This is a genomic window from Bacillus sp. FJAT-26390 (genome assembly GCF_001682865.1).
Classification (GTDB): Bacteria; Bacillota; Bacilli; order Paenibacillales; family Paenibacillaceae; genus Pristimantibacillus.
On sequence record NZ_MAQX01000032.1, the window covers coordinates 57,672 to 115,342 of the forward strand.

Sequence of the window (57,671 nt, forward strand, 5' to 3'; positions counted from 1 at the left end):
CCCCTTTCATAAAGCAATCCTTGTCCTAATCGATTTATCGTGCTTGCCCGATGATTCAATTGACTCCAAACGCTATGGACATGGGCTTCTTTTCATAGACCGAATCATAGCTTTCATAAATAAGTCTACAGCGGACAAATAAAAGAATAATGAAAAACTTCATGCAAAATAAGACAAAAACCGCGCAGCATCAAGCCTTCGCGGTTTTTGTCGTTCAGTATATTTTTTTCGGGAAGCTGCTCGGACCCTTCTAGCTCCTGTACAAATCGCTACGTGTTACGAAGATGGCCCACCATATTTTCATATGAAGTAAATAACTTAAGAGAACATAAACAGCAGCGGTTCCGCTCATCGTCTTGCTACCGCTTCCGAATGGGCAAATGAACGAGCACTGTCGTACCCTCGCCCAGCCGGCTTTTCATTTCGATGCTTCCATGATGAAGCGTGACGATTTTTTTCGCAATGGCAAGCCCTAGTCCATTGCCGCCGATGCTGCGGTTTCGCGATGGGTCCGTTTTGTAAAACCGCTCAAACACGTAATCGAGCTGCTCCGGCGCTATTCCGATTCCCGAATCGGTTATCGCGACAATCATCTCATTTGCCGACTGGGCAATGCTTATTCCGATCTGGCCGCCCACGGGTGTAAACTTAATGCCGTTGCCAAGCAAATTCATCCATACCTGATTAAGCTGGTCGCGATCCGCCGTTATTTTGGCATCATCAGCCCCTTCCAAATCAATGTGAATGCCCTTCGCCGACCATTGCGGCTCGCAAGTTACGACCATTTGCCTCATTTGCTCGACAAGGTTATACGTCTTAGCCTCAAACGGATGATGCTCTGAATCCAGAGAAGCCAGCTTCAGCAAATTATCGCTAAGCCTGGAAAGTCGCCCGCTCTCGGTGATGATGATATCCAAATAATAATTCCGATCATTTTCCGCTACCAAGGTACTGTTTTTCATAGCCATGGCAAAGCCGGTAATCGACGTTAACGGGGTTTGGATTTCATGCGAGACATTCGAAACAAAATCCTGCCTCATCTGCTCCAGCTGTTTAAGCTCGCTCGCCATCTCATTAAAGCTTTGAGTCAAGGTTCCCATTTCATCCACGCGTTTCGTTTTGATTTCTACGTCAAAATCGCCCTTTGCAAGCCGTTTGGTCGCCCCCGTCAATGCTTGGAGGGGCTTGACCAAATAACGCGCCGCGATAAGAATGCATAAGCTCCCTATCGCCAAGCCGAGCAGCAAAATGAGCAGCATCATCCGGTTAAGGACATTTTCGTTCTGCGGGGAAAACTGCATGAACATGGCATGAGGCTCCCCCTCAAATGGAAAAGGAAGACCGACGAACGTTTGCTCCCCCTCGCCCGGCGAGCGGTAATATTGTCCCTCCAGCACCTGCCGAACCGCATCCGCCGGAATTTTGAGGCTGCCTGAATCGTCTAAATCATAGAAAGTAAAGCTGCCCGAAGCATCGTAAATGTGAATCGGGTAAGCAGACACCTTCACCATGCGCTGCATGAACGCGTCGCGATTAGGCGGCTTAGTTTGTTCATAGAGACTTATAATCTCTTCGCCTACGGCGATCATATCGTTTTGTCCGGTATGGTTTATTTCTTTCTCGAATAGAAAGTACCCCATAAAGAAGGAGGACAGCAAGCTGAAAATAATGACCGCCAGAAACGTGATAATGATGCGGACATATAAGTTTTTGATCATGTAATGACTAACCGGTACCCCAAACTACGGGCTGTTTCAATCGTAAAATGCTGCGAATCGCCGGCGAACCTTTCCCTTAGCCGCTTAATGTGAACATCGACGGTCCGGTCATCGCCTTCGTAATTTTTTCCCCATATATGAGTGATCAGCTGCTCGCGGGTAAAAATTTGCCCGGGATGGTTAGCCAGCTTGAACAGCAGCTCAAACTCTTTTAAAGGAAGATTCAGCGTTTCATCTCCCTTTATCACTTGAAAGTTACGGCGATTCAGCTCAATGCCGCCAAGCTGTATCGTTTGCGAGGCGACAATCAAATAACGTTTCAACAGAGCCTTCACCCTCATCACAAGCTCCATCGGATCAAACGGCTTCGTTAAATAATCGTCTGCTCCAAGCTGAAAACCTTTCACCTTTTGCGCCGATTCGCCCTTCACCGTGACCATTAAGAGAGGGATATTCGAATCGATGCGCCTGATCTCCCTGCATAATTCCCAACCGTTCAAGTTAGGCATCATAATGTCGAGGATAACCAAATCCACTTGCGCATTTTCCACAATCGCCAGCGCTTCCGCACCGTCTTTTGCCTCTATAATCTCAAATCCTTCGTTTCGCAAAAATAAGGTGATCAGCTCGCGAATGTGCGCATCGTCATCCGCGATTAGGATTTTAGCCATTTGAGAATAAACCTCCGATCTTTATCATTTGTCCTCTAGCGGGCGGACGGCTGCTGTTGCTTTACCCCAACTGCCAACCTAATAGATTCCAATGGAAAAAGAATACACTGAGTACGACGGCCGACAACGCTACGAGCGAGTAATGCACGCGTTTTAGCACCGTCCAATATTTGTTTTTCCATGCCATTACACTTACTGCTATGATTGCCAAGGTCAGCCCTAGAAGGATGATCGGCATGAATAAATAAAGATTTAACGACAGCGTAATTCGGCTAAGCCGATCCAGCAGGGCCATGTTCAAAACCACGACGAATGTCGCGACGCACGTCGCTAGCGCCCATGCCGCAGTAGCTGCCGATAACCGAACTGCCCACTTTTGCACGCCCGGCATTGCTTTGATCTCCCGCCTACGATAAGCAAACCCTAACAATGCGGTGATGAACAGAGCTGCCGAAAGACCGAGCAAAGGAAACCAGAACTTATTCCGATCGATGAGCGGCGTGCGCTCAAGCGGCATGGACGGAAGAAAATCGAGAAGCAAATGAGTGACCTTCCCCGATTCGTCGGTGCGGAATGCGATTTGCTGCGTGCCGCCAACTTCTTGAAAGATATCGGGTTCAATGGGGACGTACAATTGCTGTTCGGCGCCGCTGCCAATCGATAGCTGTTCGCCTGCTGCCGTGATGCTGATTTGGGACATGAAGCTGTAGAACTTATCGATATCGGTATGGTTGCGGCGCGTAAATTGATAGGAACCGGCATATTTTTGCACGGAGCTTGCAAGCTCAGCGGACACAGGAGGTTGCTTGGCGTCTTTCTTCGGATAATAACGGTCAACAAAAGCTTTCGCCAGCCCGGATGCTGCTGCCCCGCCATCGCCACCGCTATAGGAAACAAAGATGCCAATTTGCTGCTCCGGCAATAGATAAAGCTCCGTATTGAATAACGTATCGGCGCCGCCATGGGAAATAACACGAATATCGTTCATTTGCAGCTCGTAAAAGCCAAGGTCCATGCCAGGCATCCGTTTGTCAAACTGGAATGCCGGCGAATGCATCAGCTTAGTCGTTTCTGGTTTGAGCATTTGTGTGTCGCCATAACGTCCGTCCTGAAGATGGGCGAGCATGAAATGAGCCATATCGAGCGCCGAGACGGATGCCGATCCCGCAGGGCGGAAGCCTCCTTCGAACGTAGGCGGCTTGGCTACGAATGTGCCGTTCTCCCGGGCATAGCCCTGCACCTCGTTAGGCTTCAAAGCTGCCGGAATTGGCTCCTGAACCGTGGCATATTTCATGTCGAGCGGATCAAAAATATTTTGCTGAATATAGTCATTATAAGCAATTCCGCTAACTTCCTCGACGATTAGTCCCGCCAGCGCAGCACCATAGTTGGAATACGCCGCCATCTCGCCCGGGGGCATTACCCGCGCCAGCATATGCTTGGATAGCGTCTCCGAGATGGATACCGGCAGCTTCTTAGGGTCCGTCGTAATTTGATAGCCAAGGCCCCCCTCCTCAAATCCGGCGGTATGGGTCATGAGATGGCGCATCGTAATCGGCTCCGAATAGGTTTTTGGAATTTTTAACGTTTTCAAATACGTGTTAACGTCGGTGTCGAGATCAATCTTGCCCTGCTCAACCAACTGCATGACAGCCGTCCAAGTGAACAGCTTCGTTGTCGAAGCAATCCGAAACATGTCGGTCTCTGGGTTAACCAGCGAGCCCTCTTCGATATTGGAATGGCCATATCCTTTGCCGAGCAGGATTTTCCCATCCTTAACGACCGAGATGACCGCGCCTGGAATTTTGTAAATGTCCATGTGCACCTTCATAATACCATCAATGAATGCCGTTAACTGAACGGCGTCGTCTACATCTGCCGCTTCATACGGTTGGTCGGGCAGACGTGAAGACGTGGCAGGAGCAGCGGAAGCGGATGCCTGAACCCCTAACGAGCCTGCTCCAAGCGCTGCCACCAGCAACACCAATAAAATCATTTTATAGCTTATCTTCTTCATCGAAAATGACATAATAGTCCTCCAACATTCAGCATTTTTGTGATAGTGAACTCTCGAGTTACTTTGGAGAGCATATCATAAGCATGTGAACGGAGCGTGAACCTGGGAGGGATTTACAAAAAAAGAGGCGATGATTGGGCTTTTTAAGTGGAATAAACTAAAATGCAATCAAAAATCCCCTCCACGAAAGAGGGGACTAGACACGAACGTGACTTGTTTTAAACTAATCGCTAGATGAAGAAGACCCATTATCCGAACTCGATGAATCGTCGCGGCTGCTCTCGCTTCTTGAGGAAGAGTTGTCCTCCGTATTAGAATAGTCGCTGAAATATCGCCGCGGCGTTTCTTCATAGCAGCTGTTTTGATTTACATCATAATCAAGCTGATCATCAGATGTTGATGCTGCGAACGAGTCACTCCTTAATGGATATTTTCGAGGAATAATGTGGCCTCTGCCCTTACATTTATTGCATTGCTTATTCCACAGGAATCCGCTAACTTTGCCGCTACCATTACATTTGCTGCATCTCTCCATGAAGACACCCTGCCTTTATATTTTTAGTCCAATCATTTTACATACTCTTCTCTTAAAATACTGTATATTTCCAAATCGACGATTCCTTTGCCCGCCCATACTGTGGCTTGTCTTAACGTCCCTTCTTTAATGAAGCCGTTTTTCAGCAATACCTTCTTTGATCGTTCATTTGGCGGCATCACATCAGCTTGAATGCGATTGACGTTGACGTCCATAAACAAGTAATCGAGCATTATTTTGACGCTTCCGCGGCAATTCCTCTGCCCCAATGCGATTCCGCCAAAAAGTAGCCTATCGACACCATGTTCACCTTTTGATTAAAATCGAAAACTTCAATAATGCCAAGCAATCGATCGCTTTCGTCATTCGCGAATACCCCCCACTTGACCCTCGACCGCTTATTAAAATCTCTCTCAAAATGACCTATCATATTTTTTACCGTGTCTTTATTGTGTTTAGGTATGATTCCGCAATATTCAAACACTTTATCATTGCTATAGATTTCAAAAACTTCGTTAAAATGATGGTCTTCAATCTTCTTCAATACCAATCCGTCCGATTTTAAAATAGGAAACTGCTCAAACACGGCTTCAATATCCATCCCGTCACCGCTCCTCTTATTCTTACTTGTGGAAATATCGCTGAACTCAAACTCTTTTAAAAATGGATTGCCCGTTATTAAACGTCTTACCCGCTCCATTGTATTAGGCCCTTTGGGCGTGCCTCCGTTTCTGCTTAGCCAAATCCATCTAAGGCAAGCCAGCGCTTCAAAGGCATCAAGCTCCTCCTGCGGCATATCATTCTTTGATAGATAAGCAGTACGAAAAACTTCGGCATGCGTCTCCGAAATGTATATTTTTTTCAGAGTAAGCGACCATGCAAAATCATACCTAGGGTCTCCCAATTGTCCGTTCGTCCAGTCGATTACGGCATAGCGGCCATTTTCCTCCAAAATGTTGGCTAAGTGGTAATCACCGTGAATAATATGCTCTTGTTTAATTGGAGTCCTTTGGACAAGAGGAGCTAACGCTTGATATATGTCTGAGTGCTCTCTCACCCCAGGAAAAAAGTAATCGCAGAAATCATACTTTGGAAGATTAATATTTTGAATTTCTTTCAGGTCCATTTGATGGATCATAGCTAAAATATTTGCAATATCCGTCATTTTCTTGTCATTCACTTTACTCACGGGCGTTCCATCGAACGTTGTTAGCATCACCTGGTCCCCGTTCGAATCGATCCCCCAGCCTAGCGGCGTTGAGACGGATAATCCTCGTTCATGAAGGACATTCAGCAGTTTAAATTGAAAGCTAACATTCGGCTTGGAGCCTTTATTCCATACTTTTAACACGAAACTTTCTTTACCCGAATTGATCAGCTTAACCTCGGCTTCAAATCCTTGGTCCATGGAATGTATCGTTAAGCTGTCCTGCCGATTTAATAAATCATCCAGCATTTCATTTTTTTCTGCCCATTTCACGCTGCCTATAAAAGTGCCCAATCAGGATCATCCTTTCGAGTAGCTAATGCCACTTAGCATTTCTCTTCCTTACCTTCGCTTGGACATTCATGCAAAATACGAGGCAACTGTTAAGCCCGAGACATACCGATAGTTTGAGCTTTTGACTGCTATGTTCCTCTATGTAGGTTTTGCTCTTTCCATTTTAATCTTTATTAGTCACTATTATCTATAATAATGCAAAAAAGAGGGGCTTGGTGCCCCTCTTTTTTTAAAAAGAAAATCCATCAAAATATGAATTATGGTGCCATTTTAATAGCGCAACGCTTTCCACATGTGTCGTCCAAAGTATAGGAATGCGGTTCCCCCCTTTCATTTCTGGATAGCTTTTTTTGCATAATCATCTTACTCTCCACCGAATTCGTAAAGCCTGTTTTATAAATAAACATTAATCTATGCGGGTCAGACTGTGCAGGATCAGTTGAATCCCCTACAGTAACCTTCTCCACAATGCTCTCAAATACATTGCGGTCAAACGAAGAAAGCACCTCATTCTTTTGCAGCACCTTTCTCAGATGTTCCAGTCTTTTCTCCACATCCAATTCCTGCCGTGAGCTTTGCTCTAGCTGCGCCTGCTCATTTAACAACTCACTAAGCTGGCTCTCCAGCTCCGCATACTTGTTCTCATAGGTAGCGCGATCTATTTTTCATCTAAGCACAGGTCAATAAGCTTACAACGCTTTTGCTCCATGAGCTTGATTTCATTATTTACTTTATTTAATTTTCTCATATGGTTCTGGTTACCGAGAACGCTCTCCATGTGCTTCATCAGCTCATCTATTACATCCATATGCTTGCTGCACAATCTTCTGTAGGATTCAAGAAAAGCACTCTCAATGACATTTTCAATTAAAGCCTTGCTATGAGGACAATACTTCTTTCCTTTTTTGGTTGCTGCCACACATTGCCAAATCGTCTTTTCGTGCGTCGTGCCGCTATGCCAATTACGCCTGGATAAGTTACTACCACAAAACGCACACTCCAGCTTGCTGCTAAAAGCAAACTTCCTGCTGTATTTATCGCGCTTCCCTTTTTCAACGCCTCTTAATCGTGCTCCTCTTCGATGCAAAATAGCCTGTGCTTTTTCAAAAACCTCTTCACTCACTATTGGCTCATGATGATTCCTAATGTAAAACTGGTCTTCTTCGCCGTAATTCTCCAGTCTTCTCTTTGAGATGGGATCAACGGTAAAGGTCTTTCCTTGAAGTAAATGCCCTTGTATTTTTCATTTTTAACGATACCAAGAATCGCTGTATCTTGCCAATTGCTTCGACCTGAGCTCGTTTTATAGCCCGCGGCGGTTAATTCCTTAGCAATCATATAAGCTCCATAGCCCGCTATGTAACGCTCGAATATATAACGAACCAGTTCGGCTTCCTTTTCATTTATAGATATTTTCTTCGTCTGTACATCATAATCATATCCCAAGCAGCTTTGAAAGCCCACTAGCTCGCCGCGCTTCATTTTCATCTTCAAGCCCTTTTTTACGTTGGAAGAAATATTTTCAACCTCTTGTTGGGCCACCGAGCTTAATATGACCAGTAACAACTCGCCATCCATTGTCATGGTATTAATATTCTCGTTTTCAAAGATTACAGCTACATTCTGCTCCTTCAGCATCCGTACATACTTGAGTGTATCCAATGTATTTCGAGCAAATCGGGAAATGGACTTGGTAATAACCATATCAATTTTTCCATTCATGCAATCATCAATCATACGTTAAAAGTTCTCACGCTTGTTGACCTGTGTTCCGGTTACTGCCTCATCTGCGTAAATATCAACAAGCTGCCAATCCGAGCGTTTGTTTACCAGCTCAGTGTAATAGGAAACCTGCGATTTATAGCTGCTAAGCTGTTCCTCAGTGTCCGTACTTACTCTTGCATATGGGGCTACTCTTAAAATATCGGAAAGCCCTCCAGTTTTTCGGTCAGTTATCTTTCGGCTGGCCTTGATCACTTCAACTTCATATGCCATTGTTAATCCTCCTTCAGCTCTTATTATCTCGGAATCAGTATAATAAGACTGGGTGCAATCAACAATTGTGCGAATCAGGTTGTCAGATCGGAAATCACACCATAGTCTTTCATGATTTTGCTTTTGAGCGCATGAAATTCCTGTTCGGTAATCAGGGATATGGACAATAGCTGCTTAAGCATAGCAATTTGCATGCTATATCGGATTAAATTATGCTTCATACGATACCTCCCAATAAAAAAATCGAGAACATCCATCATTAAAGGGATTCGTTTAAGAAAACAAATAGGTAGGCACGAGCTTGAATGAAAGGGGCATGCGAATGCCCCTTCTCCTCTGTTTTGGTTTGACAATTTACTTATCCGGCGAACGATGGTTAGTCATTCTCATAGGTAGCTAACCTCTCCCAGGTTCTCTGCGAGCTGCCCCCATTGCGATAAGCTGTGGCTGGACAGAAGTATCATTATAACTTCGCACGGATCGTCGCCTTAAATGGTACCACCATTTATTCACTGCATAGCAAAAATCGCTCGCATCCTATTCATATAGTTAAGATGGTCATGGCGCACCTGACAATTGGCTCACTCATTTGGAGCATGCGAAGAATGTACAGGATTAGATAGTATTTTGTTTTCAAGGTGCGATGAGGTTATATCCCTCTACCTATCATTTCAATTTTCAATCAAAATCGGACCCTCATAAATATAAAAATCTGCAGGATGAAACTGAGGAGTTTATTCTCTGAGGATAGTAAGGCCTTATAAGCTCAAACAGATGCCGCTAAGAAAAACAATGTAGAACCAAATTGGGGATGACGGAGATACATACGATGAACTTTTGGAGATTTTTGATGAAGTTTGTGAACTCATCAGAGAGCGTATAAGGCGCGAGGATCGGGCATTAGAATGGCTCACTATTCCTGCTTTTTAATTTTCAACTAACGTTAAGCTCTCAAGATTAAAATATCTTGAGAGCTTGTATACTGACAGTAGATTGAGGATCATAATACACCCTATTATCGAATATTTATTTCTGAGCTACTTTTCATCAGCTTCCACTCTACAGTTCGTGTCCAAATCAATTTGATCTTTACTATAAGATTTGAAATGAATATAACCAATTTGTTCCCCTTCTAGTCCTGATTTGTTTTTGATAAGACTCACAAAATCTTCCTCGTGGCTGCTTATCATTACCTGCTTGTGCGCAACGACTTGGCTGATAACATCGATAAATGAGAATACATTGATGTCATCCATATTTTGAAAAGGATCATCAATTCCAATCATTTCAAGTGGCGTCCACTGCTGGGATAATGCCAAAGATAAGAAAATGCAAACAGCAAGAACATTAGCCTGTGCTGAGCTAAACGTTAAACTCGCATTAAATCGGTAAGCCAATTGGTCTTCTGGGAGATTAGCCAAATTTGCTGCATCCCCGCTATGTTCGCTCATTAATACAAAAAGCTTACCTTCCCTCGGAACCAAATGTACATGCTTATAAATAGCATGGGGACTGATCTGCATGAACAACTGATCAATTGTTTCACTATAATTAACCAAATAGTCAGTCATGATTGTGCTGCGAATCTCATTATGACGTTCCCTTAGTACCTCTAATTCCGATTCTAGCTTCTCATAATGTTCAATTTCTGTGTCCGCTGCTTTAACATGGTCGTTCAACTTACGCTCTTCTAATCTTGCCTTAGCCACCTCACCTTTGGATATAAACGCCTCGACCTTTTCAAGGAGATGTTCAGCCGCAGCATTAAGCCGTCCAAATTGCGTTTTTTGTTGATAATATTCATCAATCCACAATTGTAGTCTAGGCTCTGACTTATTAAATTCAGGAATCAGTGCGATTATTTCTGTTGCTTTTAATTTTTGCTGGTTCCATTTATGCTCTAATGCCGTTAGTTGACTCGATACTTCTTTGACATCCTGCACGCTTTGTTCGATTTGAGCTCGGGCTTGCAATAAGTATTGATCTAATTTTTGAATTTTAGCAATTAGCTTTTCTTCTTCATTGGTTAGATAATGAGCTCTCTTCCCTACAAGCTTTTTTTGCTCTTCCATCCAACTGATTGCGATGCTTCTCTCGTTTGTCAGTCTCAATAACTCAGTCCGAATTTCATCTAGAGATTCTAATAACTTGAAAGTGGTCGAATGGTTCTCTAGGAATGTTTCCATCGAATGCTTCAATTGCGTGAGTTTCTCCAGAGGTATATCCTGTACCCACTGTTCAACCAAAGCGCGCTGTTGTTCAATTATTAATTGATTCTGGTCGTATGACGTCTTTATTTCCATCATCTGTTCAGCGATTTTTTCTAAATCTGATTCGATTTGATTTAGCTCTCTATCGAGCTCATTCTTCCTGCCTGACTTCTTCATTACTTCCTGTTCAAGAGCTGATAAATGCTGACTTACTTCTTCCCATTTTAGACGAACTACTGAATGAAGATTCTCGGAAGTTTGAAAGTTTGTTCCGCACACAGGGCACGAACTACTTGTTTGCCCCATCAAAAAATGCTGTATATCATGAATCATTTGATCTATGGTGTTTTCTTTTCCAGAGTCTATTTTACCAGATAGAACCGCCAGTTCAGTTTTTACTAGCTCTAGATTTTGTAAACCAATTCCTTTTAAGGTGTCCAGTTCACTAGTTCGTTGTTTCAATTCATCCATTTTTTCGTAAAGTTGTAATGAAACCCCAATTCGCTCACCTATGTCGATCTTAATTTTAATTTCAGAGAGATCCTTAATCGTCTTGTTAAAAGCCGTTACAAATTTCTCGATACTTTCAAACTGTTCTATCACCATTAATACTTGAGGATTTTTTTCTATGGCAGTAAGCTTTTGCTCTGACAGTTTAATTTGACTGTTTAAATCCTCAATGTCCCTTTGCCTAGATATATATATTCTGCGTTTTTGGATCAAAGACTCCATCTCTGATTTATTTCGATCAGCCAGAAGAATGCTCTTTTCCCGACGTTTCATTTTTGAATTAAAGACTTGCGTTAGCTCATTAAATTTTTGTTGTTCGGTGTAATACTGCTTTTCTGTCAAATCAAACAACGGTTTAGCATCCTTTAACATCAAAAGAATTTGATCACTACGATCCTGAAGTTTTGTTATACTTTGTCGCAATTCACTATATGCAGATAACGTTTTATCATCTACTTTTGCCGAGCCTGACAATGCTTGAGGAATTTCCAATCCGGATTGACGAATATCCTCAAGTAAGCCAGACAATTGTCTTTCTAGCTCCTTCTCTGTCGTCCCCCCTAATTTTTGCAACAGAGCTTCCTTTTCTTTGAGCAGAGTCGATACTTCAAGCCAAGAGTCCTTGCTCCCTTGCCTATTTACATTTATTCTCCCTTTCTCTTCTTTAATTACTTGCAGCGATTCTACTAAATATTTACCAAAATCACTCCCGTATTTTTCTATACCAAGAACTTTCTCCATCAGTGTGAACCGCTCTTGCGGATTGCTGGCAAGAATGAACTCATGTAGTTGATCCTGAGACAAAATCTGTGTTGTGGAAAAATAGCTTGGTAAATGTTTGGTTTTGTCTATACTTGTCGGTTGCTCTTCGTCCCCGCCGCGGAACAGAATTTCACATATTTTAGTGGTACCTTCTTTTACCCCGTAATTCGTTCCATTAACTTTGATTTTCGTGGTTTGTGTTGATGGACTCCTCTGTACTGTTCGGGTTATCTTATGAATAAAATTATCCATTTCCAACCAAACTTCGACAGATGCACTCACTCTTCCTGTGCCTTTGACAAGCGCATGTTCATTAATAAGATAATTGAAATTCTGATATTCGCTTGAGCCCCTATATCTCCTAATTTCACCCGTAAGACACCATTGTATAGCATCAAACAGCGAGCTCTTTCCATGTCCGTTTTGACCGCCTACTAGAATCAATTGCTTTTTGGAAAAGTCAAATATATATTCTCCTGGAAACACTCTAAAATTATTGATAATAAGACGAGAAAGTCTCATTTTGATCCCCCATCCCCTTTCAATAAATTTAGGATATACTGTTTCGTATCAAGCTTATTATTTATCCTAATCAAGTGCTCTAACTGAAAGTACCCTTCCACTACGCGACGAATTTTAGGGTCTAAAGATTGTTCAATCAATAACTCAGTCTTGAATTTTTCTACAAAATCAAATCCTTTTTTTGCGTAAATATACTTAGGTTGAAAAAAGGGCACCCTTTCCAAATCGTCTATGTTATGTAATACATATTTACGGCAAACTTTCGCGTTTTTCTCTACTCTGTTCATTTCCATAGGTATTTCAGGTAATAGCCCCGATTCCCAGTCCAACACAAGAAGAAAGTACAAATTATTTTTATATTGAGCAGGTAAAAGCTCCAGCAAATGAGAAATCACAAATTGATCCTCACGCCAATTTAAAAGAAAATGATGATTGCTCGTGTATGTCTTAAGCACGGCTATACGCTCAACAGAAAACCATAACTCCAAATCAGCATTGAGGTGCATATCTAATATAGAATCGTCTTGGACGGGAAAATCTGTTTGACTATTTTGAAAATCTGCCATTTCAAGGCGCTTTCTTAATTGAATCGGATTCATTTTTCCAACTCCCTCTTGCTAATCCTTTTTATCAAGTAATATATGCCACCCTGCCCTCATCTCATGATCTTGAAAAGAGCGTACATTGGCCGGTTGATTAAATCGGCTAATTACAAGATTAATCTTATCCTGTTTTTGAAACTTGATGTTCTGAGGCTGCTCCACTATTTCGCTTTCATCGTTATCATGGTTATGAGTAATTGGAATTAATGAGGCGAAGGGGTCATTTTCGACCGTGAGAGTTTGTGTTCTATCTTCATGTGTGACGAAACAGTAGTACGTTTGTTGCAAACTCTGCGTGAATAAGCAATCTTTAGATCGCGATATTATTTTTCTCAATGCCTGCGCATAGGTTTCCTTCTCTCTTGCATTGTACATCGTGAAGAGATTCCAAGCCTCTTCTCCTTGCTTCCCCTGCTTGAATAAGAGTTGCGCATCACTAAAAACAAAGTTACGGTCAGGATAGAAAGCCAAACAGATTATCATGTACTTCAGTGATTCCTTTAAATAAAACTCATCCTTCATTCGTTGCAATGTGGGAAGTTGAGAATTGTTCAAGTAAAATAATCGGTTCAAAAATTGTTCATACACATATGGATTTCCATTTAAAACCTCATGCTCCAAAGCGTTATACATCCAACCTAACGTATTCAATAGATCAACCTTTAGTGACGCATTCCAGGAAGTATCAATTTCTTCACGCAATTCTTCAAAACATTTGACGAAGTGTCCTCGTTGTACGGCCTGCTCAACATCTTTTTGAATTTCCATCATCGCTTTTTGTTGCCAGTCCTGGATCAATTGCACAAGCTCGGACTTGTTAAACACAAGAAGCATTTTATCGGGAAGATCATCCTTATGGGTACGTTCAATAACTCGGAGCAATAATTGCTTGAATACTTTTCTTGCTACATAATCATAAAGTAAACCGTCTCCCGATAAGCGGCTTTTACCTTGAATAATTCCAGTATGAGTAAAATTATTCAAATACGCCAAGTTTCTTCTGCAATAATCCGATAACTTCCCTACAATTTTTTCTTTCAAGTTCGTCATGCAACCTAAATGATTTAGATAAAACCGATCCAGACACCATTCCGGATCGCGGCCTACCATTTCAGTAAAGCGAAGTTCTTGCGTAGAAACAACCTTCTTTTTAACCTTTACCGATTTCACAAACGGTTTACTTAAATTTATGACCAAGTTGTCTTCTTTAGAAATGCTGTCTTCGGGTAGTCGATAGGAATCATTCTGCGCATAGCATTTCAGACTTTTGTTGTCATAAGATGCATTGGTAGCGATTTCAAATTGCACGCCGAATTCATTGCTAGTATTGAATTGTTTTTGTATGTTTTTTTGTCTCCGCTCGAATTCCGGCAGATTCAAAAAAAGCGTATCAAGCCAACTATCTAAACCACTTTCCCTTTTTAACAAGGTACTCGGTTTCAAGTGTCTGTCTTGCCCGTCTTCTCTAACCGTTTTCACTTGAACAAATCGAATCTTGTCTTCCCCCAAAAGCGCTACATCGTCCAGAAATTCAAAAATCACTTCGTTCCACCATGCATGCTCTGCATGCAACATCTCTACCATATAGTGAATGGCAACATAATATTGGTAAACAAAACCACGAAGTGCAATAAGCCCTCCCAAATCATCGGGATCTTCATTAAGTAAGTATCTGACAGCGCAACGCGCCTCATTCTCAGGCAATACCCCCTGCAAATGTTTAAGACTATATTTATTCACTTTGTCTAACAGACCCTGTTCCAAATCTTTATATTCCATAGATTCCACCTGATCCTGAAAAATATATTGTTTTTAGCGACAAGAACAAACATGAAATGCATTAAGCTACCTTTCCCGTAATTCGACAAACTTTCCCAAATTCCTGTTCTATTTAGATATGCAATCAATCCTTCTCCATCCACACGAGGCGACTTGGAGATGGATGCCTTGTTCGTTAACAGGGACAACCAACAAATCAGTACTGAGCCTTACAAGACAAAATGCAGGCCTACGGTAACATGGCTGACATTACCGGTGTCAGAGTTTCTCCGCATACGTTTCGGCATTCAATGGCGAAATTTTATATTTTGAAGAGCGGTGCCCCCTTTACGCTTAGACGAATTCTATGAATATTAAGATGGGGCTGTCCGAAAAGAAAAGTTTGATGAATGAATATCTAGCAAAAACTATCAGAACGAAAAGAGTGAATGCTGGTTAATATTTATTCAATCTTGTTCTCTTTTCGGGCCCCTTTCTTTACATTAAAACCGACTAAATTGGCTCTATATTCCGTCCAACGATGCAGCAGAACCCGCTTGAAGTTTATATAGAATCCGTCTCTCAGTCTACGATACACTCCTGCTCCAGACGAATCCTGCGCTCTATCATGGTTTCCAGCACCGGAAGCCAATCCGCATATCGTGGTTCTCTTAACGTATGAACAAGCTGACTGGCATAATCTTCACTAACCGGCGCTGCTTGTGATTCATACTGAAGTAGCGTATCCACTCCCATCCGATACGGTCGTAGCCCAGGGAAAAAATTGGATTGAATCCACTTGAAAATTCGGATTCCGCCAAGGTCGATATCACCCCAGTGGAGCAGTTCTGGAGGATTTGACGCTTCATTCACTACCTGACTCAGCTTTCGGAGAAAGCTTTGCAAGACACGATTTGGGTACCCTCCTGTGTAGATGACAAGAACCTCACCAGCACGAACCGAAGGCTGCTCTAGATAATGATGATAGCTCGTCCAATTCTCAATGGAAAGAATGTGACGAGCAGATATAAAGACATGCGTTATCACATCAATCGTCTCACCAGAAAGCCCAAGACCGCCCGGAAATGCGCTGGTGTCAACCTGCTTGCCGTCGCGGGTTCGAAAGACAAGTGAGCCGCATAAAAAGACACTTTGAGGATTACGAGTAAGACCAAGCCAATCCAACCATTCCTCTTCTGTCTCCCGCTGCTCACCGGAAGCCTGCTTTGCCAGAGCAATCAGCCGTTTAAGCGTCTGACGCTCCAGATGCTTCGTATCTCGAAATAACTGCTGGCTAAAGATGCGAATTGGTACTGCACGATCACCAAGCAGCGGCAACTCGTTCAACGTGTGAACTAGATCAACCGTTCCTTGCACATCATCTGGATCGAGGCGAACAGCCTTACCTTGCGCCAATGCATCGTCCATTTCCTGTCGCCACTTTTGAACCCAACGCCACGGATGAGAACTCAACGGAATCAGAGAAGCCCGCAGTTGCTCCAATTTGGTGCGCAAAGGAGTACGACCGGAAATTCGGTAAGCCTCCTCTACAGCTTCCCATTGCAAATATACTTTCTCTATTTCGTCCGAACGATATTTAGCCATTGTAAGTTGAACAACATCTTCCTGCTCTAACTCGGCTAGCCTTTCGTTCATCCAATGACGCTTTCGAAAGTCCATCTCATCGTTGTAATCTCGAGCAAAAGGACTTTTCCCAATTATGAGTTGGGGACGCATTTTTCCAGGGGTCCCTGTAACAAATGATTGGCTTTGTTCGTATTTGTTCAAAAGCAAGGTCAGCAAATCCTTGCCAAATTTCTGCTTAAAGCTTATTTCGTCTGCTTCCATGCGCAAGTCTTACCTCCTGCTACCAATTCAAAACAAGGTGCCTTGCCTTCCGTGGCGTTCACTTTCAAACGGAGGACTCTCTATACTTTCACCTAACTTTGACGAGGATGAGTCCGTATTGGGAATTTTATCTTCCGTTAAGTCAATCGACTTTTCGATTGTTTCAGTATTGTGAAATGCAGGACTCGTCTCCGCTTCATCTGGAACCCAGCGATCAATCATATCAACAAAGCATTGGTAGTCATGCTTGCTGACAAACAGCGTAGTCGTCACTTCAGGTGCCATATGCTGCATTTTCTCGTCTGGAACAGCGGCTACCAATTGCAGTCCCATTTGCTTAATTAGCCGCAAACTGGATTGAATACGCTGTTCGTCCATTTTGTTGAACGCTTCATCGAAGACAACCAGCCGAGAGCTTTTGTTTGAATATAAATGATGAAACGAAGCTAGGATCGCAATATAAAAAGGAGTCTGTGTCTCGCCGCCGGATTTCTCTTTAAGTACCTGCGAGAATCGGTAACGCCCCCCACTGCTCGACGAAACAATGATGTCAAAGTCCAGGTATTGCCGGTAATCGGCATACTCTTCCATCTGCCCTGCCTCTCCACGCACCAGCATTTCGAACAATTCATGTAGCACTGCAGTTCGATCATTTTCTGGCAGGTCAAACAGAGATCCCTTCTCCATCAAAAGTGGGTCCATCACTGCCTCATAAAATTTCTTGTACCGTTCGCTCGGCGAAACCTCGAAGTGATACTTGTCGTCAGAAAAGGGGAAGTTCCGTAGCGCATAGTTCAATTGTTGGAATTCACGCCGCGCCATCTCAATTGCTTCCCGCAGCTTAAATACGAAGTGAGACTTAAACTCCTCCTCGGACTCAGCAAGCGCCTCTGCAACCTTTTGCTGATATTCTGGGATATTAAGATGTTCAATTGTATCGAGCAAACGATCATAGGCATCGTTCTCGGAATCGTTCGCATCACCATTGAAAGTATTATCAACATTGTATTTTTGCCTTAGTTTGGCTACATCATTGAATTGGTCATCACGCTTGGTCTGTAGTCCCTTGGAGCTACGTTCCCAGTTTTGCAACTTTTGAAACGTACTGACTGTTGTTGATCGCTCCGCTTCCTCATAACGTTGCTTGGCTCGCTGCTCACTCTCAGCACCATACTCACCCACCCATTGCTCAAGGATAACTTCAATATCTCGCACTCTATTCTGTTGAACGAACAAAGCTGCCGCCAGTTGCTTGCACTCGGCTTCAATCGTGCCTTTATCCTGCAAGAGACCTCCCCATTTCTCCTTCCAATGCTTCTCCGCCTCGCGCCAATGCTCGTAGTCAGCCTTAAGACGTTCAGCTTCCGCCAGGTTGAGTCCTTCCCATTCTAGTTGCACTTGTTCCTGACGAAACCTGCAAGTTTCCAGTTCTCGCGGCAATGTGAGATGAGACGATAAAGCATTATACACGGCATCCTTGTCCCGAAATCGATCTAGCCACTCACGGAAGCTAGCCCCCAACTCCCTTAGCCTTGTAATTGTTTCCCTAATCTCTTGAAGCTCCAACTTGCGAATCTCCAATTGGCGTGCGATTGCCTTGGTTCCAATATAAGGGATTTCATAGTACTTTTTCGGAATTTGTCTGGCCACAAGATTATTGTATACCATACAACTACGCGTAATGGCTGTACGATGTCGTCGCAACTCCTGCTCATCCTTAGCTTTCATCACTCTGCCTAGCAGGTGCTCGGCACGAGCCCGAACGACAGGATGCTCAGCAACAAGCTCATGCGCCAGCGAACCCGGCTCCGCCGTTCCTAGATATTTTCTTTCTTTTTCAGTATCGACAAGGCCCACGCCTTCGAGCTTTCGCGTCCATTTCTCTCGCTCATAGATGCCTAGAGCCTCCGCGAAGCATTCCGGTTCCACCAATAGATCAAATCGTTGCGTATTCAGATAACCTTCCAGTGCATCCCGCCAGCCTTCGTCAACCAGCTCCGCTTCCTCACAAAAAATCCAGACCGCAGAACGCCCCCTTAACCTGTCCTCCAACAATTCCTTCAACTGTCTGACCGGCTCCGCATAGCTGCGCCTCTTCTGCTCTAGATCACGGATAATGCTCTCCAGTTCAGTAGCCTGCTCCTCCGCCGCATTCAGTGATTCCAGTAAACGAGCTTCGCCAATCAAGAGCCTGTCATACCAACCAGACCGGGCTTCAGCAATTGTAGCTAGCCTCGCCGCCCATATTTCTTCATCCAATTCTTCTGCCTTGCCTTTGTCTACAATCGTCAGCAATCCCGCAAGATGCTCCGTATATTGTCCAATCTGCTCACGCTCTCCTGTTTCCCACGACCAATATTCTCCGTCCGTATAGGTGGAGAAGTTCTCCAGCAATTGTCTCTCCCGATTAAGCTTATTGCAGTAAATGGACAATAATTGCTCCAGTTCCGCTCGTTTCGTCTCAAGCTCTCGAATCTCCGCCTCCAGTTCCTTTTTGCGTCTTTCAGCTGCATGATTCTGCCAGCGCTGGTAAGCGAGCTGCGACTGCTCACGTGCCTCGTTCAACTTAACCTCTGCCAATTCAGTACTTTCCAGTAGGCGAGCCAAATTTCCCTCTGCTTGATGCTTTAAACGCTCCTGTTGCTCTAGATTCTCTGTTTCATACAACACTTTTAATTTTCGAATAACATAGTCCTGCTCTTTAATTGTTTCTTTAAGCCGGGCATACTCCTGATAGCCATCTCGAATATCCTGCAACTGCAATTTGCGCTTCTGCAGCAGTTCAAGCTCCTGCCTGTAGCGCTCATGAATCTCGAAATTCTGCTTCATCAAGTCCAGCTGCAACTCGCGTTTGTCCAGAATGTAGTCGTAAACAAACGTCCGAATATTTCGAATAGGCTTAAACGATAGTGCTTTGGTGAATATATGAAAAAATCGATCCTGCAGTTGACCCAATCTTGCCAACAATGCCTTCTGATAGTTAGACTTGTTACGTTCGAATAGAGCCCGCCCCCTTGAACTCGGCCTCACACCAAGCTGTTGATGTCCTTCTCCAAGACCAGTCCCAACACCGGCTCCATACCGTCGTTTAAACGCTTCCCGATTCAGTAACTGGCCTTGCGGATTGACAAAGTCAAGCTGATCCAACTTGCATGCAGCCAATATAAAATACTCTTCCTCGTACGAACGATCGCGGTACACGTCGATGGCTGCGCCAATAACAAACGATTCCTTCTTGTCCTCGTCACGAAACTCAGCAATAATATAGGTCGTAAAATCCCCATCCCGAACGTACGAGCGTTCATCACTGCCAATCTTGCCCATTAGATAATTCTCAAAACTGCGCTTCGCCTCATCGTGAGCTGCAGCGTTGAAGCGAATAAGCCGCTGATCAACTACAAACAGCACCTGAAGGGCGTCGATAATCGTCGATTTACCGGCGGCATTTTGTCCTGTAATTAATGTCTGTCGGCCAAATTCCATAGTTACATCCTTGAAATAGTGCCAGTTAATCAACCGGAGCCGTGTCATCCATTTCATCCAGCAATCCTCCTTCCTCTGCGGCATCGTAGCGTTCCAGTCTTTCCGTAAGTTGAGCGATCTCGTCAGCCTGAACAACATACATCCAAGTATGGTACAGTTTGAACCGGGCATCGTCCGCTCGATGATCCTCATCCATTGCTTCGAGCAACTGAAACTGTGCACACAACCGAATAAGCTTGTCCAGCGCTGTTCGTCCCACCCATTCAATCCGAAACGTCTCAAACTTACTACGAATTTCATGCAACGTCACCATCGGATAATCTGCTAACGACAAGCCTTGTCGCTTCTCCTCATACAGAAGACGCAGCACAAGTAGCCAAAGGGTCTGTTCCCTATCCATACGCCTGCGGAGCCTTCCATCCGGAAGGTGGAGAAAGACGCATTCATGACGTTCATCAACTGTTAGTTCCCAACCGAGAAATTGAAAGTAGGCTTCAAGTACCTGACTATGACGCCTTATGATGGCATAAGCTTCACGATCCTTGTCTCTAACCAGCAGATTGACCTCGAATAACCGATTCAATACATGACGAACCTTGGCTTGCTCAGATTCACTCAATTCGTCAAACATCATCTTTTCGGGCCCCCTTTCTTCTTGACAATTGTATGGTTATCGAAGCGATAACCGCCATTCGTTAGAATATTACGGCCATCACTTCGCCGAACCAGGAAGTTCGAGCCCCCGTCTGATCCATACAAATAAATATAGCCCAGCATAATGAACTGCTCCGCATTCTCGGGTGCGAGTTCGGCCATCTCCATCTCTGCCCGTTCACCCAAACGATTCGTTACATAATCATCGACCTTCTTTCGGGTAATCGCCTTGCGCATTCGTTCTAGGTTTTTGGTTCGCAATTCCTCCAGTAGATGATCAGGCATCTCCACAGCCACATGCACATCAGGTTGATGAGGCGCCCGCTTACGCCGCGGCGGCAATAAGGATTGTTCAGAAAGAGCGCGGGTCTGGCGCAGCGCAAACAACGACTCTGTACCATCCATTGGTAAGTCTTTGCTCAGCCGTTCAATTAAACGTGCAAGCTGCTGATCTATGCCTTCATTCTGCTGACTCAAATAGCGAGCACGATCATAAGAGGAACGCAAGTATTGATTGTGCCGCACATCAATTTGGTAGAACAACTCATCCAGCCCGTTGAACGTTTCATCAATGAAAAAGAGTGCCTGCTTCACAGCCTGCCCAGCCTCGTCTACCGAAGTGTACAATCCGCTCTTCACCCCATCGAGTGCAGCCGCTTCTAATTGCTGTCGATCTAGCAGCCATTGCTGTACCGTATTTAGAATTTGCATTCGATAACGGGCAACATGATCGGACGTCTTCAGCCGATGATAACTCTTGTCAATAATTTGCGTTTTATAATGGTCAAAATGATGATCCAGCACATCTTGTATTGACGTCTTCTGAACAACCTGTTCCATCAAGTGCTTCATATTGTTGTAAAGCGCCACAAGCTCCTGTCGAAACTGTCCACTTACTTCAGCCGCACTCATAACGGCCGAACAAGGCTGCAGCCGGGCTCCTTCTCCGGTCAGCGATTGGTAGACCAAAAATGCGAATCGCTGGTACTCAACCGTCCTCGCATCGCACAGCTCTTTTAACACACCAATCAGCCGACTGGCATAGTGCGGCAATACAATGAACCGCTCGAATTGAGCTCGCGTCTCCACATCGATCCACTTTCGCTCTTCCAGTCGCCGCAACATTGTATTCGCTTGAGTCCTCGTCAGGTCTTCCATGTTAATCTGTCTCAAATCGTCACTGCGCTCACTCTCCTCGTCTTCCGTATCCAATACAGCAATATCCTCACCCAATTCGCGCCGGGTATCCAGCATTTCCTGCAGCAAATCCCGCATGACGTTAAAACGAATGCCGAAGCGCTCTGTCTGTGCCTGATCGTACAGCAGCAACAGAGCCTCAGCATAGATTTGCTTATTAGAGCCCACAAGCAGCGTAAACAGTCGATCCGGAATAATGTCGAACAATTTCATACTCGTCACACATTCCCTCGTTAGTATAGAATTCCTTGCGCCGATAGGCTTGTTAATATCCTGCCTTATGCCATCTCCAGTCATCGACGCATTTTTATAAATTTCGACAGTAATGGCATCATATCCTTTAATCTATTGTTGCCTCAAGGTAGAGGTCACGTATAATCAAATCCTCAAAAACAACTACCCGGCACACTACTATGTAGTATGATAAAGGTGAAAATAATGATATTAAATCTGGAAGAAAAACGCCCTGCAAAAGGAGGTGAAACGTATGGCTAAGTATTCGGATGAAGAGATCAGAGGCTTGTCCAAAATTACCATTAAAATTGCAGCAGATTACCTAGGTATATCCCCAAACATGCTGACACTCGGCATGAGAAATGACTTGTTGCCCATTACGGGACCTGGTTTTTCTATTAAGCGAAAACGAGGGATTGGAGGGATCAAACAATTCGACGCACTCCTTGCACCGCAGGTAAATCACACACTGCAGGGTAAACACACTGCAATTGACTTTCATGATGATAAAGAAGCAGTTCAACAAGTCGCACAAGAAGAGCAACCAACTAGAATTGGACCTGCAGTTGTTCCCATCATTGAAGTAAGCTCGTCAAGTGAAGGAGAGGAGGGAAGCGCTTTGCCCGAGTATTCGAATATTGAAATGACTCGAAAGCAATTATACGATGAAATCTGGGAAATATCGGTCGCCGGAGTGGCCAAAAAATACAACCTCCCTTATACCCACCTTATGAAACAGATTAAAGACGCGGGCATTCCGATTCCTCCGTCTGGATACTGGACGAAGCTCAATTTTAACAAGCCTGTAACCAAGCTTGAATTACCGGAGCTGGCAGACGAAATCATTTTGTTATCCAACTCCCGACCTTCTACTTCTAAAGAGAAGCGGCAAAGCTTAACGATTGAAAGCTACAGCAAAGACGAGTTGGAAGCAGGCATCGCAGAAGCATCAACAGCACTCGAAGCTCCTACATTACCAGTGGAAGAGCAGGCTCCCTTCCCTTCTACAACAATGTAGGATGATGCCAGCGAGGTCGCTCAAACAATTGACCTACCAGAAACGTATGAGCAATCCGGACAAACCTTCAATATTTATGACAGAGAGCTTCTATACAATGAAATATGGTTGGCTCCCGTAACCGAAATAGCTAAACGGTATGCTGTCTCGGATGTCGCAATCCGCAAGGTATGCCAGTCGTTGGATATCCCCATGCCTCCAGTTGGGTATTGGGCCAAGCTTCGAGCAGGCAAGCCAGTGCCCCGTACTCCGTTACCTATAACCAACAAGCATACTAAAAAATCAGGGGTGCGAACCGGAGCAGATTACAGTCCACCACTTGAGAAAGAGACACTCAGCTTTTTAAATGAAGAAGATAGAAGTGTTGCTCTTTCTATTGCAACGCAAATCAGACTGCCCGATGAGAACGCCAAAATGCATCCGACAATTGTAGCCCACCGAAAATCAGACATTGATTGGAAGAGAAAACATAGGGAGCAAGAAAGCAAAGGTTATAATAGAAGAGCTATGGATACTCCTCTGTTTCTTGCCGACACGGTTTCTGAAGAATCCTTGCCTAGGGTGTTGCATCTCTTTGATGCGCTAATCAAAGCCATGGAGCCGCTCGAATGCTCCCTAACTAGCGATTTAAAATTTGTTGTCAACGGTGAAACCGTCTCTGTCTCGGTAAGAGAAGCAAAGGACGAAATCCAGCATATTCCTACGAAAGAAGAAAATATACAACTACTAAAGTATGAAGAAGACAAGCGCCGCAATTCCTGGGCGTCAAAACCAAAAATCAGAAAGTATGACTATGTTTACAATGGCCGACTAACCGTTTCGATTAATAGCTCAAAAAGTTTCCGTGATTGTAAATCATACGTCATTGAAGATCGTCTTGGTGATCTCATAATTTCATTGTATGAGGCTTCCGATATACTCAGGCAAGAGCGCGAGGCTCGAGAAGAAGCCGAACGTAAGCGTCAGGAAGAGGAACGTCGAAGAGAGGAACGCCGTCAACGTGTAAATGAAGAGGTTGACCAAACACTTATACTGGCAAATTTATCGGAGGACTACGATGTCGCCTGCAAAAAAAGACGCTACATTGCAGCAGTTGAGGCATCTGAAAACCTTGATTCAAAGACAACGGATTGGATATCATGGGCAAAAGCCAAGGCAGACTGGTATGACCCAACGATTGCCCGTGAAGACGAATTTTTCGGGAAACGCGATCACCAAAGGAACGCTGACCAAAAAAAGCTGGAGCGTAGGTGGTGGTAATGAACGGGAAAAGCAAGTGCCTGCGTGTTCTTCAGGCCTGCTTGCTTTTCCAAGAGAAAGGTACAATTTCACCTCCTCTGAACAACATCCCTTTTTCAATCCAATAACTTCTACTTATGAAATCTCCTCATAGGTGACGATTTCGCATGCTTAGATCGCATCTCCGGCCACCATAAATTCACGTATTTCTTGACTATGTCCTGCGAGGTATTTCCCAAAATGTCCTGCAGGCTGTAAGGATCACATTCATTCATAATATACAGCTTGGCAAAGGTATGCTGGAGATTATGCGGGCTAGAACGTACGTCCTTAATCCCGACCGCTTCCCCATACTTGCGAATAAAAACTTGAACAGATCGTACCCCATGCAAATGTCCATCCAATGTTACGAAAAAGTGCAATGATGGTACTTCTCCTCTGGCTTTGACATACTGAATTAGCAATTTACGGAGATCATCACAAAATGGAATATCCCGTGGCTTCCTACTCTAGCCAATGCCCCCTAGCAACTGGCTTTCCTTCACATCGACCTGGTTCATTTTAAGCTTGGTCAGCTCACCAACCCGCAGACCACAATCCAAAATCAAGGACAGCATGACGAAATCACGGAATCCGGTGAAGGTCTGCTGATCAGGTAAGTGCCTTAGTATATTTGCCGACAGGCACGCTAGAAGCTCTTCGCTCATGGGACTCTTCTTGGGCAGAACTAGCCGTATAAGTTCCGTTCTTCTTACTGCCGCTACGTGCTATTTCTCGTGCGATAGTAGAAGGATGTCGACCCAGCTCACCCAATCTTGCGACATGACCAGCCCAATCGATGCAACGCTTCTAGTTGTCCTCGTTCAATTATGTTAAGATGGAAGTAGCTCATGTTGGTTTCTCCTGTACAAAATGGTGGTGTGGTAACTTCCATTTTACACGAAGCCTTCATGGGCCTTTTGTTTTTCTAGGTGTCGCACTTCATATTACAATTCGTCATTTAAAAAAAGGTGTACTTACTCAAATCCCAAAAAAACATCCATGTTCACGTGGTCACAATCATGAATGAAAATGACAGTGTAAGCCAGAATCTCTCATAAAAAAGCAAACAGTTCTGTCTGATCTTAATCATTTCGGAATGTTGCATGTAATACTGATATTTAAATACTTCTATATTACCTTCATCCACAGGTCTTCAAAATTGAAATTTCCACAAACCAACTTAAAAATCCTTTTTCCGACACATTTATTCCATTATTATACACTACACTATTGACAATTGTCTGTCAGCAAGCGTATGTTCGTATGAAAAAAACTCCACCGCGCGGAGAGGAGGAAGCAGGTAATTATTTTGCCTTAATGAATTATATAAGTCAGTATTTATCGTCTTATACTCTAGGAATTACTGATACAAATTTACTCATGAAATTTCTTCTGTGTTCTTTGCTATGGATGTAAATATCAGAAAACTTACTTCTCCAGGTTCCGTCATAAACACTTGTCTCCTCAATTTTAAACTCTAAATATTCATTCAATTCTTTCCTGTTAATATCAATAGAATATAATGAAAATGGACTTTCCATATCAGGGATAATTATTGAGACCACATCTACAAATGAAAACTCTCGAAGTATTCTCACAGGCTCTCCAACTAATATTTTTTCTATTGTATTCTGAGTAAAATATTCACTATAATCTACCTTAGTGATTTTCGAGTCTTTATTATGGATCAAAAATTCTTCATATGATTTATAAAAGAAAATTGACACTTTCTCTTCCTCTAATGCAACACTTTTTATGAAAGTTCTTCCTGTCAGATTCTCAATGTATCTCTCTAAATATTTATTCATTAATTAGTTTCCCCCTAAAATTAATAAATCAATTTAAAATTCAGGTTTTATTTACTATTTTTGTGCGCCTCTCTATATTAAATTTGTTTAAAATGTCGTAATAGCTAATCAGAGGATCTGGCACAAGATCCCTGCCATACTTATAAGCATTCACTTCACCTTCAAGAATAAATTCAACTGTTGCATCTTCAACATGCATTTCTCTATATAATCTCCTATTCGGATTTGCAATATAATCAAGGTGATGTCCTATTTCGTGATATATTGCAATTTCAAAGAACTCCTCTAATGATAGATGTGCTAATTCAGGAGTTTGACTCTTATTAGGTTCATACATTGGTAAATTATATGCTATGAGTTTTTCATTCAAGTTATAACCCATAAACATTGTGGTCTTCTCATAGTAGTCAATATCAAATTCTATTAGAGGTAGACCTGTATGTCGATGAACTAACATTTTCATTCTTTCTAGGAACTGATCATTCAACAATTCCATTTTGTCCTCCTATTGAAAGAACTCTTTCAATACCCAATTTAAATTAGAAACTTACTTCTTAGAGCATGATCCAACTGAGACAATTGATGTATTTTCCTACTAATGTTGTCTTTAATATAGACTTTCTATCTTTACAAGCTAACTTTTCAGATGTAGTCAATGGTCTGCTAAAATCACATTCCGTTACAGTTAAATCTAAACATCAAATATAAGTAGATAGATTAAATAATTTCGGTTGAGTTACTTTATTACCTTTGGATTTCATATCAAGAAAAAGAAAGATTCTTCCTACATTAGCAAAAACCTTAAAGAAAGTTTTTTGAAAATCACTTGCCATTGATTTAACATGTATTTCAGCAGGTATATAAATACCTGATACCAGCATGTCAGCATCTCTAAATTTATGAAGCCTCGCTGCAACTCGATGATTTCCATCAATGAGTACCTGCAAGTTTGATGGCGAATAATCTATGACTAAAACAGGTTTAGAATTTTTTAATGCGTAAGAAAACCTGTTGGTTTCTAGTCCACTATAATCAATAAACTCATTGAGTTCACCAATTTTGAATTTTTTTCTTACTACTTGTTTTGGGTTGTTTTGTATCAATCGCTGTAATACTGGAATAGACCATGCGAAATCAACTACATTGCCATCTGGAAATATATGTTCCCGACAATAAAGTTCTCCAAGATCAGTTCGAATATTAATTGTTTCTTTGCTATCCAACATTTTCAATAGCACTTCTCTATAAATATTTAGCAGGTTTTGGTACTTCGGATAGTCTTCAAAACAGGGGTCTGAATTACTTTCAATACTATCAATGCTTTTCATAATAGAATGAATTCCGTTTATATTGTTAGCAGATAAACTGAGCATCATTGTGCGATCTCCTATGAGTTGAAATAATTATTATTTTATAGCTGATAAATCGAGTATTTTAACTACTCTGGCAAAAACATATCAAACACAAGAATATCTTTTACACTATTATCCTGAACCGTAACGATAAAATTCTTTTTAATTCTTTTCTCCAAGTTTAACAGTGCATTAGAAAACTCCATAGTAGTGTTGAGTTCTAGAACAACATTCTCAATCTCATCGATGTCCTTATAATGTTCTAGTAATTTCAAAACATATTCTTGGTCATTTGCAAATGCAATGTATTCGGCATTTCTTGCTAGTGCTGCCACACCTACACTATCAATATATGCGGTAGTATTTTTATTAAGTTTTTGCATCATCTCATCCAGAACTCTCGACTTACCTACTTTACCAAGTACAACTCTCATTATATAGGCTCCTTGATGAAACCAATTATTTATCGCGCTCAGAAATAATTTGTTCATCAGTAAATACTAATCACTTTAGCTAGTTCAGACTTAATCCCAAAATTTTTATTTGATTAATAGGAACTTCATCAAACTCGCTTAAACTCTGTAAGACTTCTTGAGTAACCATTGATTCATCATTAATATCTGATTCAATATAAACATTCGCAATGCGATTCTCCATCTTAATTCTACCGATATCTGCAAGAACATTTACTGCATAATGCACCTGAATATTCATTTGACATCCTCCTAAAATGTAATTGAAATCTCCGTTTTATCATTAGTTATAAATCATTGTTCCAAATTTAATTACTCCCATAAACCATCTGCTTCAAATCTCTTTATTAGCCAATTCAAACCTTCTTGTCCTGATAGAAGTGCCATAAAAGCATCTTTTGAATTGGTGACTTCACAGAGCCTTTGAAAACGATCAATTTTCATACTTTTGAAATTATTTTCGTATTTACTGATATCACTTCGTGAACAATCTAACTTACTTGCTAGTGATTCTTGAGATGAATTTGCTCTCTTACGACACGCCTTGATAATTTTAGGCAAGTAATGTTCCAGATCTTTTATTGTTGTATGATTAACCGACTTATAAATGGCAATAAACTCATCATCTGTATTCGAAAGAATTCTATTGATGTTGTCTTGATAAATTTTGCTGTCATTCTGTACATTATCAGAAATTTTATTCATCATTTCCACCTTCAAACTTTAATTAAATCAGTTTTTATTGCTTCAGCGTCAATTCTATCAAGCCTGTGGATTCGTTAACTTCTAAACCATTTTTCTTATAAAAATGATTTTGTCTGTCGATGTGTCCACTATCTACTGAGGACAAATTTCCAGTAATTTTGCTGATATTCTTATTAAGAGCTATTTCTTTAAGTTTATTGATAAGAATTGATCCATATCCGTTATTCTGATTCTTTCCAAAAATAGCTATGTCAACTATCTGGATGTTGTCTTGACGTATTGAAGCGTATAGTTTTGGATCTGGGATTATAACACCCTTGGATGTGATCACTCTAAGGCGAACATCAATTGAAAACTCATCAAAGTCTGATATACCATGCATATCCTGAAAAAGAATAATTGTTTTATGTTCATCTATAAGTATTTCTAGCACCATATTCTCATTATTAACAAGATCACTTGTTTGACATTCTACTTCATAACTAATATCATTCTTTTTTTGAAGTTTAACTAAAGCAACTCTATTTTGAATTTTTTCCAAATCTTTAAAAATACCAAATATTTTGATCACATCCTTTTATATATCCTACGAAATCCGTGTTTTATGGTAATAGAACTTTCTCATTCCTTGTGAAATCCCATCTAGATAAAATGGGATCAAAAGCAACTACACATGGGTAATCTTTATAATTCAAGAATTCTATTTATAGACTGTACCAATAAAATCAATTTGTAATTCAAGTTGAAGCTTATTTATTCTATCAATCATGTCTCGTGATTGTTTATCTATTACCTTGATTAATCCTGATATTTCATTATCAGTGCGTCCTCTTTTTTCATCATACCATGATTCAAGTGTTACGAGATTTTCACCTACTTCGGTACTTAAGCTATAAATAAATTCAACTTCAACTGAGTACTTTTCAAGAATTACTAATCTTTGCTTATGTTTAACTGCCATTTTCAGAGTAGAATCATGCAAAGTATCGGTTACCTTTTTAAAGTGTTTCATAAGTGAGGGTAAATCAGCTTTATTATTCATAAATAATTCAATAATACTTTTAATGCCCATTATTTCTCTATAGCTGTCTTTCACTAAACTTAATACTTCGATCATATCGTCAGCAGTCTTCAGGTTTAAATCACGCTTAAACTTTTCTATATCGTTGCTTCTACTTCGTTTCTGTGCTCTATTAACGTTGTAAATAGTAAAAAATAAGGTGAATATTGCCAGTACAAAAGTGAATAACTGAACAAGTTGTATTGTTTTTGTTAAAACTATTGGATTAAAGCTCCCGATGTATTCCTTGATGTAATCAAACAAAAAGATCCTCCTTTTAAAATCAGACTTTCATTCGGCTTCGTCTTCAAAGAACAAATCTCCTATTTGGAAATGATATACTCTAAAACGGTTATATTATTGTATAGTTCATAAATTTCATCCTGATGATTGTTGAAATCTGTGCCTTATAATAATCATACCAATATCCACCAAAATAGTATATCAGTGAGTCGAAGAATGCAGAAAAAAAGAACCTCCTGTTTAGGAAGTTCTCCACTTTGTTATTTGATTAGAAGCTTAGCACAATCCTCCCGATATATCCTTACCACGCACTCTACATGTACCGTATGCGGAAACATATCCACCGGTACCACCTCAACCGTCCTATACCCGCCGTCCTCGAGCACTCGTAGGTCCCTTGCCAGCGTAGACGGATTGCAGCTCACATAAACGACCCGCTCCGGCTGCATAGCCAGAATCGTCTCGAGCAGCGCCGGGTCGCAGCCTTTGCGAGGCGGATCGACGACGATTACATCCGCCGTAATCCCTTCCTTGCGCCAGCGAGGTATTACAACCTCCGCAGGCCCTGCTTCAAACGACGCGTTTGTGATGCCGTTCAGCTCAGCATTGCGCGCCGCATCCTCAATCGCTTCCGGCACAATTTCCACGCCGTAGACGCGCCCCGCCTGACGAGCGAGGAACAGCGAGATCGTTCCGATGCCGCAATAGGCGTCAATAACGGTTTCCGAGCCGGTTAAGCCTGCATACTCCACTGCTTTGCGATATAACTCCACCGTCTGCATCGGGTTTACCTGATAGAACGATCGCGCCGAGATAGCAAAGCGAATGCCGTCGAGCTCATCATAAATGACCTCATTGCCCCATAGGACGCGAGTCACATCGCCAAAAATAACGTTCGTGTCGCGCTCGTTCACGTTCTGAACGATACTCTTCACGCCCGGCAGCTCCTCGCGGATACGCTGGACCCAGCGGTCCGCCATCGGCAGCTTCTTGCCGTTGGTCACAAGCACAACCATAATCTCGCCGGTCACTACGCCGGTCCGCGCCATTACATGGCGCAGCACGCCGCGGCCGGTAGCTTCGTCGTAAGGCGTAGCACCGAGCTCGCGCCCGATGCGCTTCACGACGCGAATGACCTCGTCATTGTGCTCATGCTCAATGAGACAATCGTCCATATCGATAATTCGGTGACTGCCGCGCGCGTAGAAGCCTGCGATCAATTGCCCATCATCGGATCTTGAGCCTACTGGTACCGAAGCCTTATTCCGGTAACGCCAAGGCTCGTCCATGCCAATCGTCTTGTGCACAACAATGCCCTCACCCTCAGCATTGCCTTCTCCAACCACATTCAGCTTCCCGATGCGCACAAGGTTATCCACGACATGCTGCCGCTTCCACTCCAGCTGCGCAGGGTAGTCGAAATGCTGCAGCTGGCAGCCGCCGCATTCCTTATAAATATCGCAAGGCGGCTCCACGCGCGATGGACTCTTAAGCACCAGCTCCTCGAGCCGTGCATATCCATACTGCTTCTTCACTTTCATGACCTTCGCTCGCACGCGTTCGCCAGGGAGCGCACCCTGAATAAAAAGGGTAAAGCCGTCAGCGCGGCCTACCCCTTCTCCGTCATGTGTCAGGCCGATTATATCGACGGTGACCTCTTCATTTTTTTGAAAAGGCGCATCTACCGGAATCGCCGCTGCATTCGTCCCCGCCGCGCCGCGTGATCTTCCTTTGCCGCCTCTGCTTCTACCTTTATTCATAAACTCTCTCCGCTCTATCTTCAATGCTGTTGCTTTTCATTTCTTATCCATCGCTCTGTTTCCCTATTGCACTGTTGCTCTGTTTCCCTATTGCTCTGTTTCCCTATTGTTCTGTCTCACTATTGCTCAATTTCACTATTGCTCTATTTCACCATTGCTCTATTTCAACATTGCTCTATTTCAATATTGCTCTATTCACTAATGCGCTATCACTCTTATAGCACCATTATTCCCTAATTTCCCAATTCATCCGCAGCTAGCGGTACGTAGACTCCCCTGTTTCATCCGCAAAAATACGCAAATGCGACGGCAGCACCGAGAACGTGCAAGGCAGCACGCCGCCATACTCGCCATCGAGGTTTATTTGCACGTAATCGGGCGTAGTCACTCTCAGCTCATCCGTCCGGAAATGGATAACATGCGGGTCGTTCAAATGCTCGCCGCGCAGCGCTAGCGTCACCAGCTTAATAAATTCCGGCAGGTTGCACTTGCGAATAAGCAAAACATCCAATAAGCCGTCATCCAGCTTGGAGTCTGGCGCCAAACGCTCGAAGCCGCCAACCGAGTTGCTGTTGCAGATGAGGAACATCATGAACTCGTCATGAAACTCGCCAACGCCTGCCGCTTGGAAAGTCAGCTCGGTCGGGCGAAGGCGGGTCATTTTCTCCATGCCCTTCATATAATAAGCCAACTGCCCGATCATCGTCTTCAGCTTGCTAGGTACATCATAGGTCAGCTCCGTCAAGGAACCGCCCCCGGCAATGTTGATAAAATAACGCTCATTTGCCTTACCGACATCAATCGGCCGCGTATACTGTTGAATGATCAGATCGACCGCATACTCCCAATGCTTCGGAATGCCCGTTGCCCGAGCAAAGTCATTGGTCGTCCCCACCGGCAAAATACCAAGCGGAGGACGGTTAGCCTTAGTCGCCAAACCATTGATAACTTCATACAACGTCCCATCGCCGCCCGCTGCAATGATCATATCATACCCGCGATCCGCTGCTTCCGCTGCCGCAAGCGTCGCATCCCCTTCGCCGATCGTCGCATGACAGCTTGTTTCGATGCCGCCCTGCTCAAGACGCTGGAGAATATCAGGCAGACGCTTCTTCATTTCTTCTCTTCCCGATGTCGGGTTATATATCAGTCTCGCCCGTTTGATTGCCATCTTGGCTCACTCCTAACCATCCAATCAACCCATCGTAATCAGACATGCACATGTCTTCTACTCTTCATTCAAACTTTGCAATCCGTTGTACATCTGACGCTCCAGCCATCTCTCGATTGCCGAATGAGGCAGCATCGCTCTGCCATTATATCGATACGTAAGCCCAGTAAGTCGGGTCGGAATAACATGGTTTGTAAAATAGCCCTGGCTTAGGAACAGCGGCACTACGATAACCGCTTCCTCGGGATTAGCAGCCTGCATAGCTGCAAGCTTAGCCGCTGCCTGATCAGGCAGAAGCATTGCATATTCCGCACGCTTAAAGCCGCCAAGCACGCGGAGACGCATCCCAAGCTTCTTTAATCCTTCTTGCCAGCGCTCATGGAATACTTTTTCCTTGCTCCCATGGCCAATAAGCAATATAGCTTCCTTGCCTGGCTCTGAAGACAATTCTGCAATATTTAAAGCAAGCAGCTCTGCGATTTCCGGATCGTCATCAATTGGCGTCCCATAATGAACCTTAGCGGCTACGCGGAACGTGCCAAGATCGCCTTCTAAATCCGATACCCACGGAAAACCAAACGCTTGCCCGATTTCATCCACATGCGTGCTGCCTGACGAAAGAAATAACGGTACTACGAACATAGCTGTAACGCCCTGTTCTTCTAGAGCATCGATTCCATCCTGAATAAGCCGTCCCTCAACAATTTCAAGAAAGGACGACACGATTGGTACATTAGATAAACGCGGTGAAGCTGCCGCAGAAGCAATTGCATCGTCGACAAGCTGTACCCACGCGGTTTCCCTGGAGCCGTGACTAATAACGAGAATACCTGGCTTCATCGGAGAAGAAACCTACCTTCCGAGACGCTCTAAAGCCATTTTATACCCGTCATTGCCGTAGTTCAAACAACGCTTCACTCTAGAAATGGTTGCCGTGCTGGCACCTGTCTCCGCTTCGATTGCATTGTATGTACTGCCCTTGCCGAGCATACGCGCGACCTCGAGCCTTTGCGATAACGACTGAATCTCATTTACGGTGCACAAATCGTCAAAAAACACATAACATTCCTCAACTGATTTCAATGTGAGAATCGCTTCGAATAATTGATCTATTGCTTTATCGTTAAGTTTTTTAAGCTGCATACGCATTCACTCCTATTAAAACTAATGTAACTATTGTATCTTTTTTAACCGTTTTTTTCAAACATTACCGTATTCACGCTTTACAGAACGGAAGGCGGAAGCCGTCGATTTTTCATGCGATGGCCAATACAAGCACAGGGCATTTATCTAGAAAAAATTCCGCACTCGGGACATTCGTCCAATCCTTATGTTCGCCTACCCCATAGACTATTATAAAAGAAGGGTTGTGATCCGTGTGAATTATCGCAATAACCCCGGTACCGGCAACCAGCATTACGATTGGCACGGCGGCCAGCGCCTAGCGGACCAGCCAAGCAAATCGTCTGGGGCAAAGTCTTCCGGCTTCAGCTTTGCCGCAGACTTGCCAACCATGCCGCCGGCAGTATCGACGCCGCAAGCGCAGGATATCCTGCCCGCCGTCGTACCGCAGTCAACAACTGAGCTAATCGAAACGACCGCCACTCCCAAAGCAGGCGGCTTCTCCCTTGCCAATCTCGCCAACTTAGGCGAAATCAAAGGTTTTGTCGACCGTATTGGCGGCATCGACGGTATCCTTACAACCGTTACGAAAGTGCAGAAAGTCATGTCGAGCGTCTCTCAAATGGCGCCTCTAGTCAAAGTGTTAATGGGCTCCTTCAAAAAAGACAAATCGGACGACGATGATGAAGTCGAGTGGAAGCCAAAACGCCGCAAGCGCCGCAAGCCTGGCTCCGGCTCTGGTTCAGGCAATGGCAAAACTCGCCGCCGTACGCCAAAGCGCCGTCGATAATCCATTACATGACACACACCCTGATTGATGTGCATAAGCGCAGCGATCAGGGTGTGTTCATTTCATCCACAGCTGTGGTCCAATTGTGCATAAATCGAATTATTCTGACACTTTATTTATTTATGCACAATTTCACACATCCGTTTAGAAGTTATCCGGTTGTGGATAACGCCAACACCTCGGATATCCACAGCATTTATTGCTTTTAGCGCATCGGAAATCAATTCGCCTGTGCACAAGTGCAACCTTCGACATCGTTCGGCAGCCTCCACAGGCCATCTCATGCACAGCTGTTGCTTCAATGTGTATATCCCGCCCGGAAAATGTATGATTACGAGCCTAACCTCGAATGTATCCACAAATTAAGCGCGTTCCGCCCCTCAATTGGTTTTCTTTTCGATAGCTTAAACATTATACACCATCGAGCGGCATACAAAAGTGTTTTCATGCACAACTGTTATTAATGATGTGCATACGCGCAAATTTCGCCGCGTTTCGCCACAGGTTGTCCACACCCATTCCCTTTTCAGCGCTCTCCAAATGGATGAGTAGAGAACACAAAAAATAGTGAGAAAAATCTCATTCCCCATGAACCTAAGTTCATGGCGAGTGAGGTTTTCCTCACTATCTCATTGTCACTCCATCTTATAGAAAGAAGAAGTGAATAATCCAATAGAAGAACATCGCCATCAAAACTGTAATAGGAATCGTGATAATCCAGGCAACGACGATCCGGCCTGCCACTCCCCATTTTACACCAGAGAAGCGTTTTGCACTACCTACACCTAGAATGGACGAAGTAATAACGTGAGTTGTACTAACAGGCAAATGAATCATCGTAGCTGTCAGGATTACGACCGCAGAACCGATATCTGCTGCGAAGCCGTTGATCGGCTCGATTTTGAAAATCTTCGTACCCATCGTCTTGATGATTTTCCATCCGCCTACCGAGGTACCAAGCGCCATTGCTGTCGCTGCGGAAATTTTAACCCAGAGCGGAACGTCCATCGTCGTCTGAAGGTCGGAAGCAACTAGGGCAAATACGATAATGCCCATCGCTTTTTGAGCGTCATTCGTACCGTGCGAGAACGATTGGAAAGCAGCCGTCAAAATTTGGCCAAACCGGAAGCCTTTATTCACTTGATGCGGACTTGATTTGGCAAATATCAGCTTCAATATCCACATGATGATAAAACCGGCAGAGAAAGCGATCAACGGTGAAAAGATCAACGCTTGAACGATTTTAATTAGACCGCCGGAATTAATGGCACTCATGCCTGCCCCGCCGATGACTGCGCCTGCAAGAGAGCCGATCAAAGCATGCGAGGATGAGGAAGGAATACCAAACCACCATGTAATCAAATTCCAAGCGATTGCCGAGAGCAGCGCGGCGATAACGATTGGAACGCCGTGCTCCAGCTCAGCCGGATTAGCGACGCCTTTACCGATTGTAGCCGCAACGCCCGTAAACGTAACCGCGCCAACAAAGTTCATCACGGCAGCCATAACGATTGCGACGCGAGGCTTTAACGCCCGCGTGGATACGGCTGTTGCTATCGCGTTCGCCGTATCGTGAAACCCATTTATAAAATCAAACGAAAGCGCCAAAAAGACAACAATCCATAGTACCATTAAATCCATTGTGAAATACTCCTACTCCCCAGATTAGCTGTTACGCATAATGATCGATTCCAGCGTATTAGCCACATCTTCGCAGAAGTCGGTCGTTTGCTCCAGCATCTCGTAAATCTCTTTGCGCTTCATCAGCTCAATAGGATCTTTGACATTTGTAAATAAGCTCTTGATGCAGACCCGAAGCAGGTCGTCCGCTTGATTCTCAAGCTCGTTAAGTGCAATATTCGGCTCGCGGATCGCAAGCAGCTTACGCTCTGTCAACAAATAGATTGCCTTCTTGATTTGGTGAGACGAACGAACAAGAATGTCGCCGAATAGCGTTATGTACTCATCCTTTTCACGAATGTTGTACATTTCAAACCGGGACGCGCAAGCTTCAATGCCGTCAAGCACATCATCAAGCGAAGTCGTAAGGGCCATAATATCTTCGCGCTCGATCGGAGTGATGAACGTTTTGTTCAATTCCTTCAAAATCGTATGCACGTATTTGTCGCATTTGCTTTCGTATTCCTTCATGGTCTTAGCGAAAGCCGATACATCCGATAGATCTGAAAGGCCTTTGGCGAAATACTCAACTGCCTCTACGATGGCGTCAGCCATTTCTTCGAACGTCTTAAAGAAAATATCCTTTTTCTTGAACATCGTAATCCCCTTTATCCGACTTGATGTTTAGGCGTACTGTTATGAGCCCACAATATCTTAACATAGTTTACATGCGAATTGTTAAGAGAATGTAAAGGTTTTAAGAAAACTTAAAAATTTTCGAAAAAAATATAAAAAAGACACAATCCTGAAACAAGATTGCGTCCTCTCTATCCTTGGAAGCTCATCCGTTAACGTCTGTTAACAGTGTTTCCAAAGTGTTAGTTTTGTACCCACGTGACATGTCCTTCGAATGTCGGTTTGTTCGGCACGATATGGAAAAAGGTTTTGCCCGGAACAAATGGAAGCTCTTCCCCGTTTTTCACAATTCTGATCATGCCATCGGGAGCGCGCACCCATTCCGCTTCGATCGCTTTGCCCTTTTGGAACAAAATCGCCGAGCCACCCTTATTGAGGTCAACAGATAGCCGCCCTTCATTATCCAGCGTTTTGTGATCCGCGCCAAGCACAACTAGATTCGTTCCCGAAAGCTGCTCGTTATTGTTCATATCGATATGCGGCTTATCGCCGATTGAGCGCTTATACAATCCCGCTGCTGAATCATATTTATAGCCCACATTGTAATTTTTCAGCAAAAAAGATATCGTAATATCGCTAGCCGGAACACCTGTCTCCGTCGAGCCCGCTTCCGCAAACGTATACGGCGGTACCTGCTTGTCCATGCTGTATTTTTTCTTCTCGGCACCCGTACGAAGCTTCTCTAGGCTCGAATAGAGATTATGCGGCGCCTTCCGCTCCTTGCTTCTCCAGAAATAGCTGCCCGCATTCGAGATTTCGTCCAAATAAGGCTTGCCCTGCCGCTGTAAAATCGCATAACCGTCGTTGCTCGCGCCAGCGTGAGCAAGCACCGCTCCGAAGCTGTCACCAATATCGATGAGATATGGCCTAATGCTGCGAATCGGTCCGATCGTGTCCGTTAATGCGCTTGTGCTCTGGAATACGGCGATCAGCCTTGTAATGCCGCCTTCCGCAAGCACTTCCCAAATGACGTCAGCGTTAGTCAGCCCCGATTGCGGACGAGCTGCCGCATAATTATTGATCATGACGACGATTGGCCGTGCTGTTGCCGCATTCTCCAGCTTTAGTCCCGTTAACGGAGCATCATAAGGAAGCGGAACGGACGTAGTTACGGGCTCTGCCGTGTTAGTCGGATCATTTGTTTCGCCGGTTTGCTGCGGGGATTCGTTATCCCCCTTGCCTCCGCTGCATGCCGATAGGATGAGAATAAGCGACAATAATAGCAAAACTGCCGATTGTTTAATGGTTTTGTTCATGCGTTAACCCTGCCTTTTCCCGCTACGCGCAGCTTGTATTCGTTTACACTTAACTTCCATTTAAACACAATTTCTGACGGTTGTCTCGACAATTAAGTTGCTTTCTCGGTTACAAAACCCATAAAATGCATATCTTATCCCTATCTCCCAGCAGGAATAAGATGCCGTTATTCACGGAAATGACGTCCATTTTCATATTAAAGCTAGTTATAAAGCCGAGATGTACGAATATTAAACGCCTACTTCTTATAAGGAAATGACGATAATCGCGGAGGATACAATCAAGGAGCTAATTTTGAATACGTATGAGGAAGGCTTAAAAATCGGAGTTGATCCTTATGTGCATGGGCACAAGCTGCGCCTCATGCATCCTAAGCTGTGGAAGCCGCTTTACGATTAAGGTAGATATCCCGTACAACGGGAAATGTAAACGCCAAACCAAATAAGAAGGAGCAAGCTTTTTTATAGTCCAAAAAGCTCGCTCCTTCCTTATTGCTGTCCTGCACTTGCCTATATACTCCAATGATGCCATTCCTCTTGCTTCTTATCTAGACCGTTCAACCACTCCGAGGTCACGCGTATCGCTTCCTCTTGATGATCGCGTGCCGAATACGTATGGTTCGCTTGAAAAATGATTTCTTTGTCGCATAAGCCGTCGCTGCGGGTCCAAAATACCTTTTGGTAAAGGAAGCTGTAGTCGACTGGAATGAGATCATCGCTCGTTCCGTGTACGAGCAGCACTTCACCGCCAAATCTTGTCGCCGCTTGAAAAGGCTGATGCTGAAGCAGCGACTCGAAGAACACAGGCTGCAGCGTATAACCTTGATAATCAGAACTGCCGGACGTAACTGCAAGGTCATAGCTGCTGCGTCCTACTATGCGTACAATATCATTAAATGGATAAGCTACCGGTGACCATAGCACAAGCCTCTTTGCCCGCTTGTCCTTAACCGCCGTCATTATCGCTACCGCTCCGCCAAGGCTGTGTCCAAGCAATACGATTCGCAGCGGGTCTACGCATTCCATGCTCGCCACATAATCGATCGCCGCTCTGGTCTGGTCTACCATCGAATCAAATCCAAGCGCGCCGTAATCACCGCTGCTCTCGCCGCAGCCGCCGTAATCAAAACGAAGCACGTAAGAGCCTTGCGCTGCAAGAGCACGCGCCGTCTTCACGAACAAACGGTCAACTCCGATACGGGAGCCAACGAATCCATGGCATATAATAATAGCTTGCCTCTTCTCTGACTCGGTTTTGTTTCCGTCAGTTGGGTAATGCAGCGTTGCCGCAAGCTCAAGTCCGTCATGTCGCAGCGTCAAGTGCTTTTCCATCCCGATAACCTCCTGATTGCCTATATATAATAATTCCTACCCGTATACTTTGAATTAACAATAAACCCATAATATCATCACCGCTCTCTGCCTGTCAATCATGCATAGGAAAATAAAACCGATCGCGTGCTAGTCCTCCGTTATTATAGCATAACAGGCCCACGATCATTATTTTACCGCACAAACGGGACATACTATGCACATGAACAGAGCTTATGAAGCAGGCTGCTTCGCAAAACGTTTAGGAGGTTCTCCCATGCCTATGTGGATAGAATGGCTGAAGGAACATTGGCTTTCCTTCCTGCTTATTTTAGGAATTGTTGTCGCTTCTATTTTTGTAATTGCCAACCGGAAATTGCTTTTCTACAAAGAATGACGATTCGGGCGCCCATAGGCTGAGGATTACTCCTCATGCATAATCGGCACTCGAATCGTCACAATCGTTCCGGCTCCACGCTCGCTGTCTATCGTAAGCTGGCCGCCGTGGAGCTCTATAATTTCTTTGCATATCGCGAGGCCCAGCCCCGAACCGCCTTGTCCCGTGTTTGCCTTATAAAACTTTTCCGTCACATGCGGCAAATCCTCCGCTTCGATCCCGCAGCCGGTATCGGCTACGGTGAGCATCGCGTTCTCCTGTTCGATCGTAGTGGCAACTCTTATCGTCCCTCCCGCAGGCGTAAACTTGAGCGCATTATCGATCAAGTTGATGATGACCTGCTTAAGACGGTTCGCATCGCCTCGCACAACGATCGGGCTTTTCCCGTAATTGGCCAGTATGCGCACACGCGTATGCTCCTCACGCACACCCAGCTGATTCACCGTCTCCTTGACCGGACTATTGAAATCCAGTACTTCCCTGTGCAGCTCCATCGTTCGCGCAGACAGCTTTGAGAAATCGAGCAAATCCTCAACAAGCCCCGATAACCGCTCCGTTTCTTTGCTAATAATCGAGAGGCCTAGCTTTACTTCCTCATCATCCTCGGTAGGCTCGCTTTCCTTCAGCGTTTCACTCCACCCTTTTATCGAGGTTAGAGGGGTCCGCAGCTCATGTGAGATAGAAGATATGAAATCGTCCTTAAGCTTCTCCCGCTTGCTAAGCTCCATCACCATCACGTTAAACGTTTCCGCCAGCTGACCGATTTCGTCATCATTGCGCTGCATCGCGCGCCGCGTCCAGTCTCCTTCCGCCATATAGCGCGCAGCCCGCGTCAGCTCCCGAATCGGCTTCACGATGCGCTGCGCAAGAAATAAGCTTAACCCAAGAAACAGCAGCACGACTCCGACACCAACTGCCGCAGCCATTCGGATGAGCAGGCTGACCATCGCATCAACTTGATTCAGCGAAGCCGAGTAACGGAGCATCGATACGACTCTCGTTTCATTCCAGAGCGGTATCGTTACCGACATGACGCGCTCGCCGTAGTACGGATCAACGCCGCGCCAGCTGCCGGTTTTCCCCGCAATAGCCGCCTTCACGTCAGCAGTCGTATAATGGATATCCGGCGCGAAGCCATCCGAATCAATTCGAATTTGTCCGGTGCTGTCGAGCAGTTGCAGCCTCGTGCTGCTCTCCACCATGTATTGCAGCATATAATCGCCTTGATCCTTTACCGTGAGCGAGGAAAGTGACCGGCTGTGCAGCCTTAGCGCCGATTCCGCTCTTTGCTTGACTGAGCTCTGCGCGCTTCCATAATAATAATTCCACATCAAAGCCGCGAATACGCCGCCAAGCACGCTGACGACTAGCACGATGAGCAGCAAATAGCTCCACACCATTCTCGTTTGCACGCTTTTCATTCGCTGCATCCCCGCTTCCACCGATAGCCATATCCCCATACGGTTTCGATAAAGGCCGGATCAGAAGGGTTTTTCTCTATCTTTTGTCGGATCCTCCGAATGTTCACGTCAACTACCTTGAGATCGCCAACGTAATACCGGCCCCATACCTCTGTTAAAATGTGATCGCGGCTTACGCTCTCGCCTACGCGCTCCATTAACAGTCTGACAAGCGTCCATTCCGTCGGCGTCAAAATAATTTCCTTCTCCAGCTTCCAAAGCTTGCGCTCTGCAACAGATAATCGAAACGGCTCCACCCGCAGCTCCTGATGGAAGCTTACATATGGAGCTTGCATCTGCTGCATCGATGTTGGCGCCTGCGCATAGGGAGCGGCTTCAGGTACAGCCTTAAGTGCCGCGTTAGCCTCGGCAGCTCCCTCCGTTGCTGCCGCAATCCCTTCTTCTGCGGCTACAGCCTCCTGCTCCGGCTCAGCAGCATCCGGCTTCATGCGCCGGTAAAGGGATTTAATGCGCGCGATGAGCTCGCCAGGGCTAAACGGCTTTTGTACATAATCGTCCGCACCTAGCTCCAGCCCATGAATTTTATCTTCCTCCTGCGACTTCGCCGTGAGCATAATGATCCCCATGCGCGGGTAGCGCGAGCGAAGCTGCTCGCATACCTCGAAGCCGCTGATCGTAGGCAGCATCACATCAAGAAGCGCGATATCGATAGGGCCCTCCGAAGCGGCAAGCGCTAGCGCCTCTTCTCCCGTTTCAGCTTCAATGACCTCCATGTCGTTACGCTTCAGATTAATACGGACAAAGCCGCGGATGGACTCCTCGTCCTCCAACAATAATATTCGCATAGCTTAGAGCACCCGCTTTTCTCACTTAATCGTTACGAATCGTTAAAGAAGAAGCGAACTCTGCTTCCACCCCAGCCATCTCGCTGAACGCTTGCCGCTCCGCTTCAGGCCAGCCAAGCGGCGCCTCCTTTACGAACGAAACCGCGAACACGTTGCCGCTGTCGGTCAGAAGCTGGCGGTATGGCTTGGCGCTTTGCTTCCATACGGACTCGACGTTTTCCCAATCTTTCTGCGGAACGGCATATAAAGTAGCCATTTTGGCCGTAACATTTGATTTCTCATTCCAATAATCGATCGCCACGAAGGCGTACTGCTCATCCGAGCTGTGCAGCGTATAGCGCCCCATCCATTGCTCGGGTATAAGCAGCTGCATGCCGTATCTATAGTCGGTGAATTCTTCTCTTATTTTAACAAAATTATCTTTGCCATCCCATTGCACCCAATCATTCAACCATTTGGATTCGGAATAAGGAACGTTCTCATATCCCGGAGCCTCTTTGGTCAATTGCAGCTCCAAAATCCCATCGCCGTTAATATCCTCGCTCATCGTAGGCGTACCGCTAAAGCTCTCATATTCCGTGTCAAAGTTCGGATAGACGAGCCGCAGCTTGTTTCTCTCCCACACGTACATGGCGGTGTAAGTAGCATGAGCACCCGTCGACGCCTCCAAAATAATCCCTCGATGCCTTTGCGAGATTTTTCCTATGAGCAGACGCTCGTAGTTATTTACTCCGTCATACAGCTTTTCCGTGTAAATTTCCCGCATGCCGCCATTTATCCAATTGTAGATCGTTAAATGGTATTCTGGCAGCGCCATTTCCTGATTGGTCCCGATCTCAGAAATGATAGCCAGCTCAAGCTGTCCGTCCTCATTCATATCGCCCGTATCCCCGTAGGAATAGGAAAAGGTTTCTACCGGCTTCAGCATCAGCTTGCCTGCCTCGTTCCGTACCGGCGCTGTAGCAAACGAGTAGATTTCGAGCACATTGGGACTGTCGAATGCCCCAATCCAACCGATCATAATTTCCATATCGCCATCTTTATCGAGATCCTCAATTTTCAGCCAATCGATCATTCTAGCAAGCGGCTGCTGCACGAGCACCCATGGCTTCCATGCGGCTTTTGTATATTTAAACACCATAAGCTCAGGTGAACTGTATTCATTGTAATAAGAAACTACGGCCTCTTTCACGCCGTCTCCATCCACGTCTATCAGACGTATCGCTTCCATATGCTCCTCTCTAAGAGGAAGGGTAAGCTTGCTGTAAACAGGCAGATTTTTTTCGATTGCTTGCACAATCGCCTGCTTTTCTGGCGAAATGGCTGGCTTTTGCAGTAGGTCCGCAGGCGCAGCTGTATAACGGCAGCCAGTTGCCAAGAATAGGAGTGGGATAACGCCGCTGAGCAGAACGCTCCATCGTATTATTTTTCCACGCCTACGCCTGGCATTTGTATAACTTGCGTCATCCAACTTTACAGCCTCCTCGTACATGTACCGGTGTTAAGCAATAATTTGATCGACAGTAACCAGCGTATACCCTTTTTTCACCAAATCATCAATAACGTCTGGTAAAGCTTGTACCGTGTTTTTAATATGCTTGCCTCCAAAAGAATGCATTAATATTATACCACCGGGCTTCGCCTCGTTCTTAATCATTTTGCGGATATCGGCTGACGATGTGCCTGCCCAATCACGCGTATCGATGTTCCAACCGACTAGATCACGATTATTCGACTTCAATAATACTTTAAGCGTATCCGATACAGCGCCGTACGGAGCGCGGAACAAAATGGGCGTAAAGCCGATCGCTTTTTTGATTGCGGAATCCGCTGTTTTGACTTCCTCGATAATTTGCTGCTTATTTAACTTCGATAAATCTTTATGATGATAAGTATGATTGCCAACCGCATGCCCTTCGTCCACGATGCGCTGAAGCACCTCTGGATTTTTACTTACTTGTTGACCGACTACAAAAAAGGTAGCTTTTACTCCTTTTTCCTTCAGGATATCCAAAATCTCGGTCGTATAACGCTTATCCGGCCCATCATCAAACGTGAGCGCGATTAGCTTCTCTTCCTTGCCCGGCTTCGTACCGGTTAAAATCTGATCAGGCTTGTCCAGCTTATCCTCGGCCGGCTTGCCTGGCTTCCCTGCTGGCGCATCCGGTTTGCCTGTTGCTGGCGCATCCGGTTTATCCGTTGCTGATGCATCCGGTTTATCCGTTGCTGGCGCATCCGGTTTATCCGTTGCTGGCGCATCCGGCTTGTCCGTTGCTGATGCATCCGGCTTGTCCGTTGGCTGCGTATCCGGTTTATCCGTTGCTGGCGCATCCGGCTTGTCCGTTGGCGGAGTTGTTTCTTTGCCTCCGGTTGGCTTGCCTTCAATATTGCCATGGATAATGCCGCCGTCTTCGGTTCCGCCATTGCCTACGATCACGACATCACCTGCTCCGTCTGTCCCGCCTGCTGTCTGCGGTCCCTTCTCCACGTTCCCTGCGTCTACAACTGGTGCCTTATCGCCTGACAACAATGATGCCAAACTGAAAGACTGACTAGCCGAACAGCCGCTGATCCATACCATAACGACAGCCATAACGACCCCTACAAAAATGTGACGACGATGCCTTTTTGCTTTTGCCATTCCACTCACCTACTATTCCTCGCTGATAGCATAATTGTAACTCTACTGATGATTGATAGAGTTACAAATAAGTAACACCTTTCGAGTGCATTTGACACATTAGTCGTGAAAATAAAACAAAAAAAGCCAGCCAGATACGTCTGGCTGACTCATTTAAGCGATAGGCCCATCCATCACGGCGCTCGAAGCGCCATTGGATGGATTTGCCGCTCTATTAGCTAGGAAATATTTAGAAGCAAGCTAAGCTTGCTCCCCGCTTAAATAAGCGCTTTAGCTGCAATGTCCGTACGGTTTTGCTTGCCTTCAAAGTCAATGACGCTGACGGCTTCGTATGCGCGAGCACGCGCTTCCGCGATATCGCGTCCGCGGCCGACAATGCCAAGCACGCGTCCGCCGTTTGTAACGAACTGCCCGTCCTTCTCGGCAGTGCCTGCGTGGAAAATAAGCGCGCCCTGCGCCTCTGCTTCAGCAAGTCCTGTAATGACTCTGCCCTTCGGATAGGAAGCAGGGTAGCCTTCCGATGCCACAACGACGCAGACTGCTGCTTCGTCGCTCCACTGGATGTCAAGCTGGTCCAGATTGCCATTCAATGATGCAAGCACGATGTCAACCAAATCCGTTTCCAAACGAGGCAATACGACCTGCGTTTCCGGATCGCCCATGCGCGCATTAAACTCGATTGTTTTTGGGCCGTCTTTTGTAATCATAAGGCCTGCGAACAGAACGCCCCGGAAAGGCCGGCCTTCACTGACCATCGCTTTTGCAGTAGGAATAATGATATTTTGAATCGACTCGTCGATAATCGCTTGATCGATATGCGGCAGCGGCGTATAGGTGCCCATTCCGCCTGTATTCGGACCTTTATCGCCGTCAAAAATCGGCTTGTGGTCCTGTGCGGGAACCATTGCACGAACCGTCTCTCCATCAACGAAAGCCAGAATCGACATTTCTTGTCCGACTAGGCATTCCTCGATTACGATTTGGCTGCCCGCTTGGCCGAACACTTTATCAACCATCATTTCGCGCAGCGCCTGCTCCGCTTCCTCAAGCGTAGCTGCAACCGTAACCCCTTTGCCCGCTGCCAAGCCGTCTGCTTTAATCACGATCGGAGCAGATTGCTCGCGCAGGTATGCGGAAGCTGTCTCGTAATCGTTGAACGTTTCGTATTTCGCCGTTGGGATATCGTATTTCTTCAACAAATTTTTCATGAAAATTTTGCTGCCCTCGATTTCCGCTGCGTTTTTGCGAGGGCCGTATGCCTGAATGCCGGCAGCCTCAAACGCATCCACGATGCCATCCGCAAGCGGATCATCCGGACCTACAAACACAAGATCAATCGCCGTATCCTTGGCAAATCCAATTAGCTCATCGAACTGATTGACTGCAATCGGCACGCAATCAGCAAGCTGCGCTATGCCGGCATTCCCCGGCGCGCAATATATTTCGTCTACCTTTTCGCTTTTCTTAAGCGCCCATACGATCGCATGCTCGCGTCCGCCGCCGCCTACTACCAAAATACGCATTTCGCTTAACCCCCTATATGACTATTTGAAACGGCTGCAGCCGCCGCCTTCGCCAGCTTACTGTCGTTAACGTACGGCTGCTTTTAATTAGCTTCTCTCGAATCTAGTGCTTGAAGTGGCGTACGCTTGTGAACACCATTGCGATGTTGTTTGCATTCGCCGCAGCGATAGACTCTTCGTCCTTAATGGAGCCGCCTGGTTGGATGATCGCCGTAATGCCTGCTTTTGCCGCAAGCTCTACCGTATCGCCCATTGGGAAAAACGCATCCGAAGCAAGCGCTGCGCCTTTTGCTGCTTCACCCGCTTGCTCAATCGCAATGCGAGCTGCGCCTACGCGGTTCATCTGGCCAGCGCCAACGCCGATCGTCATGTCATCCTTCGCAAGCAAAATCGCATTGGATTTCACGTGCTTAACGACTTTCCAGCCGAATAGAAGCTGCTTGAGCTCTTCCGCAGTCGGCTTGCGGTCTGTTACAAATTGCAGATCCGCTTCCGTCACGCTGTGAACGTCGCTCTCTTGAACAAGCATGCCGCCGTCAACCGATGTCACAAGCCATTCCGGCTTGCGCTCGCCAGCTGCGGACAGCTCGCCAAGCTTGAGCAAACGGATGTTTTTCTTCTTCGTCAAAATATCAAGCGCCTCAGGCGTGAAGTCCGGTGCAATGATAATTTCGAGGAAAATGCCGCCAAGCAGCTCAGCCGTATCAGCGCCAATCGTACGGTTAGCCGCAACGATGCCGCCGAAGATCGAGGTTGGGTCCGCTGCATATGCTTTTTGGTAAGCCTCGTGAATCGTTGCTCCGATACCTACGCCGCATGGGTTCATATGTTTAACGGCTACAACCGCTGGCTCGTCAAATTCTTTGAGAATCGCGAGCGAAGCGTTGGCGTCGCTGATGTTGTTGTAGGAAAGCTCTTTGCCGTGAAGCTGCTCAGCCGTTGTTACGTTGCCTGCTGCAGCAAGCGGCTTGCTGTAGAAAGCAGCCTTCTGATGCGGGTTCTCGCCGTAACGAAGATCCTGTACTTTCTCGTAAGTCACGGTGTAAGTCTCAGGAAGCGGCTCGCCCATTTGCTTGGAGAGGTAGTCCGAGATTAGGGAATCGTAAGCAGCCGTGTGGCGGAATACTTTGGCAGCCAGACGTTTGCGCGTTTCAAGAGTCGTGTCGCCCTGTGCTTTCACTTCTTCAAGAATCGTGCCGTAGTCGCCGGCGTCAACAACAACCGTTACGAACGCGTGGTTCTTGGCAGCGGAGCGCAGCATCGTAGGTCCGCCGATATCGATGTTCTCGATCGCGTCCTCGTACGATACGTCTGGCTTCGCGATCGTTTCTTTAAACGGATAAAGGTTAACGATAACGAGGTCGATGTAGTCGAGGCCAAGCTCCTTCATCGCCTTTTGATGCTCTTCATCATCACGAACGGCAAGCAGTCCGCTATGAACGGCCGGGTGAAGCGTCTTGACGCGTCCATCCAGAATTTCAGGAAAACCCGTCACATCGGAAATACCGATAACCGGAACGCCTTCCTTTTGAAGCAGGCTGAACGTACCGCCCGTCGAAATAATTTGCACACCTTGATTTGCTAACTCTCTGGAAAATTCCACGATTCCCGACTTATCGGAAACACTAATTAACGCTCTACGAATAGCCACGCAAATACCTCCTCATCTATTTGACCAAACCAATGCTTTTCTCAAAAGAAAACCTTCCGACCGTCCGTTACATTCGCTCGAATGGGCTCATTTCCACCGCGACGGGTGGGAATAGGCCTAGTTTCTAGACTTATTTCGCTCAAACGAGCCGAAGTTTGGGAAATAGAGCTAATTTCTAGCTCTATTCCTCCAGCGAACCGCCAAATGTGCTCATTTCCGCGGTCGGAGTTGGAAATAAGGCTAGTTTCTAGACTTATTTCGCTCAAATGAGCCGAAATCCGTGAAATAGAGCTAATTTCTAGCTCTATTCCTCCAGCGAACCGCCAAATGTGCTCGTCTCCACCATCAAAGCTGGAAATAAGGCTAGTTTCTAGACTTATTTCGCTCAAATGAGCCGAAATCCGTGAAATAGAGCTAATTTCTAGCTCTATTCCTCCAGCGAACCGCCAAATGTGCTCGTCTCCACCATCAAAGCTGGAAATAAGGCTAGTTTCTAGACTTATTTCGCTCAAATGAGCCGAAATCCGTGAAATAGAGCTAATTTCTAGCTCTATTCCTCCAGCGAACCGCCAAATGTGCTCGTCTCCACCATCAAAGCTGGAAATAAGGCTAGTTTCTAGACTTATTTCGCTCAAATGAGCCGAAATCCGTGAAATAGAGCTAATTTCTAGCTCTATTCCTCCAGCGAACCGCCAAATGTGCTCGTCTCCACCATCAAAGCTGGAAATAAGGCTAGTTTCTAGACTTATTTCGCTCAAATGAGCCGAAATCCGTGAAATAGAGCTAATTTCTAGCTCTATTCCTCCAGCGAACCGCCAAATGTGCTCGTCTCCACCATCAAAGCTGGAAATAAGGCTAGTTTCTAGACTTATTTCGCTCAAATGAGCCGAAATCCGTGAAATAGAGCTAATTTCTAGCTCTATTCCTCCAGCGAACCGCCAAATGTGCTCATTTCCGCAGTCGGAGTTGGAATAAGGCTAGTTTCTAGACTTATTTCGCTCAAATGAGCCGAAATCCGTGAAATAGAGCTAATTTCTAGCTCTATTCCTCCAGCGAGTCACCAAATGTGCTCGTTTCCACCATCAAAGCTGGAAATAAGGCTAGTTTCTAGACTTATTTCGCTCATTCGGGCCAGAAAGTGTGAAATAGAGCTACTTTCCAGCTCTATTCCTCCAGCGAACCGCTAAATGTGCTCATCCTAGCCGCCATAGCTGAAAATACGTCTAGTTTCTAGACTTTTTCCCCTCAAACGATCCGAAATCCGTGAAATAGAGCTTTTCCTAGCTCTATCCCTCCAGCGAACCGCTAAATGTGCTCATTTCCGCAGTCGTAGCTGGACATAGGCTAGTTTCTAGCTCTATCCCACACAACAGCCGCCTAGCGGCTCACGGTCACGTGGCGCCCGTTCAGTGATACGCGGCCCTGCGCGATCTGCTGAATAACCGCCGGCAGCAGCGCTTGCTCGGCTGCATGAATGCGTTCGGCGAGCGAGTCTTCCGTATCCTCGTCCGCCACTTCGACTGCGCGCTGCGCGATGATCGGCCCGCTGTCCATGCCGCCGTCCACGTAGTGGACGGTGACGCCAGTCAGCTTGACGCCGTACGCCAGCGCCTGCCCGATCCCGTTCACGCCGGGAAAAGCCGGCAGCAATGCCGGATGAATGTTAATCATCCGGCCGTAGAACGGCTCAACAAGCACGGACGTGATAATGCGCATATAACCCGCAAGCACGATCAGCTCCACGCCGCGGCGCTGAAGCTCGGCGATAATTTCCGTCTCATAAGCCTCGCGAGACGGATACTCCTTCGGCGTGAACAGGAACGTGTCCACGCCAGCCTTCCGTGCGCGCTCCACAACGGGAGCGGCAGGCTTGTCACAAACAAGAAGCTCGATGGTTACATCGAGCTTCCCCTCCTGCACCGCATCTACAATCGCTTGGAAGTTCGTACCTTGTCCCGAAGCGAATACAGCGATGCGAAGTGTTCCCATTATACGTCCGCTCCCGTAAACGTCACGATGCGGCTTCCTTCCGTAACCGTTCCGATACGGTAAGCCTGCTCACCAAGCTCAGCTGCAATGCGAAGAGCTTCATTTGCTTGATCAGCCGGTACAACAACAACTAGACCAATACCCATATTAAAAGTCGTGAACATATCACGATTCGTAATGCCGCCTTTATTTTGCATCAAATCGAAGATCGGCAAAATCGGCCAAGAGCCGTATTCCACGTCAACGTTCACGCCGTCAGGCAGAACCCGCGGAATGTTCTCGATAAAGCCGCCGCCCGTAATATGCGCCATGCCTTTCACTTCTACTTGCTCAACCAGCTTAAGCGCCGATTTCACGTAGATGCGAGTTGGTTCGATCAGCACGTCGCCAAGCTTCGCGCCGCCAAGCTCTTCCAGCTCTTGATCAAGCGAGTAGCCAGCGTCTTCGAGCAGCAAACGACGAACAAGCGAGAAGCCGTTGCTGTGAATGCCGCTTGATGCGAAACCGATAACAGCGTCGCCCGCTGCAATTGTGGAGCCGTCGATCATTTTTTTCTTATCCACAATACCGACCGTAAAGCCGGCGATATCGTATTCTCCGCCTTGGTACATGCCCGGCATTTCAGCCGTCTCGCCGCCGATCAAGGAACAGCCTGCTTGCACGCAGCCTTCCGCGATACCTTTGACAATGGCTTCGATCTTCTCAGGAACAACCTTGTCGCATGCCAAGTAATCAAGGAAGAACAACGGCTCCGCGCCTTGTACGATAATATCGTTCACGCACATAGCAACGGCATCAATGCCGATCGTGTCATGCTTGTCCATTGCAAAAGCAAGCTTCAGCTTCGTTCCGACGCCATCCGTTCCAGACACGAGCACAGGCTCATCGTACTTGTCCTTGTTCAGGCTGAACAGACCGCCAAAGCCGCCAAGCTCTGCCAGCACCTCTGGACGATAAGTCCGCTTTACGTGCTTCTTCATCCGTTCAACCGCTTCGTTGCCTGCCGCGATATCGACGCCGGCTTTTTTGTACGCTTCTGACACTCTCGGTCAACTCCTTAACTAATTTAAGAGCAGCATTCGCTCCATAGGGTTAATCATTTATGCTATTAACAGCTGCAGCTTTTGTCCGATTCTTCGTTAACCGGCGTAGGATAGTCGTTATCGAAGCAAGCTAGACACATGCCGCGATTATACGCTCCGTCATTGCCGCCAACCGATTCAACAAAACCTTGATCGCTTAAAAAGGATAAGGAATCCGCGTTGATTTGTTTCCGGATTTCTTCAACCGTACGGGAAGAAGCGATAAGCTCCTTGCGGTCCGGAGTATCAATGCCGTAATAACAAGGGTTTTTGAAAGGAGGCGATGTAATCCGAACATGCACCTCTGTCGCTCCCGCCTCGCGAAGCAAGTTCACGATACGAAGCGATGTCGTGCCGCGCACGATTGAATCGTCAATCATCACGACGCGTTTTCCTTCCACTACTTTACGAACGGCTGACAGCTTCATTTTGACGCCTTTCTCGCGAAGCTCTTGAGAAGGCTGGATGAACGTCCGGCCGGTATATTTGTTTTTGATCAAACCGAGCTCGTATGGAATCCCCGTTTGCTCTGCATAGCCAATCGCTGCGGAAATACTCGAATCGGGAACACCCGTTACGATATCCGCATCCACGAACGACTCCGTAGCAAGCTGGCGTCCCATCCGTTTGCGCGCCGAGTGAATGTTAATGCCATTGATATCACTGTCCGGGCGGGCAAAATAAATATACTCCATCGCGCAGGTCGCGCGGCGGTCAACCTTCGCATAACGATCCTCGCGCATGCCGTTTGCGTCCAAAATTAGCAATTCACCCGGCTGAACATCACGCTCATACACGGCGCCAATCGTCTCAAACGCGCATGATTCCGACGAGAATACGTAACCGTCGCCAATGCGGCCCATTACTAGCGGACGCAAGCCATGCGGATCAGACGCAACAAGCAGCTTGTCATTGGTCATAATAAGGAATGCAAATCCGCCGACAATGCGCTGCAAAGCTTCCTTCGCAGCCGTCTCGAAATCCTTCGACGAGCGTGCGATGAGATGCGCGATAACTTCCGTGTCGCTAGACGTTTGGAAGATCGAGCCCGACATCTCCAGCTCATGGCGAATTTCCGGCGCGTTCACGATATTACCGTTCGTAGCAACCGCAAGGTCACCGTCCCGATAGCGGAAAATAAGCGGCTGCGCGTTGGCAAGCTTGCTCTCTCCTGCTGTCGAGTAACGGACGTGACCGATGGAGCGGTCGCCGGCAAGCATATCCAGCTTTTCTTTATCGAAAACTTCTTTTACAAGGCCCATGCCGCGGTGATAGGCGAACTTGTTGCCGTTGCTTGTATCAACGGTACAAATCCCTGCGCTTTCCTCGCCGCGGTGCTGCAAGGCATGAAGTCCGTAATAAGAGAGGTTGGACGCCTCGGGGAGGTTAAATACCCCGAACACGCCGCACTCCTCACGCAATTTATCAAAAATATCGTCGCGGCCAATGCCTTCGTTATAGTGATCTCCTGTCCACAGCAAAGGCTCCTGTCTTATTTCATCAGACATGGAATCGCATCCTTCCAGACCTTCTCCAGTTGTTGTACCGGCGCCTGAATACCGGCTTTTCCGTTTACGCTTATGGTCAGGCTGCTGCCTTTAACGTTACCGATTTGTGCATGTACAACGCCTTGCTCAGTAAGCAGGGCTTGCAACGCCGCCGCTTGCTCCGGTTTAGCCGACAGCAAGATACGGGATTGCGATTCGCTGAACAGCAAGTGATCTGCGCGAAGCTCGGATGACAATGCCACTTCCGCGCCAAGGCGTCCGCTGATGCATGATTCTGCAACAGCAACCGCGATACCGCCTTCGGACAAGTCATGCGCCGATGCGACAAGACCTTTTTGAATAGCGCCAAGCACGGCATCCAAAACCTTTTTCTCCGTCGCAAGATCAATTTCGGGAGGACGGCCGGCAGCAGCGCCTTGCAATACGTATTGCAGCTCGCTTCCGCCTAGCTCCGCTTTCGTCTCGCCAACGAGAATAATAACGTCGCCTTCCGCTTTGAAGCCTTGCGTCGTAATGTGATCGATGTCATGTACGAGACCAACCATGCCGATTACAGGTGTTGGGTAGATCGCGCCTTTTGCGTTCTCGTTGTACAAGCTTACGTTACCGCCGATTACCGGCGTGTTAAGCACGACACAAGCCTCAGACATGCCGTCTGCGGATTTTTCAAGCTGCCAGAACACTTCCGGCTTCTCAGGGTTACCGAAGTTCAGGTTGTCTGTTACGGCAAGCGGCTCAGCGCCGGAGCACACAATGTTACGCGCTGCTTCAGCTACTGCAATTCGTCCGCCTACTTCTGGATCTAGATATACGTAACGTCCGTTACAGTCCGTTGTCATTGCAAGCGCCTTGCGCGTGCCGCGAATCGTCACGACTGCCGCATCGGAGCCTGGTTGAACAGCTGTCGATGTACGAACCATGTAGTCATATTGATTGTAAACCCACTCTTTGCTAGCAACGGTAGGGGAAGCTAAAACCTTCTCCAGCGCGCCAGTCAGGTCAGTTACTTCTTCATAAGCCGCTGTGTCTACTGCAGCATTTTCGCCGTAGTAAGCTGGCTCTTTGGATGGTTTGTCGTATACAGGGCACTCGTCAACGAGCGCTTTAACCGGCATATCGGCAACCTCTTGGCCTTGGTGGAACAAGCGGAGACGTCCGTCATCCGTTACTTTACCTACTTTGGCGCAAATAATGCCCCAACGGTCAAAAATTTCTTTCGCTTGCGCTTCATGCTGCGGCTCTACGACGAAGAGCATGCGCTCTTGCGACTCGGAAAGCATCATTTCATAAGGCGTCATGCCTGTTTCGCGCTGCGGCACCTCGTCAAGGTACAACTCCAAGCCGTTACCTGCTTTGGAAGCCATCTCTGCGCTGGAGCAAGTAAGTCCCGCTGCTCCCATATCTTGAATGCCGAGTACGATACCAGAATCGATTAGTTCAAGCGTCGCTTCCATAACCAGCTTCTCCATGAATGGATCGCCGACTTGTACCGCCGTACGCTTCTCTTCGGATTCCTCGGAAAGCTCAACAGAGGCGAACGTAGCGCCGTGAATACCGTCGCGGCCCGTTGCAGGACCTACGTAGAATACCGGGTTGCCTACCCCTTTAGCCACACCGCGCTGAATTTTATCATGATCGATTAGGCCCACGCACATGGCGTTAACGAGCGGGTTGCCCTCGTAGCTCTCATCGAACATTACTTCACCTGCAACGGTAGGAATACCGATACAGTTGCCGTAGCCGGCAATACCGCTAACGACATGCTCGAACAAATACTTAACGCGTTCATTTTCCAGGTTGCCGAAACGCAAGCTGTTCAGCAAAGCGATCGGACGAGCGCCCATGGAGAAAATATCGCGGATAATGCCGCCAACGCCCGTTGCAGCGCCTTGGTAAGGCTCAACCGCCGATGGATGGTTATGCGATTCGATTTTGAATACAACCGCTTGGTTGTCGCCGATATCCACAATACCCGCGCCTTCGCCCGGTCCCATAAGAACGCGAGGCCCGGTAATCGGGAATTTTTTCAAAATCGGCTTGGAGTTTTTGTAAGAGCAGTGCTCTGACCACATAACGCTGAATACGCCGATCTCCGTGTAGTTAGGTTTACGGCCAAGAAATCCGCAAATCAGATCAAACTCATAATCGGATACGCCAAACTGGCTGTAAATCTTTTGCTCGGCAATTTGCTCCGCTGTCGGTTCTTTAGCTGTTAACTGCTGCGCCATGTTGTTCCCTCCATGCATTCAAAATCGATGTAAACATCCGTTTGCCGTCTTCCGAGCCGAGCAATTGATCGATTGCGCGCTCTGGATGCGGCATCATACCTACTACGTTGCCTGCTTTGTTGCTGATGCCCGCAATGTTCTCAACCGAACCGTTAGGGTTCGTGTCGCCCGCATAGCGGAAAATGATTTGGTCGTTCGCTTTGAGCTCAGCTAGCGTTGCGTCGTCGCAATAGTAGTTGCCCTCGCCGTGAGCGATAGGAATATTTATAATTTCGCCTTGCGAATATTGGTTTGTAAAAGGAGTGCTGCTGTTCACTACTTCAAGCGGCGATTGATGACATCGGAACTTTAGTCCATTGTTGCGGATCAATGCGCCAGGCAGAAGGCCAGCCTCGGTCAAAATTTGGAACCCATTGCAAATGCCCAGGATATACTTGCCTGCTTCAGCCGCTTTTTTCACTTCGCCCATCACGCTTGCGAATTGTGCGATTGCGCCGCAGCGCAGGTAGTCGCCGTAAGAGAAGCCGCCCGGCACTAGAATTGCATCATAAGCGGACAAATCCGTAGCTGTGTGCCATACGTAATCAACCGACTGGCCGATGGTGTCCTCGACTGCTTTGTAGCAATCGATGTCACAGTTGGAGCCAGGAAATACGAGTACCGCAAACTTCATCGCCTTATCCCTCCAGCTCAAAACGGAAATCTTCTACAACCGTGTTCGCGAACAGCTTTTCGCACATTGCTTTGATGCGTACTTCCGCTTCTGCGCGGTCAGTCGTGTCAAGCTCAAGCTCCAAATATTTGCCGATGCGTACTTTTTCGACTTCGGAGAAGCCAAGTGTGTGAAGCGCGCCTTGTACAGCGGTTCCTTGTGGATCCAAAACGTTTTGCTTGATGGTGACGTAGACGGTTGCCTTCATAATAGCCTCCTGAAAATGTGGGTTTTTCTCGCAGTAGCTTAATTGTCAAATGTGGCAGCCGCTCGGGCGCGGGGGTTATTGTCTTCGTCGCTTTCGAAGCCGGGAAATTTTGATTACACCGCTTAGCGGTAATTTCCCGGCTTCAAGAAGCGATCGCTGTCGCTCTGCGACAACAACTCCCCGCTCTCCGAGCTTCGCACATTTTCATTTAAGACCTTTTGCGAGGGTGGTCGGTGAAGCAATGTTTGGTGGCCGCGTTTCACTGGCCACCGGATTGATTAGTGCAGCCTTGCTAGTACACTGGTTGCCTTGCATTTATGGGGTGCAGCAGCGCTCTCGCTGACTGCCTGCCTTGCGGCTTTAACGCCATCGCTCTCGCTTGACGCGGTTTTTCTTTAAAGCTCAGCGCCTGTAAGGCGGCGATAAATATCGCGGTAGCGTGCCGTTGTTTCGGCTACTACGGATTCGGGAAGCGGTGCCGGCTTGCTGTCGCGGTCCCAGTCGGAGCCGAGCAAGTACGTGCGCACTGGTTCTTTGTCCATGCTGTCGATCTCGATATCTAAAGCGTAATTGCCCTCCGCCCAGAACCTTGAGGAGTCAGGCGTGAAGATTTCATCGATTAGAATAACTTTGCCGTCGATAAGTCCGAATTCGAATTTGCAATCGGCAAGGATGATGCCGTGCTCGGCGCAATAGCCATGAGCATATTCGTAAAGCTTGATGCTGCGGTCCCGCAGCTCTTCGGCAAGCTCGGCGCCGACCATTGCCGCCATCCGCTCAAACGGGATGTCCTCGTCGTGGCCAACGTCGTTTTTGGCGGCCGGAGTGAAGATTGGCGCCGGAAAACGTTCGTTTTTGCGAAGGCCCGCCGGAAGCTCGATGCCGTTGATCGCAGACGTTTGCTGGTATTGTCTCCAGCCTCCGCCCGTGATATAGCCCCGAACGACGCATTCGATATCGATACGTTCCGCTTTCTTGGTAACCATGATGCGGTTTTTGAGCAGCTCAGGCTCGGTTACGAGATCGCCAAGCTTCTCTACGTCGGTATGAACCACATGGTTCACTTGAGTGTCGGCCGTTTGCTCGAACCAGTAAGCCGATAGGCGGTTCAGCACATTGCCCTTGTCCGGCACAGCGGGGTCAAGCACGTAGTCGAACGCGGAGATGCGGTCGGTTACGACGATCAGGAAATGCTCGCCCAGATCGTACAGCTCGCGAACCTTGCCTTTGTAAATAAGCGGAGCTTTAATATATTCGACAGCCGTCGATAAAGCTTGCGATGTTGCGGTCATCAGGCCAGCCTCCCCTTAAATCAATCCCAAACGAGTGAAAATCGTATCAACATGCTTGAGGTGCCAAGCCGGGTTGAAGCAATCGTCGATTTCTTCCGTTGACAGCACGCTTGTAATTTCCTCCGTCTCACCGATGATGTCGCGGAATTGGCGCTGTGTCTCCCAAGCCTGCATCGCGCGCGGTTGAACGGTGTCGTACGCTTTTTCGCGGCTGAAGCCTTTGTCGATCAGCTTCGTCAATACGCGTCCCGAGAACGGTACGCCGTAAGTCGCTTGCATGTTGCGCTTCAT

The 57,671-nt window shown here is 46.2% G+C and carries 48 protein-coding genes and 5 pseudogenes (1 of these 53 only partly in view); 3 read left to right on the forward strand and 50 right to left on the reverse strand.

The genetic code is table 11. The features are described 5' to 3' along the window. Nucleotides 1-359: 359 nt before the first annotated feature. From A7975_RS21190 to A7975_RS21250, 16 genes and pseudogenes are all read right to left on the reverse strand, one after another. Complete coding sequence (locus A7975_RS21190; RefSeq protein WP_065386457.1) at nt 360-1,718, reverse strand: HAMP domain-containing sensor histidine kinase; 1,359 nt, start codon at nt 1,716-1,718, stop codon at nt 360-362. Next, a complete protein-coding gene (locus A7975_RS21195; RefSeq protein ID WP_053372661.1) occupies nt 1,715-2,389 on the reverse strand; it encodes a response regulator transcription factor in 675 nt (224 codons plus the stop codon). The genes A7975_RS21190 and A7975_RS21195 overlap by 4 nt, the downstream gene beginning before the upstream one ends. 61 nt (nt 2,390-2,450) lie before the next feature. Beyond that, entirely contained in the window at nt 2,451-4,418 is a 1,968-nt protein-coding gene (locus A7975_RS21200; RefSeq protein WP_065386458.1) for a serine hydrolase domain-containing protein, read from the reverse strand. Nucleotides 4,419-4,973: 555 nt separating this feature from the next. Next, nucleotides 4,974-5,542 (reverse strand): annotated as a pseudogene (locus tag A7975_RS21205) (GNAT family N-acetyltransferase). 267 nt (nt 5,543-5,809) lie between these two features. Then, nucleotides 5,810-6,397 (reverse strand): annotated as a pseudogene (locus A7975_RS33225) (aminoglycoside phosphotransferase family protein); the annotation flags it as partial. Nucleotides 6,398-6,699: 302 nt separating this feature from the next. Then, nucleotides 6,700-7,047 carry a hypothetical protein gene (locus A7975_RS34570; protein ID WP_218061027.1) on the reverse strand — a complete coding sequence of 116 codons (348 nt, stop codon included), beginning with the start codon at nt 7,045-7,047 and terminating at the stop codon, nt 6,700-6,702. A gap of 53 nt (nt 7,048-7,100) precedes the next feature. After that, nucleotides 7,101-7,565 (reverse strand): recombinase zinc beta ribbon domain-containing protein, encoded by a 465-nt coding sequence (locus A7975_RS34575; protein ID WP_218061028.1) that lies wholly within the window; start codon nt 7,563-7,565, stop codon nt 7,101-7,103. A gap of 12 nt (nt 7,566-7,577) precedes the next feature. After that, nucleotides 7,578-8,437, reverse strand: a pseudogene (locus A7975_RS35035) (recombinase family protein); the annotation flags it as partial. Between the two features lie 74 nt (nt 8,438-8,511). Next, nucleotides 8,512-8,658 carry an SHOCT domain-containing protein gene (locus A7975_RS21215; RefSeq protein ID WP_065386459.1) on the reverse strand — a complete coding sequence of 49 codons (147 nt, stop codon included), beginning with the start codon at nt 8,656-8,658 and terminating at the stop codon, nt 8,512-8,514. Between the two features lie 816 nt (nt 8,659-9,474). Then, the gene (locus A7975_RS21220; RefSeq protein WP_065386460.1) at nt 9,475-12,441 is read right to left on the reverse strand and encodes an AAA family ATPase; all 2,967 of its coding nucleotides are present in this window, start codon (nt 12,439-12,441) and stop codon (nt 9,475-9,477) included. Beyond that, nucleotides 12,438-13,040, reverse strand: a complete 603-nt coding sequence (locus A7975_RS21225; protein ID WP_065386461.1) for an ABC-three component system middle component 1 — start codon at nt 13,038-13,040, stop codon at nt 12,438-12,440. The genes A7975_RS21220 and A7975_RS21225 overlap by 4 nt, the downstream gene beginning before the upstream one ends. An 18-nt stretch (nt 13,041-13,058) precedes the next feature. Further along, nucleotides 13,059-14,822, reverse strand: a complete 1,764-nt coding sequence (locus A7975_RS21230; RefSeq protein WP_065386462.1) for a dsDNA nuclease domain-containing protein — start codon at nt 14,820-14,822, stop codon at nt 13,059-13,061. Nucleotides 14,823-15,383: 561 nt separating this feature from the next. Next, nucleotides 15,384-16,649: a Wadjet anti-phage system protein JetD domain-containing protein gene (locus A7975_RS21235; protein WP_065386463.1), complete on the reverse strand. Its 1,266-nt coding sequence runs from the start codon at nt 16,647-16,649 to the stop codon at nt 15,384-15,386. Nucleotides 16,650-16,676: 27 nt separating this feature from the next. Next, nucleotides 16,677-20,189 (reverse strand): ATP-binding protein, encoded by a 3,513-nt coding sequence (locus tag A7975_RS21240; protein WP_065386464.1) that lies wholly within the window; start codon nt 20,187-20,189, stop codon nt 16,677-16,679. Then, a complete protein-coding gene (locus tag A7975_RS21245; protein WP_082198359.1) occupies nt 20,158-20,766 on the reverse strand; it encodes a DUF4194 domain-containing protein in 609 nt (202 codons plus the stop codon). The genes A7975_RS21240 and A7975_RS21245 overlap by 32 nt, the downstream gene beginning before the upstream one ends. Next, nucleotides 20,763-22,196 carry a Wadjet anti-phage system protein JetA family protein gene (locus tag A7975_RS21250; RefSeq protein WP_065386465.1) on the reverse strand — a complete coding sequence of 478 codons (1,434 nt, stop codon included), beginning with the start codon at nt 22,194-22,196 and terminating at the stop codon, nt 20,763-20,765. The genes A7975_RS21245 and A7975_RS21250 overlap by 4 nt, the downstream gene beginning before the upstream one ends. A 274-nt stretch (nt 22,197-22,470) precedes the next feature. Between A7975_RS21250 and A7975_RS34590 the strand changes: the two genes are divergently transcribed. Together A7975_RS34590 and A7975_RS34595 are read left to right on the forward strand one after the other, a co-directional pair. After that, the gene (locus A7975_RS34590) at nt 22,471-23,235 is read left to right on the forward strand and encodes a hypothetical protein (protein ID WP_218061031.1); all 765 of its coding nucleotides are present in this window, start codon (nt 22,471-22,473) and stop codon (nt 23,233-23,235) included. Between the two features lie 237 nt (nt 23,236-23,472). Beyond that, nucleotides 23,473-24,495 (forward strand): hypothetical protein, encoded by a 1,023-nt coding sequence (locus A7975_RS34595; RefSeq protein ID WP_218061032.1) that lies wholly within the window; start codon nt 23,473-23,475, stop codon nt 24,493-24,495. A gap of 110 nt (nt 24,496-24,605) precedes the next feature. On the opposite strand, the pseudogene A7975_RS35040 reads toward A7975_RS34595, so the two are convergent. The 15 genes and pseudogenes from A7975_RS35040 to A7975_RS21325 form a co-directional block, all read right to left on the reverse strand. After that, a pseudogene (locus A7975_RS35040) lies at nt 24,606-24,968 on the reverse strand (tyrosine-type recombinase/integrase); the annotation flags it as partial. A 15-nt stretch (nt 24,969-24,983) separates the two neighbouring features. Continuing rightward, a complete protein-coding gene (locus tag A7975_RS35045) occupies nt 24,984-25,181 on the reverse strand; it encodes a site-specific integrase (protein ID WP_065386467.1) in 198 nt (65 codons plus the stop codon). Then, nucleotides 25,132-25,366: pseudogene (locus A7975_RS35680) on the reverse strand (helix-turn-helix domain-containing protein); the annotation flags it as partial. The pseudogene A7975_RS35680 and the gene A7975_RS35045, both read right to left, overlap by 50 nt. A gap of 496 nt (nt 25,367-25,862) precedes the next feature. Next, the gene (locus tag A7975_RS21270; protein WP_065386468.1) at nt 25,863-26,324 is read right to left on the reverse strand and encodes a hypothetical protein; all 462 of its coding nucleotides are present in this window, start codon (nt 26,322-26,324) and stop codon (nt 25,863-25,865) included. 40 nt (nt 26,325-26,364) lie between these two features. Beyond that, nucleotides 26,365-26,820, reverse strand: coding sequence for a hypothetical protein (locus A7975_RS21275; protein ID WP_065386469.1), 456 nt, complete (start codon nt 26,818-26,820; stop codon nt 26,365-26,367). Nucleotides 26,821-27,022: 202 nt separating this feature from the next. After that, complete coding sequence (locus A7975_RS21280; protein WP_065386470.1) at nt 27,023-27,700, reverse strand: hypothetical protein; 678 nt, start codon at nt 27,698-27,700, stop codon at nt 27,023-27,025. Between the two features lie 62 nt (nt 27,701-27,762). Then, complete coding sequence (locus A7975_RS21285) at nt 27,763-28,110, reverse strand: hypothetical protein (RefSeq protein WP_065386471.1); 348 nt, start codon at nt 28,108-28,110, stop codon at nt 27,763-27,765. A gap of 79 nt (nt 28,111-28,189) precedes the next feature. Then, nucleotides 28,190-28,390: a hypothetical protein gene (locus A7975_RS21290; RefSeq protein WP_065386472.1), complete on the reverse strand. Its 201-nt coding sequence runs from the start codon at nt 28,388-28,390 to the stop codon at nt 28,190-28,192. 71 nt (nt 28,391-28,461) lie between these two features. Then, on the reverse strand, nt 28,462-28,857 hold the full coding sequence (locus A7975_RS33240; RefSeq protein WP_082198360.1) for a helix-turn-helix domain-containing protein: 396 nt from the start codon (nt 28,855-28,857) through the stop codon (nt 28,462-28,464). Between the two features lie 31 nt (nt 28,858-28,888). After that, the gene (locus A7975_RS21300) at nt 28,889-29,425 is read right to left on the reverse strand and encodes a GNAT family N-acetyltransferase (RefSeq protein WP_065386473.1); all 537 of its coding nucleotides are present in this window, start codon (nt 29,423-29,425) and stop codon (nt 28,889-28,891) included. A gap of 129 nt (nt 29,426-29,554) precedes the next feature. Continuing rightward, entirely contained in the window at nt 29,555-30,178 is a 624-nt protein-coding gene (locus tag A7975_RS21305) for a hypothetical protein (protein ID WP_065386474.1), read from the reverse strand. Between the two features lie 239 nt (nt 30,179-30,417). Further along, the gene (rlmD, locus tag A7975_RS21310) at nt 30,418-31,917 is read right to left on the reverse strand and encodes a 23S rRNA (uracil(1939)-C(5))-methyltransferase RlmD (protein WP_065386475.1); all 1,500 of its coding nucleotides are present in this window, start codon (nt 31,915-31,917) and stop codon (nt 30,418-30,420) included. A gap of 256 nt (nt 31,918-32,173) precedes the next feature. Continuing rightward, on the reverse strand, nt 32,174-33,082 hold the full coding sequence (locus A7975_RS21315; protein WP_176707798.1) for a diacylglycerol kinase: 909 nt from the start codon (nt 33,080-33,082) through the stop codon (nt 32,174-32,176). Nucleotides 33,083-33,145: 63 nt separating this feature from the next. Then, entirely contained in the window at nt 33,146-33,928 is a 783-nt protein-coding gene (locus A7975_RS21320) for a sirohydrochlorin chelatase (RefSeq protein WP_065386476.1), read from the reverse strand. A 12-nt stretch (nt 33,929-33,940) separates the two neighbouring features. Further along, nucleotides 33,941-34,231: a YerC/YecD family TrpR-related protein gene (locus tag A7975_RS21325; protein WP_053372669.1), complete on the reverse strand. Its 291-nt coding sequence runs from the start codon at nt 34,229-34,231 to the stop codon at nt 33,941-33,943. Nucleotides 34,232-34,466: 235 nt separating this feature from the next. On the opposite strand from A7975_RS21325, the gene A7975_RS21330 reads away from it, so the two are divergent. Continuing rightward, nucleotides 34,467-35,000 (forward strand): hypothetical protein, encoded by a 534-nt coding sequence (locus tag A7975_RS21330; RefSeq protein ID WP_053372670.1) that lies wholly within the window; start codon nt 34,467-34,469, stop codon nt 34,998-35,000. A 645-nt stretch (nt 35,001-35,645) separates the two neighbouring features. Here A7975_RS21330 and A7975_RS21335 read toward each other — a convergent pair. From A7975_RS21335 to purB, 19 genes are all read right to left on the reverse strand, one after another. Continuing rightward, nucleotides 35,646-36,641, reverse strand: coding sequence for an inorganic phosphate transporter (locus A7975_RS21335; protein ID WP_053372671.1), 996 nt, complete (start codon nt 36,639-36,641; stop codon nt 35,646-35,648). A 24-nt stretch (nt 36,642-36,665) separates the two neighbouring features. Beyond that, complete coding sequence (locus A7975_RS21340) at nt 36,666-37,277, reverse strand: DUF47 domain-containing protein (RefSeq protein ID WP_065386477.1); 612 nt, start codon at nt 37,275-37,277, stop codon at nt 36,666-36,668. A 221-nt stretch (nt 37,278-37,498) separates the two neighbouring features. Next, nucleotides 37,499-38,572: a DUF3048 domain-containing protein gene (locus tag A7975_RS21345; RefSeq protein ID WP_065386478.1), complete on the reverse strand. Its 1,074-nt coding sequence runs from the start codon at nt 38,570-38,572 to the stop codon at nt 37,499-37,501. Between the two features lie 510 nt (nt 38,573-39,082). After that, nucleotides 39,083-39,904: an alpha/beta hydrolase gene (locus A7975_RS21350; RefSeq protein WP_053372674.1), complete on the reverse strand. Its 822-nt coding sequence runs from the start codon at nt 39,902-39,904 to the stop codon at nt 39,083-39,085. A gap of 402 nt (nt 39,905-40,306) precedes the next feature. Continuing rightward, entirely contained in the window at nt 40,307-41,710 is a 1,404-nt protein-coding gene (locus A7975_RS21355; protein ID WP_176707779.1) for a sensor histidine kinase, read from the reverse strand. Continuing rightward, nucleotides 41,698-42,546: a response regulator transcription factor gene (locus A7975_RS21360; RefSeq protein WP_065386480.1), complete on the reverse strand. Its 849-nt coding sequence runs from the start codon at nt 42,544-42,546 to the stop codon at nt 41,698-41,700. Before A7975_RS21360 ends, A7975_RS21355 begins: the two co-directional genes overlap by 13 nt. Nucleotides 42,547-42,571: 25 nt before the next feature. Beyond that, the gene (locus tag A7975_RS21365; RefSeq protein ID WP_065386481.1) at nt 42,572-44,017 is read right to left on the reverse strand and encodes a VCBS repeat-containing protein; all 1,446 of its coding nucleotides are present in this window, start codon (nt 44,015-44,017) and stop codon (nt 42,572-42,574) included. Between the two features lie 30 nt (nt 44,018-44,047). Then, nucleotides 44,048-45,187 (reverse strand): polysaccharide deacetylase family protein, encoded by a 1,140-nt coding sequence (locus A7975_RS33245; protein ID WP_082198362.1) that lies wholly within the window; start codon nt 45,185-45,187, stop codon nt 44,048-44,050. Nucleotides 45,188-45,444: 257 nt separating this feature from the next. Further along, nucleotides 45,445-46,710, reverse strand: a complete 1,266-nt coding sequence (gene purD / locus A7975_RS21375) for a phosphoribosylamine--glycine ligase (RefSeq protein WP_065386482.1) — start codon at nt 46,708-46,710, stop codon at nt 45,445-45,447. 103 nt (nt 46,711-46,813) lie between these two features. Beyond that, nucleotides 46,814-48,361: a bifunctional phosphoribosylaminoimidazolecarboxamide formyltransferase/IMP cyclohydrolase gene (gene purH / locus A7975_RS21380; protein ID WP_065386483.1), complete on the reverse strand. Its 1,548-nt coding sequence runs from the start codon at nt 48,359-48,361 to the stop codon at nt 46,814-46,816. 41 nt (nt 48,362-48,402) lie between these two features. Then, the gene (locus tag A7975_RS21385; RefSeq protein WP_065386484.1) at nt 48,403-49,242 is read right to left on the reverse strand and encodes a hypothetical protein; all 840 of its coding nucleotides are present in this window, start codon (nt 49,240-49,242) and stop codon (nt 48,403-48,405) included. Between the two features lie 496 nt (nt 49,243-49,738). Then, complete coding sequence (gene purN, locus A7975_RS21390; protein ID WP_053372681.1) at nt 49,739-50,350, reverse strand: phosphoribosylglycinamide formyltransferase; 612 nt, start codon at nt 50,348-50,350, stop codon at nt 49,739-49,741. Further along, nucleotides 50,350-51,393, reverse strand: a complete 1,044-nt coding sequence (purM, locus tag A7975_RS21395) for a phosphoribosylformylglycinamidine cyclo-ligase (RefSeq protein WP_053372682.1) — start codon at nt 51,391-51,393, stop codon at nt 50,350-50,352. Before purM ends, purN begins: the two co-directional genes overlap by 1 nt. A 65-nt stretch (nt 51,394-51,458) precedes the next feature. Beyond that, nucleotides 51,459-52,940 (reverse strand): amidophosphoribosyltransferase, encoded by a 1,482-nt coding sequence (gene purF, locus A7975_RS21400; RefSeq protein WP_053372683.1) that lies wholly within the window; start codon nt 52,938-52,940, stop codon nt 51,459-51,461. Next, nucleotides 52,925-55,168: a phosphoribosylformylglycinamidine synthase subunit PurL gene (gene purL / locus A7975_RS21405; RefSeq protein ID WP_053372684.1), complete on the reverse strand. Its 2,244-nt coding sequence runs from the start codon at nt 55,166-55,168 to the stop codon at nt 52,925-52,927. The genes purF and purL overlap by 16 nt, the downstream gene beginning before the upstream one ends. Continuing rightward, nucleotides 55,146-55,841 (reverse strand): phosphoribosylformylglycinamidine synthase subunit PurQ, encoded by a 696-nt coding sequence (purQ, locus tag A7975_RS21410; RefSeq protein ID WP_053372685.1) that lies wholly within the window; start codon nt 55,839-55,841, stop codon nt 55,146-55,148. Before purQ ends, purL begins: the two co-directional genes overlap by 23 nt. Before the next feature lie 4 nt (nt 55,842-55,845). Beyond that, complete coding sequence (gene purS, locus A7975_RS21415; protein WP_175598164.1) at nt 55,846-56,091, reverse strand: phosphoribosylformylglycinamidine synthase subunit PurS; 246 nt, start codon at nt 56,089-56,091, stop codon at nt 55,846-55,848. Between the two features lie 392 nt (nt 56,092-56,483). After that, entirely contained in the window at nt 56,484-57,380 is an 897-nt protein-coding gene (locus tag A7975_RS21420; RefSeq protein ID WP_065386485.1) for a phosphoribosylaminoimidazolesuccinocarboxamide synthase, read from the reverse strand. 15 nt (nt 57,381-57,395) lie between these two features. Next, nucleotides 57,396-57,671, reverse strand: the 3' portion of a protein-coding gene (gene purB / locus A7975_RS21425; RefSeq protein WP_053372688.1) for an adenylosuccinate lyase. It continues 1,020 nt past the right edge of the window; only the last 276 of its 1,296 coding nucleotides appear in the window; its start codon lies beyond the right edge, outside the window; its stop codon occupies nt 57,396-57,398.

Bases quoted from the DNA above. Each gene is read 5' to 3' on its own strand.
- A7975_RS21190 (WP_065386457.1), bottom strand. From the start codon at position 1,718: ATGATCAAAAACTTATATGTCCGCATCATTATCACGTTTCTGGCGGTC.
- A7975_RS21195 (WP_053372661.1), bottom strand. From the start codon at position 2,389: ATGGCTAAAATCCTAATCGCGGATGACGATGCGCACATTCGCGAGCTG.
- A7975_RS21200 (WP_065386458.1), bottom strand. From the start codon at position 4,418: ATGTCATTTTCGATGAAGAAGATAAGCTATAAAATGATTTTATTGGTG.
- A7975_RS21215 (WP_065386459.1), bottom strand. From the start codon at position 8,658: ATGAAGCATAATTTAATCCGATATAGCATGCAAATTGCTATGCTTAAG.
- A7975_RS21220 (WP_065386460.1), bottom strand. From the start codon at position 12,441: ATGAGACTTTCTCGTCTTATTATCAATAATTTTAGAGTGTTTCCAGGA.
- A7975_RS21225 (WP_065386461.1), bottom strand. From the start codon at position 13,040: ATGAATCCGATTCAATTAAGAAAGCGCCTTGAAATGGCAGATTTTCAA.
- A7975_RS21230 (WP_065386462.1), bottom strand. From the start codon at position 14,822: ATGGAATATAAAGATTTGGAACAGGGTCTGTTAGACAAAGTGAATAAA.
- A7975_RS21235 (WP_065386463.1), bottom strand. From the start codon at position 16,649: ATGGAAGCAGACGAAATAAGCTTTAAGCAGAAATTTGGCAAGGATTTG.
- A7975_RS21240 (WP_065386464.1), bottom strand. From the start codon at position 20,189: ATGAAATGGATGACACGGCTCCGGTTGATTAACTGGCACTATTTCAAG.
- A7975_RS21245 (WP_082198359.1), bottom strand. From the start codon at position 20,766: ATGATGTTTGACGAATTGAGTGAATCTGAGCAAGCCAAGGTTCGTCAT.
- A7975_RS21250 (WP_065386465.1), bottom strand. From the start codon at position 22,196: ATGAAATTGTTCGACATTATTCCGGATCGACTGTTTACGCTGCTTGTG.
- A7975_RS34590 (WP_218061031.1), top strand. From the start codon at position 22,471: ATGGCTAAGTATTCGGATGAAGAGATCAGAGGCTTGTCCAAAATTACC.
- A7975_RS35045 (WP_065386467.1), bottom strand. From the start codon at position 25,181: ATGAGCGAAGAGCTTCTAGCGTGCCTGTCGGCAAATATACTAAGGCAC.
- A7975_RS21270 (WP_065386468.1), bottom strand. From the start codon at position 26,324: ATGAATAAATATTTAGAGAGATACATTGAGAATCTGACAGGAAGAACT.
- A7975_RS21275 (WP_065386469.1), bottom strand. From the start codon at position 26,820: ATGGAATTGTTGAATGATCAGTTCCTAGAAAGAATGAAAATGTTAGTT.
- A7975_RS21280 (WP_065386470.1), bottom strand. From the start codon at position 27,700: ATGATGCTCAGTTTATCTGCTAACAATATAAACGGAATTCATTCTATT.
- A7975_RS21285 (WP_065386471.1), bottom strand. From the start codon at position 28,110: ATGAGAGTTGTACTTGGTAAAGTAGGTAAGTCGAGAGTTCTGGATGAG.
- A7975_RS21290 (WP_065386472.1), bottom strand. From the start codon at position 28,390: ATGAATATTCAGGTGCATTATGCAGTAAATGTTCTTGCAGATATCGGT.
- A7975_RS33240 (WP_082198360.1), bottom strand. From the start codon at position 28,857: ATGATGAATAAAATTTCTGATAATGTACAGAATGACAGCAAAATTTAT.
- rlmD (WP_065386475.1), bottom strand. From the start codon at position 31,917: ATGAATAAAGGTAGAAGCAGAGGCGGCAAAGGAAGATCACGCGGCGCG.
- A7975_RS21320 (WP_065386476.1), bottom strand. From the start codon at position 33,928: ATGAAGCCAGGTATTCTCGTTATTAGTCACGGCTCCAGGGAAACCGCG.
- A7975_RS21325 (WP_053372669.1), bottom strand. From the start codon at position 34,231: ATGCAGCTTAAAAAACTTAACGATAAAGCAATAGATCAATTATTCGAA.
- A7975_RS21335 (WP_053372671.1), bottom strand. From the start codon at position 36,641: ATGGATTTAATGGTACTATGGATTGTTGTCTTTTTGGCGCTTTCGTTT.
- A7975_RS21340 (WP_065386477.1), bottom strand. From the start codon at position 37,277: ATGTTCAAGAAAAAGGATATTTTCTTTAAGACGTTCGAAGAAATGGCT.
- A7975_RS21345 (WP_065386478.1), bottom strand. From the start codon at position 38,572: ATGAACAAAACCATTAAACAATCGGCAGTTTTGCTATTATTGTCGCTT.
- A7975_RS21350 (WP_053372674.1), bottom strand. From the start codon at position 39,904: ATGGAAAAGCACTTGACGCTGCGACATGACGGACTTGAGCTTGCGGCA.
- A7975_RS21355 (WP_176707779.1), bottom strand. From the start codon at position 41,710: ATGCAGCGAATGAAAAGCGTGCAAACGAGAATGGTGTGGAGCTATTTG.
- A7975_RS21360 (WP_065386480.1), bottom strand. From the start codon at position 42,546: ATGCGAATATTATTGTTGGAGGACGAGGAGTCCATCCGCGGCTTTGTC.
- A7975_RS33245 (WP_082198362.1), bottom strand. From the start codon at position 45,187: ATGGCAAAAGCAAAAAGGCATCGTCGTCACATTTTTGTAGGGGTCGTT.
- purD (WP_065386482.1), bottom strand. From the start codon at position 46,710: ATGCGTATTTTGGTAGTAGGCGGCGGCGGACGCGAGCATGCGATCGTA.
- purN (WP_053372681.1), bottom strand. From the start codon at position 50,350: ATGGGAACACTTCGCATCGCTGTATTCGCTTCGGGACAAGGTACGAAC.
- purF (WP_053372683.1), bottom strand. From the start codon at position 52,940: ATGTCTGATGAAATAAGACAGGAGCCTTTGCTGTGGACAGGAGATCAC.
- purL (WP_053372684.1), bottom strand. From the start codon at position 55,168: ATGGCGCAGCAGTTAACAGCTAAAGAACCGACAGCGGAGCAAATTGCC.
- purQ (WP_053372685.1), bottom strand. From the start codon at position 55,841: ATGAAGTTTGCGGTACTCGTATTTCCTGGCTCCAACTGTGACATCGAT.
- A7975_RS21420 (WP_065386485.1), bottom strand. From the start codon at position 57,380: ATGACCGCAACATCGCAAGCTTTATCGACGGCTGTCGAATATATTAAA.